The organism is Vibrio sp. Scap24, assembly GCF_013394185.1.
GTDB classification, from domain to species: domain Bacteria; phylum Pseudomonadota; class Gammaproteobacteria; order Enterobacterales; family Vibrionaceae; genus Vibrio; species Vibrio pomeroyi.
On sequence record NZ_CP041333.1, the window covers coordinates 1,672,047 to 1,729,717 of the forward strand.

General features: G+C 44.5%; 43 protein-coding genes (1 of these 43 only partly in view). 27 read left to right on the forward strand and 16 right to left on the reverse strand.

Features of this window, described 5'->3' with window-relative positions:
• Window positions 1–148: 148 nt before the first annotated feature.
• Window positions 149–1,261: a maltose/maltodextrin ABC transporter ATP-binding protein MalK gene (gene malK / locus FLM53_RS22785; RefSeq protein ID WP_017633183.1), complete on the forward strand. Its 1,113-nt coding sequence runs from the start codon at window positions 149–151 to the stop codon at window positions 1,259–1,261.
• Window positions 1,262–1,501: 240 nt separating this feature from the next.
• Here the strand turns inward: malK and FLM53_RS22790 are convergent, their stop codons facing one another.
• Together FLM53_RS22790 and FLM53_RS22795 are read right to left on the reverse strand one after the other, a co-directional pair.
• On the reverse strand, window positions 1,502–1,702 hold the full coding sequence (locus FLM53_RS22790; protein WP_017057910.1) for a hypothetical protein: 201 nt from the start codon (window positions 1,700–1,702) through the stop codon (window positions 1,502–1,504).
• Between the two features lie 240 nt (window positions 1,703–1,942).
• A complete protein-coding gene (locus tag FLM53_RS22795) occupies window positions 1,943–3,859 on the reverse strand; it encodes a methyl-accepting chemotaxis protein (protein WP_176679281.1) in 1,917 nt (638 codons plus the stop codon).
• A 458-nt stretch (window positions 3,860–4,317) separates the two neighbouring features.
• Between FLM53_RS22795 and FLM53_RS22800 the strand changes: the two genes are divergently transcribed.
• The 6 genes from FLM53_RS22800 to FLM53_RS22825 are packed head-to-tail and all read left to right on the forward strand — an operon-like array spanning window position 4,318 to window position 11,335.
• Window positions 4,318–5,274 carry a MoxR family ATPase gene (locus FLM53_RS22800; RefSeq protein ID WP_176679280.1) on the forward strand — a complete coding sequence of 319 codons (957 nt, stop codon included), beginning with the start codon at window positions 4,318–4,320 and terminating at the stop codon, window positions 5,272–5,274.
• 10 nt (window positions 5,275–5,284) lie between these two features.
• Window positions 5,285–6,211: a DUF58 domain-containing protein gene (locus tag FLM53_RS22805; protein WP_176679279.1), complete on the forward strand. Its 927-nt coding sequence runs from the start codon at window positions 5,285–5,287 to the stop codon at window positions 6,209–6,211.
• Window positions 6,208–6,693 (forward strand): DUF4381 domain-containing protein, encoded by a 486-nt coding sequence (locus FLM53_RS22810; protein WP_176679278.1) that lies wholly within the window; start codon window positions 6,208–6,210, stop codon window positions 6,691–6,693. The genes FLM53_RS22805 and FLM53_RS22810 overlap by 4 nt, the downstream gene beginning before the upstream one ends.
• Complete coding sequence (locus FLM53_RS22815; RefSeq protein WP_176679277.1) at window positions 6,686–7,678, forward strand: VWA domain-containing protein; 993 nt, start codon at window positions 6,686–6,688, stop codon at window positions 7,676–7,678. Before FLM53_RS22810 ends, FLM53_RS22815 begins: the two co-directional genes overlap by 8 nt.
• Entirely contained in the window at window positions 7,671–9,653 is a 1,983-nt protein-coding gene (locus FLM53_RS22820; RefSeq protein ID WP_178992132.1) for a VWA domain-containing protein, read from the forward strand. The genes FLM53_RS22815 and FLM53_RS22820 overlap by 8 nt, the downstream gene beginning before the upstream one ends.
• A 2-nt stretch (window positions 9,654–9,655) precedes the next feature.
• Entirely contained in the window at window positions 9,656–11,335 is a 1,680-nt protein-coding gene (locus FLM53_RS22825; protein ID WP_176679276.1) for a BatD family protein, read from the forward strand.
• Between the two features lie 104 nt (window positions 11,336–11,439).
• On the opposite strand, the gene FLM53_RS22830 is transcribed toward FLM53_RS22825, so the two are convergent.
• The 5 genes from FLM53_RS22830 to FLM53_RS22850 all read right to left on the reverse strand — a co-directional run bounded on the left by FLM53_RS22830 (window position 11,440) and on the right by FLM53_RS22850 (window position 17,503).
• Window positions 11,440–13,584, reverse strand: coding sequence for a GGDEF domain-containing protein (locus FLM53_RS22830; RefSeq protein ID WP_176679275.1), 2,145 nt, complete (start codon window positions 13,582–13,584; stop codon window positions 11,440–11,442).
• Window positions 13,585–13,920: 336 nt separating this feature from the next.
• The gene (pstB, locus tag FLM53_RS22835) at window positions 13,921–14,670 is read right to left on the reverse strand and encodes a phosphate ABC transporter ATP-binding protein PstB (RefSeq protein WP_004732036.1); all 750 of its coding nucleotides are present in this window, start codon (window positions 14,668–14,670) and stop codon (window positions 13,921–13,923) included.
• Between the two features lie 90 nt (window positions 14,671–14,760).
• Entirely contained in the window at window positions 14,761–15,624 is an 864-nt protein-coding gene (gene pstA / locus FLM53_RS22840) for a phosphate ABC transporter permease PstA (protein WP_017632259.1), read from the reverse strand.
• A 15-nt stretch (window positions 15,625–15,639) separates the two neighbouring features.
• Window positions 15,640–16,569, reverse strand: coding sequence for a phosphate ABC transporter permease subunit PstC (gene pstC, locus FLM53_RS22845; protein ID WP_176679274.1), 930 nt, complete (start codon window positions 16,567–16,569; stop codon window positions 15,640–15,642).
• A gap of 112 nt (window positions 16,570–16,681) precedes the next feature.
• Window positions 16,682–17,503 carry a phosphate ABC transporter substrate-binding protein gene (locus FLM53_RS22850; protein WP_050652528.1) on the reverse strand — a complete coding sequence of 274 codons (822 nt, stop codon included), beginning with the start codon at window positions 17,501–17,503 and terminating at the stop codon, window positions 16,682–16,684.
• A 468-nt stretch (window positions 17,504–17,971) separates the two neighbouring features.
• Between FLM53_RS22850 and FLM53_RS22855 the strand changes: the two genes are divergently transcribed.
• Window positions 17,972–19,615: a methyl-accepting chemotaxis protein gene (locus FLM53_RS22855; protein WP_176679273.1), complete on the forward strand. Its 1,644-nt coding sequence runs from the start codon at window positions 17,972–17,974 to the stop codon at window positions 19,613–19,615.
• A 445-nt stretch (window positions 19,616–20,060) separates the two neighbouring features.
• On the opposite strand, the gene FLM53_RS22860 is transcribed toward FLM53_RS22855, so the two are convergent.
• The 3 genes from FLM53_RS22860 to FLM53_RS22870 form a co-directional block, all read right to left on the reverse strand.
• Window positions 20,061–20,966, reverse strand: a complete 906-nt coding sequence (locus FLM53_RS22860; RefSeq protein ID WP_176679272.1) for a hypothetical protein — start codon at window positions 20,964–20,966, stop codon at window positions 20,061–20,063.
• Between the two features lie 310 nt (window positions 20,967–21,276).
• Window positions 21,277–22,185, reverse strand: coding sequence for a lipase secretion chaperone (locus FLM53_RS22865; protein WP_176679271.1), 909 nt, complete (start codon window positions 22,183–22,185; stop codon window positions 21,277–21,279).
• Window positions 22,186–22,223: 38 nt separating this feature from the next.
• Window positions 22,224–23,165 carry a triacylglycerol lipase gene (locus tag FLM53_RS22870; protein WP_176679270.1) on the reverse strand — a complete coding sequence of 314 codons (942 nt, stop codon included), beginning with the start codon at window positions 23,163–23,165 and terminating at the stop codon, window positions 22,224–22,226.
• 486 nt (window positions 23,166–23,651) lie between these two features.
• Here FLM53_RS22870 and FLM53_RS22875 point away from each other — a divergent pair, with 486 nt between their 5' ends.
• Window positions 23,652–24,899 (forward strand): SGNH/GDSL hydrolase family protein, encoded by a 1,248-nt coding sequence (locus FLM53_RS22875; RefSeq protein WP_176680057.1) that lies wholly within the window; start codon window positions 23,652–23,654, stop codon window positions 24,897–24,899.
• Between the two features lie 115 nt (window positions 24,900–25,014).
• Here FLM53_RS22875 and FLM53_RS22880 read toward each other — a convergent pair whose 3' ends face one another.
• Window positions 25,015–26,346 (reverse strand): DEAD/DEAH box helicase, encoded by a 1,332-nt coding sequence (locus FLM53_RS22880; RefSeq protein WP_176679269.1) that lies wholly within the window; start codon window positions 26,344–26,346, stop codon window positions 25,015–25,017.
• A gap of 361 nt (window positions 26,347–26,707) precedes the next feature.
• On the opposite strand from FLM53_RS22880, the gene FLM53_RS22885 reads away from it, so the two are divergent.
• A complete protein-coding gene (locus FLM53_RS22885; RefSeq protein WP_017064250.1) occupies window positions 26,708–26,974 on the forward strand; it encodes an Lpp/OprI family alanine-zipper lipoprotein in 267 nt (88 codons plus the stop codon).
• Between the two features lie 165 nt (window positions 26,975–27,139).
• On the opposite strand, the gene FLM53_RS22890 is transcribed toward FLM53_RS22885, so the two are convergent.
• Window positions 27,140–28,114 carry a L,D-transpeptidase family protein gene (locus FLM53_RS22890; protein WP_176679268.1) on the reverse strand — a complete coding sequence of 325 codons (975 nt, stop codon included), beginning with the start codon at window positions 28,112–28,114 and terminating at the stop codon, window positions 27,140–27,142.
• Window positions 28,115–28,461: 347 nt separating this feature from the next.
• Between FLM53_RS22890 and deoD the strand changes: the two genes are divergently transcribed.
• The 4 genes from deoD to FLM53_RS22910 all read left to right on the forward strand — a co-directional run bounded on the left by deoD (window position 28,462) and on the right by FLM53_RS22910 (window position 33,960).
• On the forward strand, window positions 28,462–29,172 hold the full coding sequence (gene deoD, locus FLM53_RS22895) for a purine-nucleoside phosphorylase (RefSeq protein ID WP_048661021.1): 711 nt from the start codon (window positions 28,462–28,464) through the stop codon (window positions 29,170–29,172).
• An 82-nt stretch (window positions 29,173–29,254) separates the two neighbouring features.
• A complete protein-coding gene (locus tag FLM53_RS22900; protein ID WP_176679267.1) occupies window positions 29,255–30,724 on the forward strand; it encodes an IS1 family transposase in 1,470 nt (489 codons plus the stop codon).
• A gap of 186 nt (window positions 30,725–30,910) precedes the next feature.
• Window positions 30,911–32,380 (forward strand): hypothetical protein, encoded by a 1,470-nt coding sequence (locus tag FLM53_RS22905; protein WP_176679266.1) that lies wholly within the window; start codon window positions 30,911–30,913, stop codon window positions 32,378–32,380.
• A complete protein-coding gene (locus tag FLM53_RS22910) occupies window positions 32,380–33,960 on the forward strand; it encodes a GGDEF domain-containing protein (protein ID WP_176679265.1) in 1,581 nt (526 codons plus the stop codon). The genes FLM53_RS22905 and FLM53_RS22910 overlap by 1 nt, the downstream gene beginning before the upstream one ends.
• Window positions 33,961–34,053: 93 nt before the next feature.
• On the opposite strand, the gene FLM53_RS22915 is transcribed toward FLM53_RS22910, so the two are convergent.
• The gene (locus FLM53_RS22915; protein ID WP_176679264.1) at window positions 34,054–34,956 is read right to left on the reverse strand and encodes a DMT family transporter; all 903 of its coding nucleotides are present in this window, start codon (window positions 34,954–34,956) and stop codon (window positions 34,054–34,056) included.
• A gap of 250 nt (window positions 34,957–35,206) precedes the next feature.
• Here FLM53_RS22915 and FLM53_RS22920 point away from each other — a divergent pair, with 250 nt between their 5' ends.
• The 6 genes from FLM53_RS22920 (at window position 35,207) to FLM53_RS22945 (ending at window position 40,837) form a co-directional block, all read left to right on the forward strand.
• A complete protein-coding gene (locus FLM53_RS22920; RefSeq protein WP_055319660.1) occupies window positions 35,207–35,602 on the forward strand; it encodes a DUF3302 domain-containing protein in 396 nt (131 codons plus the stop codon).
• Window positions 35,602–36,732, forward strand: coding sequence for an HlyD family secretion protein (locus FLM53_RS22925; protein WP_176679263.1), 1,131 nt, complete (start codon window positions 35,602–35,604; stop codon window positions 36,730–36,732). The genes FLM53_RS22920 and FLM53_RS22925 overlap by 1 nt, the downstream gene beginning before the upstream one ends.
• Window positions 36,733–37,059: 327 nt before the next feature.
• Window positions 37,060–37,608 carry an ECF-type riboflavin transporter substrate-binding protein gene (locus FLM53_RS22930; RefSeq protein WP_048662433.1) on the forward strand — a complete coding sequence of 183 codons (549 nt, stop codon included), beginning with the start codon at window positions 37,060–37,062 and terminating at the stop codon, window positions 37,606–37,608.
• 6 nt (window positions 37,609–37,614) lie between these two features.
• A complete protein-coding gene (locus tag FLM53_RS22935; RefSeq protein ID WP_176679262.1) occupies window positions 37,615–39,309 on the forward strand; it encodes an ABC transporter ATP-binding protein in 1,695 nt (564 codons plus the stop codon).
• Complete coding sequence (locus FLM53_RS22940; RefSeq protein ID WP_176679261.1) at window positions 39,306–40,145, forward strand: energy-coupling factor transporter transmembrane protein EcfT; 840 nt, start codon at window positions 39,306–39,308, stop codon at window positions 40,143–40,145. The genes FLM53_RS22935 and FLM53_RS22940 overlap by 4 nt, the downstream gene beginning before the upstream one ends.
• A gap of 221 nt (window positions 40,146–40,366) precedes the next feature.
• A complete protein-coding gene (locus FLM53_RS22945; protein ID WP_176679260.1) occupies window positions 40,367–40,837 on the forward strand; it encodes a TetR/AcrR family transcriptional regulator in 471 nt (156 codons plus the stop codon).
• Window positions 40,838–40,916: 79 nt separating this feature from the next.
• On the opposite strand, the gene glgB is transcribed toward FLM53_RS22945, so the two are convergent.
• The 3 genes from glgB to FLM53_RS22960 all read right to left on the reverse strand — a co-directional run bounded on the left by glgB (window position 40,917) and on the right by FLM53_RS22960 (window position 48,086).
• The gene (glgB, locus tag FLM53_RS22950; RefSeq protein ID WP_176679259.1) at window positions 40,917–43,100 is read right to left on the reverse strand and encodes a 1,4-alpha-glucan branching protein GlgB; all 2,184 of its coding nucleotides are present in this window, start codon (window positions 43,098–43,100) and stop codon (window positions 40,917–40,919) included.
• A gap of 175 nt (window positions 43,101–43,275) precedes the next feature.
• Window positions 43,276–45,456, reverse strand: a complete 2,181-nt coding sequence (gene malQ, locus FLM53_RS22955; RefSeq protein WP_176679258.1) for a 4-alpha-glucanotransferase — start codon at window positions 45,454–45,456, stop codon at window positions 43,276–43,278.
• A gap of 176 nt (window positions 45,457–45,632) precedes the next feature.
• Window positions 45,633–48,086 (reverse strand): glycogen/starch/alpha-glucan phosphorylase, encoded by a 2,454-nt coding sequence (locus FLM53_RS22960; RefSeq protein ID WP_146491011.1) that lies wholly within the window; start codon window positions 48,084–48,086, stop codon window positions 45,633–45,635.
• A gap of 567 nt (window positions 48,087–48,653) precedes the next feature.
• Here FLM53_RS22960 and malT point away from each other — a divergent pair.
• The 7 genes from malT to sstT form a co-directional block, all read left to right on the forward strand.
• Complete coding sequence (malT, locus tag FLM53_RS22965; protein ID WP_048661010.1) at window positions 48,654–51,362, forward strand: HTH-type transcriptional regulator MalT; 2,709 nt, start codon at window positions 48,654–48,656, stop codon at window positions 51,360–51,362.
• A 555-nt stretch (window positions 51,363–51,917) separates the two neighbouring features.
• Window positions 51,918–52,838, forward strand: coding sequence for a DUF368 domain-containing protein (locus FLM53_RS22970; protein WP_176679257.1), 921 nt, complete (start codon window positions 51,918–51,920; stop codon window positions 52,836–52,838).
• A gap of 197 nt (window positions 52,839–53,035) precedes the next feature.
• Complete coding sequence (locus FLM53_RS22975; RefSeq protein ID WP_176679256.1) at window positions 53,036–53,476, forward strand: hypothetical protein; 441 nt, start codon at window positions 53,036–53,038, stop codon at window positions 53,474–53,476.
• Window positions 53,473–54,069: an SCO family protein gene (locus FLM53_RS22980; protein WP_176679255.1), complete on the forward strand. Its 597-nt coding sequence runs from the start codon at window positions 53,473–53,475 to the stop codon at window positions 54,067–54,069. Before FLM53_RS22975 ends, FLM53_RS22980 begins: the two co-directional genes overlap by 4 nt.
• Window positions 54,070–54,152: 83 nt before the next feature.
• Window positions 54,153–54,611, forward strand: a complete 459-nt coding sequence (locus FLM53_RS22985) for a copper chaperone PCu(A)C (RefSeq protein WP_176679254.1) — start codon at window positions 54,153–54,155, stop codon at window positions 54,609–54,611.
• Between the two features lie 531 nt (window positions 54,612–55,142).
• Window positions 55,143–56,207, forward strand: a complete 1,065-nt coding sequence (gene rsgA, locus FLM53_RS22990; protein ID WP_176679253.1) for a ribosome small subunit-dependent GTPase A — start codon at window positions 55,143–55,145, stop codon at window positions 56,205–56,207.
• 389 nt (window positions 56,208–56,596) lie between these two features.
• Window positions 56,597–57,671, forward strand: partial view of a serine/threonine transporter SstT gene (gene sstT / locus FLM53_RS22995; protein ID WP_086714851.1) — the 5' portion only. 143 nt of this gene lie beyond the right edge of the window; only the first 1,075 of its 1,218 coding nucleotides appear in the window; the start codon lies at window positions 56,597–56,599; its stop codon lies off the right edge, out of view.

The following is a 57,671-nucleotide window of genomic DNA, read 5'->3' on the forward strand; positions in this document are numbered from 1 at the left end:
GGTGGGCTTGGTTACAGAATCCAAGTCTCACCCACTTTTTTTCTTACTCACTCAATACTTACCAATTCCTACAGTTACTGCTGACCCAAAAATTTCTTATAATGATAAGCAGTAAAACTTAAAATTTGATCGATCGAGGACAAGCTAGATGGCGAGTGTCACGTTAAAAAACGTTTATAAATCATATGGTGATGTACAGATTTCTAAGGACGTAACCTTAGACATCAACGAAGGTGAATTCGTAGTATTCGTTGGACCATCAGGTTGTGGTAAATCGACGCTATTACGTTGTATCGCAGGTCTAGAAGACATTACGTCTGGTGATTTGTACATTGGCGACCAACGCATGAACGACGTTGAGCCATCAAAGCGTGGCGTCGGTATGGTGTTCCAATCTTACGCGCTTTACCCTCACCTGAACCTTTACGACAACATGTCTTTTGGTCTTAAGCTAGCAAACGCAGATAAAGCTGAGATTGATAAGCGTGTTGAGCATGCCGCTGAAATCCTTCAGCTTGGTCACTTACTAGAGCGTCAACCAAAAGCACTTTCTGGCGGTCAACGTCAACGTGTTGCCATTGGTCGTACTCTGGTTTCTCAACCTAACGTATTCCTACTGGATGAACCGCTATCTAACCTAGATGCTGCGCTACGTGTTCAAATGCGTTCACAAATCACTAAGCTACAACGTCAACTTGGTTGCACCATGATCTACGTTACCCACGACCAAGTGGAAGCGATGACAATGGCCGATAAGATTGTTGTTCTTGATGGCGGTTACGTATCTCAAGTTGGTAAGCCACTTGACCTATACCACTACCCTCAAAACCGTTTCGTTGCTGGCTTTATTGGCTCGCCGAAGATGAACTTTATGTCTGTGCACATTGAACAGGCTGAAGCAGAGCGCGTATTGGTTCAGCTTTCAAACGGCATGACTTTCTGGATCCCTGTTGATGGTACAACCGTTAACGTTGGCGACCGTATGTCTCTAGGTGTTCGCCCTGAGCACTTGATGTCTGCTGAAGCAGGTGATGCAACGATTGAAGGCGAAGTAATGATCGTCGAGAAGCTAGGTAACGAAACTCAAGTTTACCTAAACCTTGAAAGCGCAGATGCTGACGTTATCTACCGTCAACCAGACACGCTAACGGTTGAACCTGGCGACAAACTAGCGATTGGCATTCCAGCGCACCGTTGTCACTTGTTCCACAGCGATGGCCGAGCATGTCGTCGTCTATACAAAGAGTACGGCACTGATTAATCGATTCACTGTTAATCGATAACTGTCCAAATCCAATCCCTCTTACCTTGTAAGGGGGATTTTTCTTTCTGTAAGCTCTAAATCAGCACACGCATTGCTTTCACTGGCACATTATCGACAGACAATAAAAAGGCCTAGCGTGCGCTAGACCTTTATCTGTTCAGTTAGAGCCTCGGCTCAACCAATCACTTCAAACAGTCACTCAAAACCATTACTTAAAAGAGAGGACGTGTCTCAAGCTTAGTGGATTGGCGTATCACTTTTTTTGTTGAACTGGCCAAAATGCTTTTCTAACACTTCTGGAGTCAGTTTGCCTTCCGCCTCTAGTCGCTTAAATTCAGCAACGATCGCTTTTTGCTCTTCAAGTGATGGCAGTTTTACCTCTGGCTCATCGCCCATCTCTTGAGTCATCTGCTCTAGTTCTTTTTCAAAATCGCTCATGATACTTACCTAAATATTAAACCTAATCGGATTTTACTCATTTACGCCCTGTGATGCTAGGGTGATTGAGTTTAAAGCCCGAAACCAGATCAAGCTAAGGTCAGTTAGAAAGAAACAAAACCACAAAACAGAAAGAGCTGGATTCACGATTAAATGAATCCAGCTCTTCGTCCATGTAACTACCTAAGCCATGCTATGACCTAAGGTATTTAAGCTTAAAGATATTAAAGCTTAAAGACATTAAAGCTTGAATGAACCAACCATCTTATCTAGACGGGAAGATAGGTCACGAAGCTCTTGGCTCGCTTCTGCAAGTTGCTCAGCCGTACCCGTCGTCACTTCGTTGATCGCGTTGATCTCTTCAATGTTCTGGTTGATGGTGTGAACCACGGTCGACTGCTCTTCCGTTGCCGTAGCAACTTGCGTGTTACGGTCGGTAATATCAACGATACGGTCTGAGATACCACCCAGTACGTCTACCGCTTCATCCGATGCAGATACACCCTCAAGGGTAATAACCTTACCCGCACTCATTGCCGTTACCGCATCTTTCGCATCGCTTTGCAGTTGGTTGATCATCTTCTGAATCTCTTCCGTTGAATCTGCAGTGCGGCTTGCTAGGTTACGTACTTCATCTGCTACCACAGCAAAACCACGACCTTGCTCACCGGCACGTGCGGCTTCAATTGCGGCGTTCAGTGCAAGCAAGTTAGTTTGCTCTGAAATATCACGGATAACACCCAGAATAGAGCCAATATCTTGCGTTGTTGAAGCAAGCTGTTCAACCACTTGACCCGTGCTTTCTATATCTTGCGCTAAACGACTTATCGCGTCTTTTGCTTTGTTTACCACAGAACGACCCACTTCCGTATTGCCCGAAGCTTGCGTTGCCGTTTCTGCTGCTGTTGCTGCGTTTGATGCAATCTCACTGATGGTCATACCCATTTGGTTAATTGCCGCCACTACTTGAAGCGTTTGGTCACGCTGTTCTTGGCTATTGTCATGAGTGATGTGTGCTTTGTTAGAAACGCTCTCTGCTGCCACTTGAAGCGCTTGGCTTGTTGAACATACCTCTTTCATCGACTCGTGGATCTTTTCAATGAATCCGTTGAAGCCTTTTGAAAGCTGTGCAATTTCATCGTTACCTTTCACTTCGATACGCTGTGCAAGGTCACCATCACCTTCACCTAGGTCACCAAAGCGTTTAGCCAGTAGTTTAATCGGCTGAGTAATACTGTTTGCCAGCACTACGCCCATTAGGATAAATACTAAGGCCACAACCGCAGTCATGATTAGCATCTTTTGTGCTGTCTCATCTAGCTCAGCAAAAACTTCGCCCGTTGGTACTACACCAATAACAAACCAGTCCATCGACGACACGTATAAACTCGCCACGAACAGCTCTTGACCTTGGCTTTCTGTGGTAATCAGGTTGAAGCCTGACTTGTTCAAAAGCTGGCTTGATTGAGGGCCATAAAGTTGTTGAAGAGAAGAATCACTGCGAGAACGCTCACGGTGAATCTGCACATCACCTTGGCTATCCGTTAAAAATACGAAACCGGTGTTTTCAATCTTGAACCCGTTCAGTAGGCTCACCATGTCGTCCATTGATTTTGATAGACCAGACATCGCTAAGCCAGAAGGCTGTTGGTAGTTAGCGAACATTTTCACTTCACCATTGGCTTCTTGGAACATACTCACCATGGTTGGCTGTCCAGACTGTGTAAAACCAAAGAACCAACCATCTTGTTGTTGGTTTAACTGACGTAAGAAACCATTTTGGTTCCAGTAGTAAGCCGTTTGACGGTTCGCCACTGAAGCATCGTTTAACTGATATTGGTTACGAACATTGTTCAGTTGTTTAACTAACTTGTTCTCTAGTGCAGGGTCGCGATCTGTCGATTCAATCGCATCAGAGATGAATTCATTTGACGCAATTTGCTCCGCCGCTAACAACAGTTGAGAGACTTCACGGTCAATTTCGCCATTGATTCGCTCAAGCATCCCAGGAAGTTCAATATCAACCAATCGGTGACTCAAGACATCTCTTGCTTGTTGCTGCGCCATCGCGCCAACAATGACCGTAGAAGCAAGAACCGCAAAAGTAATACCAAGTACAACCTTTTGCTTAATACTCAGAGAGTTAGTTTTCAACATATTTGGACCTTCAAAAAGAATCGCTCGTTATTTGTGTACCCTGAACAGGACTTTTTTAGTGCACCCCAATCAGAAGTGCACAATCTAAGTTATGTATCGACCACAACCAATAAAACTAGAGATTTTTCTCTCAAAAAATTGCAAATATGATGTAACAACTGAATTAACTTAGCCCAATGTGATATTAACCGGGCGAATACAGGAAGGCTTGGTATTTGCTTTTGTTATCTGAGCATTGAGATTTCACCTAATTCTCACGAGCACCCTCCTTTTGAGCTTTAGTATGTAAAAACCAGTTGATATGGTAAAAATCATAATCGAGTGGTGCTTTTATCTAACTACTTGTAAATCATTCCAAATTTGAAAAAATAAATTACGCAGATGTACTGGAACTTTTTGCTACGGACAAGTGACCAATACTCAAAATAAAAATCAAATGGATACCCAGAGAGTCCAAAATGCACAAAACAAATTTCGAAATCCTTCAAAACTATTTAGAGTCTCAAATCATTGGTCAACAAGAGCTTGTTAAACAGCTGATGATCGCGCTGCTGGCGGATGGTCATATCCTTGTTGAAGGGCCTCCAGGTTTAGCGAAAACTCGCGCCGTAAAATCATTGGCTGATTGTGTTGAGGGGGATTTCCACCGTATTCAGTTTACGCCTGACCTACTGCCTGCGGACTTGACTGGTACCGATATTTTCCGACCAGAGACAGGAGAGTTCACCTTCCAATCTGGCCCGATTTTTAACTCGCTTATTCTTGCGGACGAGATCAACCGTGCTCCGGCGAAAGTACAAGCAGCAATGCTTGAAGCGATGGCAGAAAAACAAGTCACTGCAGGTCGAAAAACCTATGCTCTGCCTGAACTGTTTTTGGTAATGGCAACACAGAACCCGATTGAGCAAGAAGGCACATACCCACTGCCAGAAGCCCAACTAGACCGATTCCTACTGCACCTAGAAGTTGAATACCCAGATATGGAAAGTGAGCTTGAGATCCTGCGACTCAACCGTGGTGAAGCTCAAGGCAACGAATCGGTTCAGCCACAAGAGATATCTCAGCAAACGATCTTTGAAGCGCGCCAAGAAGTGCTCAATATTCATATGGCAGATACCATTGAGCAGTACATCATCAGACTGGTAATGGCGACTCGCCAACCTAAGCAGTACAGCGACCAACTTGATCAATGGTTAGATATGGGTGTGAGTCCGCGTGCAACGATTGCTCTAGACCGCTGCGCTCGTGCACACGCTTGGCTTGCTGGTCGCGACTATGTCACACCACAAGACGTTCAAGCGATGGCATTCCCTGTACTGCGTCACCGCCTACTTCGTAGCTACCACGCACAAGCTGAAGGAGTCACTGCAAACCAAGTGATCGCACATCTTATTTCACTGGTTGGTAGCGCATAGGAATACGCGCATGAATAATCAACTACCTAACCACAGTGACGGCGTGATGCTGAATCTGGACGAGCTGCTGCAATACAAAGCGCAGTCTGTTCGATGGTTGCCTCCGGCGAAAAGCCTTTGGTCACAACTCAATGGCCAACATGAGAGCAACCGCAAAGGGCGCGGAATGAATTTCTCGGAAGTTCGTCAGTACCAAGCGGGCGATGACATTCGCAGCATTGACTGGCGAGTAACAGCAAGAACGGGCAAGGCACATACCAAGCTGTTCTCTGAAGAAAGAGAGCAACCTGTCATTTTGTTCTTGGACCTCTCAAGCAGCATGATTTTCGGCTCAACCTTGTTGCTGAAATCGGTTCAACTTGCGCACTTTGCTAGCCAACTGTGCTGGTTAACTGTGGCGCAAAAAGACCGAATTGGTGCTGTGATCGATACGGGCAAAGAGATCATTGAGATTAAGCCCAGTGCGAGCAACCATGCGCCGCTGCGTATTTTGCAAAAAGCCATAGAAATCAATAATGCAGCACTGACTAATCACGACAATCATAGTGACACGACTTTAGAGCATGGGCTGAAATCTCTGCACCAGCTTTGCCCGAAAGGGAGCGATATCATTATACTCAGTGACTTTGTGCGCTACCAAGAAAGTGATTACTCACTTATTAGTCAAATTCGCAGACACAACCGAGTACGTCTGGTGCATTTTTACGACCCACTAGAGCAAGGTCAAACAGCCTATAAAGGCTCGAAACAAGTTACCGATGGCAGTAAAACACAGTGGTTCAACTTCTCCTCTAATAAAGAAAAGGAAAAGCTCAACCATGCCTTCTCGACCAAGCAGCAACAGCTACAACAGATGGGGTTATCTCTCGCGATACCCTATAGCTCACTGTCGAGTGCACAGCCATTGATGAGCCAGATATCAGGAGCTCAGTCATGAATCAGCCCTTAGATTTAAGCCCTGTTATTGCACCAGACGCACCAACATGGTGGCCTTTGGCATGGGGTTGGTGGGCCTTAATTATCACAGCCATTATCCTGATTGCTTTGGTGTTTTTCATTGTAAAACGCAGAAAAAACAATCAACAGGCGAAGCAAGAAGCGCTGTCTTACTTCAACAATAATCAGCCTTCAAAGCGCTTATCACCTAGCGAAGCACAACGCATCCTTCGTCAAGCAGCATTGAGCTACTTCCCACGTGAGAAAGTAGCAGGCCTAGCGGGTGAAGATTGGTTGAAATTCTTAGACGCGCAACTGAAAAAGCCGTTGTTTGTAGAGAAACAAGCTCAGTGGCAACAGTCGCTTTATCAAGATCCAACTTCAATGAATGACGATCAGCGTAAGGTTCAGCAGCAATTAGTTAATGACTGTGAAACTTGGATTCGTAAAGCCCTTCCTCCAAAGCGAGGTAACCATGACTGATCTTTTACACACGAGCTTACTAAATATTGAATTCGTTTGGTGGTGGATGTTTTTCCTCGCGCCACTGCCGTTTCTCGTTTACTTGTTCTCACCTAAGGCGGAATCAAGTAGCGCCCTTAAGCTTCCATTTCTGCCAGAGGACAGTAATACCACAACGCCAAGCACTCGCTTGCCAAAGGCGTTGTCCGTCATTATTTGGCTTTTACTGGTGACAGCACTCGCACGCCCCGTTTGGTATGGCGAGCCGGTGGAGTTTCAACCCAAGCACCGTGACTTGATGTTAGTTGTCGACCTCTCTTACTCGATGAGCCAAGAGGACATGCAGTTCAATGGTGAATACATCGACCGATTATCGGCAGTCAAACATGTGTTGAGCGACTTTATTGATCGCCGCAAAGGCGATCGAGTCGGGTTGGTGCTCTTTGCCGATCATGCCTACCTACAAACACCTTTGACTTTGGACAGAGACACGCTGTCACAGCAACTCAATCAAGCGGTCCTAAGACTGATCGGTAATCAAACCGCGATTGGTGACGGCATTGGCCTGGCGACCAAGACCTTTGTAGATAGTGATGCGCCTCAACGTGTGATGGTACTACTCAGCGACGGCAGTAATACCGCTGGGGTATTAGACCCATTAGAGGCTGCAGATATTGCCAAGAAGTACAACGCAACCATCTACACCGTCGGTGTTGGCGCAGGTGAAATGATGGTTAAAGAGTTTTTCATGACTCGTAAGGTAAACACCGCTCAAGATCTAGATGAACGCACGCTAATGGAAATTGCCAAACGCACTGGCGGGCAATACTTCCGAGCGCGTGACAGTAAAGAGCTGGCGACGATTTACGACACCATCAACCAATTGGAACCCGTGACAAATGCCACCAAGGTTTGGCGACCACAACAAGAGTGGTTTGTATGGCCTTTGTCGGCTGCCATGTTCTTCGCATTTATGCTGTTAGCCATTAGGAGAAACAATGTCTAACTTTACTTTTATCTACCCATATTGGTTCTTGGCGCTTGCCGCATTGCCCGCGATTTGGTGGTTTAGCAAGAAGCAATCTAAGCAAGGGTTATTGGCGTCTCATATCGCTCAATACTTGGCGCCAGAATCAACCAAGCCATCAAAAAATCGCAGCACTTACTTTGGTATCTGGTGGTTAGTCGGTGTTATTGCACTAGCCGGACCAAGCTTTCAAAACAATGAACAGCCGAGCTTTGAAAAAACACAGGCGCGAGTTGTGATGATGGACATGTCGATGTCTCTATACGCAACCGACATAAAACCAAATCGCCTGACTCAAGCGCGATACAAAGCTCTTGACCTGCTTTCGTTGTGGAAAGAAGGTCTAACCGGAATGGTCGCGTACGCTGGCGATGCTTACACCATTAGCCCGCTTACGTCAGACATCAACACCATCAAGAGCCAGGTGCCGAACTTGTCTCCGGATATCATGCCTTACCAAGGCAGTAACGCACCTGCTGCGGTAAAGCTTGCCATTGAGATGATGACTCGCGCGAAGATCTATCAAGGTGACTTGGTATTGATTGCGGATGATATCGATGACCAAGAGAAGAAAGAGATCGACTCGCTGCTATCTGGTAGCAATTGGACGCTATCCATTCTAGCGGTGGGTACTGAAAGTGGCGCACCCATCTCTTTACCAACAGGCTCGATGCTGCAAACCGACTCAGGGCAAACCGTGGTCGCGAGAACCCACTTAGAGAACATGCGCGAACTGACTCGCAGTTATGCTGGCACGTTCACTGAGGTTCAATTTGATAACTCAGATGTTGAGCATATCGCGAGTTATCTCGACCGAGTTGCAACAACCTCTGAAGTGACCAAGACCAATAACTCACTCAACACCAGAGTCAACAATGGCTTTTGGTTACTGCCGTTCCTATTACTCCCTGCACTTGGGCTGTTCAGGAAAGGTGTTATTTGGTGCGGGTTAGCTGTGGTTTTGTCGTTCAGCCAACCGAATACTGCGTTTGCGAATCCTTGGAAAACCGACGATCAGGTGGGTTATCAGCTTTATCAAGATGAAGACTTCCAACAAGCTGCAGAGCAGTTCCAGCAACAAGAGTGGAAAGGCATCTCACAATACAAAGCGGGTGACTTCGAAGCTGCTGAGCAGACACTACAAGGTTTGTATGGCGAAGATGCTCGCTACAACCTTGCAAATGCACAAGCTCAGCAAGGCAAGTACGATCAAGCGATAGAAGAGTATCAACGCATTCTAGACAACAACCCTGAGCATGCTTATGCGAAGAAGAATCTAGAGATCGTCAAACAAGCCCAACAGCAACAGCAACAGCAACAGCAACAGCAACAGCAACAGCAACAGCAACAGCAACAGCAACAGCAACAGCAACAGCAACAGCAACAGCAAGGTGATTCTGAATCCAAAGACCAAAAAGACCAAGACCAGCAAGGTCAGCAAGGTCAGCAAGGTCAGCAAGGTCAGCAAGGTCAGCAAGGTCAGCAAGGTCAGCAAGGTCAGCAAGGTCAGCAAGGTCAGCAAGGTCAGCAAAATGATTCTTCGCAAGACTCGTCAGATCAACAGCAAAGTTCTGCGAACAATGAAAACTCGCAGAACCCAACAGACGACCAAGCTGAAAGTGCAAACCAAGGGCAAGCCAAAGACCAACCGGATGTAAATGCAGGCGAGCAAGCCGCTCAGTCTAAGCAACCAAATAAAGCTGAGCAGTCAGAAGAGCAAGATGAATCAACACCTCAAAGTGCGAGCGCACAACAAGCTTCAAGCGAAAAAGGTGAAGACGATGCTCAACAAGCTATAGCACAAACCTCAGGGCAACCGCTATCAAGTGACCCAGATATGCGAAAGCTTGAGCAGGTAGAAAGCGCCCGTGACCCGAGCCAGCTGCTTAAAGCACAAATGATTTTACAAGCACGACAAAAAAGTGCTCCTAACAACCAGAACAAAAAGTGGTAACCATGCGATTTCTTAACAAGCCATTTTTATCCATACTCCTAACGCTGCTGTTAGGCGCTTTCTCGTCCTTTTCGGCATTGGCGGCGACTGCCGTCGCGAGCGTCTCACAAAACAGTGTCACCAAAGATCAAGTATTCCTACTTAGAGTCGCGACCGATGAAAAGGTCTCTTCTGATGCTCTTGATCTAACGGCGCTCCGACAGGACTTCTATGTCAGTACACCAAGCTTTGGCACGTCGATGCGAATCGTCAATGGTAGCCGTTCGGTGTCAAGTGAATGGAACATCAGCCTTGCGCCACTTCGTTTGGGTAAGGTTCAGATTCCTAGCTTCGATATTGAAGGGGCAAAAACCAAGCCAATCACCATCAATGTTGCCGTTAATAAAGCTGCACCTACTCAACATGACATGGCTGAGTTCCAGATTAATCTGAGTAAAGACTCGCTATATCCACAAGAAGTCGCTGAGCTTGATGTAAAACTCATCATTAAAGCTGACCCAAGAAGACTGCAAGATCCTAAAATAGCGCCACCGAGCTCGCAGGGCTTAGACGTGGAACCTATTGGTGAATCAAAGCAATTTCAAGATGTCCTCAATGGACAAGAAGTGACGGTCGTTCAACAGTCTTTCCGTATCTCTTCACAAAAAGCGGGGCAGTTTAAGCTGAATGGACCGAAACTGACTGGCGCCGTTGTTTACTCGACCAACAACTCAAGCACAACGCGATTGTTCCAACTCGATACTCCCGTCGAAACCCTAGATGTAACCGTCAAAGAGGTGCCAAAAGGCTACCAAGGTGAGTGGTTACCAACATCGAACTTCAAGTTGATTCAAAAATGGTCAGATAGCCAAGGCAATGAACTGGAGAGTAGCAATGGTTTAGAAAGCGACAAGCAAACCATTGAAATGGAAGCGGGTGATTCGTTAACTCGTACCATTACTATGACGGCTAGCAACTTAACCCAGCACCAACTGCCGAAGCTGAATATCACCTACCCTAAATCGGTTCGTGTTTATGAAGAGAAGCCGCAATTTGGTACCACACAGTCCGGCGATGCTGTGGTGGTTTATAAGCAAGTATTGATCCCGAAAGAAGCTGGAAAGATCTCGCTTCCAGATGTTTCTCAAGCTTGGTTCAACACCGATTCACAATCTGAGCAAACCAGTAAAGCACTTGGGCTAGAGTTGGCGATAAAGGCAAGTGACCGTCCGACATCTAGCACTCCACCAGTCACAGCACCGCCAACCCAGCAAGTCAGCCCAACGGTTGTGACTGTTGATAACCCTGGATTCTGGCCTTATCTCGCCGCCCTGTTCGCAGTCTTGTGGTTGGTTAGTTCAGCAATGGCTTTCTACTTCTGGTCACGCCGCAGTGTAACGACAAAACCAACACACACTATTGAACGTCAATCAGATACAGCAGAAGCGCTTATTGAAGCTCTAAAAACGAAAGATGGTGTGATGACCAGAACCTTGTTTGAGCAATGGAGAGCTGAAAACCCAGACTTGAGTGATGAGACGTTAGAAGCCGTTGAAGCCGAGCTAACCAAGCTAAACCAAAGCCTTTATGGTGAAGCTAGCTCGACAACCCCATCATGGGATCCTTCTGAGGCAATCAAAGCAGTTAAGAAGCCAAAGCGAGTCTCTAGCAGAACGCGTAAAAGCTCACTAGAAACGCTTTAATTAATTAGAAAAGTCTAATTTGGTAGAAGAAAAGAAGCCGTGATGACCACCTTGTGAGCATCACGGCTTTGTTCGTTTTTACGATAAGAAGAAATAATACCGAACTAAGAAATTGAAACCGAGACCTTTTTTCGCTTCAAGGCTGAGACGATTCTATTTCGCCCCGAATCTTTAGCTTGATACAAGGCCTTATCCGCTTTGCCGTAAAGAAGATCAAAATCGAACTGGTGTTGGTCTGAAGTTATAGAGGCATACCCAACTGATGCTGTTAAATATGGGCTAGTGCTGCTTTCGCAGTGAAGGATCTTCGCCTCTTCTATGCACTTTCTAATAGACTCGGCACGTTGCTTCGTTTCTGTGTTATTAGTGCCGATCATCAACAACATAAACTCTTCCCCGCCAATACGACAGAAGGTTTCCTTGTCACTATGAACATGAGCGTTAAGTATCTTGCCGATGGTTCGCAGAGCCGCGTCACCTTCAGTATGCCCATAGACGCTGTTGTACAAACCAAAATGATCTAAATCGACTAGGATCAGCCCAAATGTAATTTCATGTTGTGTGGCAAAGGCACCTTGATCGTCGCAGTTCAAATCTTCTAAAACCTGCGACAGCATGCGGCGGTTTCCAAGACGTGTTAGAGGGTCTAATTTAGAAATGATATCCAATTGCTCATTCGCCAACTCTAGCTCTTGGGTACGCTTACTGACTTCCTGCTCCAGAGTTTCATTGAGCTTCTTCAGTTCCTCTTGAGCCATGGTTCTTTGCAGTACCTCAGCAAGGCTTGAAGCAAAGATACGGATTACTTCACGCAGCTGTGAGGTTAATGGGCTACGAGTTAACAAGTTATCAGCAGCGATAAACGCAATCGGCTCACCCGTGTTTGTAGTGAGCATGGTCATTGCCGTCCAACCGACGCCAACAATATTAAAATCGTGATAAATAGGGACTGATTCTTCAAACGCAACTTGGTTAGGACAAGCACGCGCTGCGGCTACGATGTCACGTTCCACCAGCTCAGAGCGATAATAAGACTCATCGACAATATCGCCTTTAATGTCAGTGCCCCATGTGCCTTGCATGTAGCTACAGTTTTTATCAGTAAGGAACACCGCTAATCGATCAATGCCTAAGTGCTGAATCGCAAAACTGACCGCGGACTTACATACTTCACTGACACTGTCACAACGAGATAGCTCAACCATACTCGAGTGCAGCATACGTATGTTCTGCTCTTGACGCTTACGGATGTAGATCTGAGAAAGCAGAGAGCCAAAAGACTCAAGCATCTGCTTTTGATAATTAGTAATGGGTGAGCGATGAATGTAGTTATCCATGGCGATCCAGCCGACAGGTTTGTCCCCTTCACGCAAGATAAGCATACCGTTCCAGCCTTGCCCAACGACCTTCCCTTCTGTGTATAGAGGGGCATTCTCGATAATGACGAGATTGGTATGGTTATCGGACAGTGCCTCGATGTACTCGGCTTCAAGTTGATGCAAGTCGTATTGAGTATGATGCTCGCTGTTTGTCTTGCCCGCTTCGTCAGTGCCATAGGTGCCGCTGAAGCAACGCTTTTTCATATCGAGCAACATGAAGATCGCACGATCAAAACCTAAACGGTCACGGACAGCTTCAACCGAAGCTTTATACAAAGCATCTAACGACTCAGGGTTAGAAAGCTCTAACGCCACTTGATGAACCAGTTTCATGTTATCAACAAACAGCTCTCGTAGCTTTATCTCATCAAGGTACAGTGCTTCGCGTGTGTCTCGGTGCTTTATCTCAAGCGCCGCATTCTTTTCGGCACGAATACATTGCCAACGAGCCGCCGCTAGCTGTAAGACATCAAGATCTTGGTCGAAGGTTTGATTAACCTTTTCAGCATTGCAATTTTGAACAATTAAATAAGTTCTACAGGCAGGCGCGTTGTCGAGCATCATGATGAACGACTCTCCACCAAGCACTTTCATGTGTTCCCAATTACAGGTATTGATTGCCATCGGCAACACACCGTCTGCGGTATCAAACTGTGAAACCCAAGGCCAAAATGTAGAGGGGTAATTCTCAAGAGAGGTTAATTCGCCATGACAAAACAAGGGTAACGAATCACTTTCCGGGATTGGCTCAGCAAATATCCCAACCCCTTTTGGAGCAAGCATCTTAGCCAAGTAGTCGAAAAGAGACTCTGCCAACAAACGGTGATCGCGCGTAGCAGATATTTGTTTTGCAAAGGCTTTTACAGGCACAGCTTCCGTCCATTGGCTATTGAGAATACAGCAAAAATACAGAAGCCTTGATATGCAATCAATCTAACTAAAAATGAGATGTTAAGCGGGTCGCAATTTCACTTTTTACATTATCACAAGCATGAGAAGGACTACAAAAATGGGATTTCCTGCCCAAAATTTCATCGACATTGGGACTTTTTTAAAGGCATAAAAAAGCCCCACCTAAAGTGGGGCAAAACTTCCATCGCTTATAGTTATAGTGATAATTCTGTCGATCTATTCGATTATCTAACCTGCGTATCAGTTAGCGTGCTGGTTTTGCTAAAAGGCCAAACACAGCACTTGAATAATCAATTAACCAAAGTCACCGTTTACGTAACCTTTAGTACGATCATCTTTTGGCTCACTGAAGATAACACTTGTTTCGTTGTGCTCTACAAGCTCTCCCATTAGGAAGAAAGCTGTACGGTCTGAAATACGACGCGCTTGCTGCATTGAGTGCGTTACGATAACGATAGTGAAGTCTTTCTTCAGGTCTTCCATCAATTCTTCAATCTTGTGTGTCGCGATTGGATCTAGAGCCGATGTTGGTTCATCCATTAGGATTACATCCGGTTCCATTGCAATGGTACGAGCGATACATAGACGCTGTTGTTGACCACCAGACAAGCCAAATGCGTGTGCTTTAAGACGGTCTTTTACTTCGTCCCAAAGTGCCGCACTGCGCAGTGAACTTTCTACTACTTCATCAATGTGCTTCTTGTCTTTGATACCTTGAGCACGTAAGCCGTAAGCCACGTTCTCGTAGATGCTCATTGGGAATGGGTTTGGTTTTTGGAATACCATGCCTACACGAATACGTAGGTCAGCCACATCAATATTGCCGTAGATGTTTGTGCCATCCATATCCAGCTTACCTTTGATAGTAACGCCTTCAATTAGGTCATTCATGCGGTTCAAACAACGTAGTAGCGTTGACTTACCACAACCAGACGGGCCAATCAGTGCAGTAACCTGACGAGTTGGAATTGGCAGGTTGATAGATTTAAGCGCTTGGTTGTCGCCGTAAAACAGATCTAGGTTCTCAATATCAAATTTGTTCATTTTCGTAATCTCTAAATTCTTAAATTCGTGTCTAGCTTGATGCTTTCTTTATCACGGAGGCTCTCTTTGTTGTTGAGCCAGCTAATCAGCTTAGTAAGTTGCCGTGTTGAAGCGTCTTGCAATCAGTTTTGTAACCATGTTGATCAAGAGAACCAATACGATTAGGACTGTCGCCGTGCCGTAGGCTTGGTTCCACTCATCGATAGTAAATAGCTCTGTTGTCAGCTTATATAGGTGAACCGTTAGTGTACGGCCAGAATCGAATACCGACTCAGGAACACGTGCCACCATACCTGCTGTTAAAAATACAGGTGCTGATTCGCCAATTACACGACCAATACTAAGAATGACCGAAGTTAAGATACCTGGCATTGCGCTTGGTAAGATCAAACGCCAGATAGTGTAGATTTTTGAAGCGCCAAGGCCGTATGAGCCTTCACGGTAAGTTTGTGGTACTGCCATCAATGCTTCTTCTGTAGTACGAATGATTACAGGAAGAATCAAGATACTTAGCGTTAATGCACCCGACAGAATCGAGAAGCCAAGGCCAAGAATCGAAACAAAGAAGGTCATACCGAACAGACCAAAGATAATCGATGGGATACCAGCTAGCGACTCAGTACAGAATCGAATCACTTTCACCAATCGGCTACCTACTTTCGCATATTCTGTTAGGTAAATTGCCGTCATGATGCCCAGTGGTGCTGCAACGGCAATCGATGCAATAACCATGTAGATCGTGGCGATGATCATTGGGAAAATACCACGCTCTTCACCAGTACGAGTGTAATCGTCAGTGATGAAGTTCCAATCTACGTATTGCAGACCGTTCGATAGGATGTACCAAATAATCCAGAATAAGAAACCAACGGTTACAGCTGCTGCTGCCCAGATAAAACCTTTCAGGATGTTATCTTTGGTTTGACGTGCTTGTTTTAGTTTTACGAGATCCATATTACTCATCCTCGCCTACTTCGATTTTTCACGGTTAAGATAAAGTAGAGCACCATTTAACATCATGATGAACACTAGAAGTACAACACCTGTTGCGTACAGTGCGTTAGCGTGAACGCCACTTGCGTAAGACATTTCAATAGCAATGTTTGCTGTTAGCGTACGAGCCGAGTCCAAAATACCTTCTGGCATTGCTGGCGCGTTACCCATAACCATGATGATTGCCATCGTTTCGCCAAGTGCGCGACCGATACCCAAAATCACACCAGTCATAATGCCTGAACGTGCAGCAGGAACGAGTAGCTTAAAAATCGTGTAGATTTTCGAAGCACCCAGTGCAAGTGAACCTTCTTTGTACGTACGAGGTACAGCACGAATCGAAGTTTCAGAAACCGTGATAACGGTAGGAAGAATCATGATACCCAGAACAATGATACCCGCCAGGATAGTGTTACCCGCTGGTACTTGGAAAATGTTCTGAATCATTGGAACGATAATTACCAAACCAAAGAAGCCGTAAACTACCGACGGGATACCCGCTAGAAGCTCAACTGCTGGTCGAATAATATCTGCAAGGCGCTTTGGAGCAATCTCAGCAATAAAAATAGCGGTTAATACACCAACTGGTACACCAACAACTACAGCTCCTAGTGTCGAAACAATCGATGCAACAATCATAGTTGCAACACCGAATAGAGCTGGAGGTAACCAGTCAACACCCAGAACGATGCCAGAAACACCAGCCTCTTGGAATGCAGGGATACTCTCTGCAACGATAAAGTAAGCGATAACGGCTAGTGATACGATGCCGATTACAGCACTCGATAAGAACAAGCCGTGGAAGATTCTTTCTCTCCAGTCAACGCGCTTTTTGGTGCGCAGACTCGGCTTATTGATTTGAGTCGCTTCAGTATTCATAAGCTTTTCACTATTTGCGATGGTCATATATAAAATCTCAAACTTTGTGGCTCAAAAAGAGCTCGAAATAACCAAAGTTGAAAGAAAAGGCTCAGCCTAAAGACAGGCTGAGCAATAATTAAAAGTGAGTCAGTTAAGATTAGTTAACTGTGATGTAGCCTTTTTTAGCTGAGATAGCTTGAGCTTCGTCTGCAACCATCCAGTCTAGGAATTGTTGAGTTTCAGCTGATGGAGCGCCATCTTTGTAAAGAACTAGGAAAGGACGAGCAACTTTGTAAGAACCGTTCTTAACGTTGTCTACAGTCGCAGCAGCGCCGTCGATAGTTAGAGCGTGAACAGATTCGTCAACAGTACCTAGAGAGATAAAGCCGATTGCGTATGGGTTGCTTGCTACAGAAACTTTAAGTGCGCCGTTACCGTTTGCAACTTGTGCACGTTGAGAGATAGCCGATACTTTCTTATCACCAATTGTCTTCTTAAGCTTCATGATGTCTTCGAATGCACCACGTGTACCAGATGCAGTATCACGAGTGATTGCTACGATTGGCTTGTCAGCACCGCCAACATCTTTCCAGTTAGTGATGTCGCCTTTGTAGATTGAAGTGATTTGCTCAGCAGTTAGAGCAGATACTTCGTTGTTCGGGTTAACAACAACTGCGATACCGTCACGAGCGATTACTAGCTCTTTCAGGTCAGCTGTTTTCTCTTCTTCTTTTAGGTCACGAGAAGAGATACCAAGGTCAGCACTTCCATTTTTTGCTGCTTTGATGCCTGCAGAAGAACCTGGTGCTTGAATTTCGATGAACACTGGTTCGCCTTTATTCATGTAGGTTTCTGCAAAAACTTCAACCAGTGGAGAAGCACTGTTAGAGCCAACTACAGAGATAGTTTCTTTAGCTGAAGCTGTATTCACTGTTAGAGCGCCTAGTAGTGCGATTGCACCGATAACTGTCTTTTTCATCACAAATTTCCTTTAGTGGCGTTATTGCCGTAATGTTGTGTTTTGCTTGAACGGTGCCCACTTTAGAATCTGAATGTGACAGTTGTGTTTCACTAAATTGAAGCCTATATGACAACTGCAATTTATTTTCTTGGTTTTCCCTTACTAAATAGCATTGAGCTAATAGAACGAGTGAATTCATAGGCGAAAAATATTAATTGCAACGTCTTCAAACCAAAACGCTTAATATCTCACCACCCCTTGTCATTACTGACTACCAGCCTCTTATCTGTATTAAATACCCCACTTTATTTAAGGGCAAAGCCTTGTTTGTACAATAAATATTCAATATTTATCAAATACCTATCGCATATATCAAAATCGAATCTATTACTGATTGAATTGTCATTCTCAGAAGTTAGAATCACCTGCTAATTACAATAATAACAATTGCTTCTGCTCATTTACTTATTCAAAGAGGGACAATACATGCGCCAACTTCTCAGTGGCTTATCGATAAAAATACAAATTCTTATTCCAGTACTCTTTTCTGTCGTACTACTTTTGACGGGGGTCATCATCGGTGGTGACAAACTGGAAAACGCTTTTAAAGATGTATCAACAGCAACCGACCAACTCATCCTACATAAAGAAGAACTCAGCGAAATCGTCGACAACAGCTATGGCATGCGCATCAAAGCGATCTACAGCCTATTCAATGCTGATGATGTGAAGACACTGGTTGCAACGCTCAATGAAAAGCGTGACCAGAATACTCGCTTACTGAATTCATTAGACACGGTACCAGGCATGCAAGATGAAGTAGCCGCGATGAGCAAAGCGATGAATCACTATGTCGACTTTTCTCGAACCACTATGCTTCCTCTATTAAAAGCAAAGCACGGCGATACTGCGCTGTCTTCTGACTTTGAAGCTCGCTATCAAGTAGCCATCGATCAATATCGCCACGCGGGTAATGACATGGTGCAAGCAATCAACACGCTTTCTAAAAAGCTCAACCTGCTTGCGACTCAAGAAGTCGGCATTAATGGTCAGCAACACACCAGCACACTGAATACAGCGACTATTGCCCTACTCGTGATTCTTTCTATCGCATTAGTTATCAGTTGGACGCTTGCTGGCATCATTGTTAAGCCGCTGAGCAATATTCAAGAAACCATGCGTGAAGTAGCCAAAGGCAACCTATTGGTTAAAGCGGAAGAGTATGGCGATAACGAGATTTCACGCCTTGCACAAGACGTAAACAAATCCGTTGAGCAACTGCGTGACACGGTCAGTTCGTTGTCTCGAATCAGTATCGAAGTCGCTTCTGCATCGACAGAGTTGGCTGCAGTAATGACACAATCAAGCGCTAACTCAGACCAAGAGAAGCAAGAAGTGGAACAAGTCGCTTCTGCTGTAAACCAGTTAGAAAGCACAGCTGCAAACGTGAACGAGAACGCAGTACAAGCTGATTCAGCATCTAAGCAAGCTGACGAAATGGCGACACACAGCATGAGCTTGTTTAATGAAAGTAACCAAGCTAATGAGCAAATGGCGGTTCAACTTAGCGAAGCAGCTAACGTCGTCGGCACCCTGAAAGAGCATTCAGAACAGATTGGTAAAGTGATAGAGGTGATTCAAAGTATCTCAGAACAGACCAACCTGCTTGCGCTTAACGCAGCGATTGAAGCGGCGCGTGCGGGTGAAAGTGGCCGTGGCTTCGCAGTTGTTGCTGATGAAGTTCGAATGCTGGCAGCACGCACTCAAGATTCAACCAAAGAGATCCAAACCATTATTGAAGGTTTGCAGGTTCAATCTGGCAACGCTAACGAGAGCATGAGCAGTTCACTAGCAATGCTAGAGCACAACCAAACTCTGGCAGCTGAAGTAAGCACGGCCCTTTCTGGCATTGCTAACTCGGTAACGGACATGACGGAGATTAACACTCAGGTAGCTTCAGCCGCAGAAGAGCAAAGCCAAGTGACGTCAGACATCAACCGTAATATCTCAAACATCTACAGTTTGGTAAGCCAAAACGTAACCGGTATTACTCAAGCCGCAGCAGCAAGCCACGAGCTATCTAACCTAGCTGAGCAACAAAAGCAGCAGTTAGACTATTTTAAGGTGTAGCATCTAAAGTAAGCTCTGACAGTTACCACTTTGCTCAGTATCTGTCAGAGTATATCAAGGCTCTATTATTATTGATGTAGTTTAACCATTCGAAAAATTAAAACCAAATTAAACTCTGGAGTTATTACAACCCTTTAGCGAATTATAAATTCGATTTCGATTTAACCTCTAGAAATCTTACGTAGCAAACTGTATTACAAAACCAACTAATACATATATAGATAATATAATTTTCGAAAAACAAGAAAGAAACTAAGTCTACAATGAAAATTTATTAGACTTCCACATTTATAACTTGGAATCCAAGAGGATAGTCTAGAAGTTTATTCTAGAAAGCCCGAACCCTTTATAAAATATAAATAATAAAAAAACCATTAACTGACACCTTTATCATTAGAAAATATAAAGTAAAGTAAATCGTTATTCTAGTAGTCTAAATAAAACATTAAAATCTACCAGAATCACTATCACATGTACTAGCATGACACTGAGAACACAACGCTGTTACGGACTTACCCAAAGCAGCTGTAGCAATACCGGTAATAATGAGTCCCGCACCAGTCGGATAAGTGACTGCCATAGCTAAACTCGCAGCACCTGTTACACCACCAATAAATGCCGATCTTAGAATATCTCCTCTACACGCTCCTTCGCTATCCCACCCTTCTAAAGCACCACCGATAATTGAACCAACAACCGCATAGCCTCCAGTTTTTGATGCTTCACCATAAACGTCATTAATACTCCCGATATAAAGTGGTGATTCAAAGGTAATAGTATCGACTAAGAACCTTGATACTTTTTCACCTGAAGTATATGGCAAATTTGTAACTATGGATCGATATTTATTTTTCGTAGATTTTGCGTTCTGTATATCAGATACAACCAATTTTGTTTGTACTCTGTAATATGCCATATCTGATTCTGAAACAATATGAACTCCTCGAGCTGGATACCGTAGACTCAGTTTACTACCGCCTTCGACTTTAATTATTCCATAAAAATTGTACTTGTCCGCCACATAAATAGGAGTTTGCGTCAAATTTACAACTTCAGTGTAAGATGTCCCAAGAAGACAGTACTCATACCCTGCAACTCCGAAATTTTTCTTATCTTTCCACCCTCCAGCAACAACATTACATAAACTTGTGGAACTAACAGATAATATAGTTCCTTTAGCAAAACTATCGCTTGTTACAATGGTAGTAAGCATAATGATGATTATTTTATTTATAGCAGAATTATACGTCCAAGATCGCTTATTAATAAAACTACAATTTATAATAATACTTCTTAAACTGCACAACCCATAAAAAAATGAAGAAAAAGCTAACAACACAAACGATTTCATAAATACAACAAATCCATACGATAATTTAATAAATTTCGCGTATACTGCACCCAAACGATAGTGAGATCAATTATCATTTACATAAATATGTGACTTAAATCACGAGGAATGCATCAATTAATGATGGATTGCTATTGCAACCATAGGTGAAATTTATGTTCAAATAAGAGTGATAACTTAGTCAATAATGTTTGTTGCCGGCAAATTTATGGACAATTATAGAATAAGCAATCGTTCACTTAATTCTAGGCAACGACTTAATTCAACAAGCTTAATCTATAAATTCAACTAACACGTTGGCTCAGCAAACCTACTCACCAAGATCTTTGTCCCAGATCCTTTCTATCGCTTCTACTCTTCGAATCTGCTTAGAAGGAAAGTGTGCGACCCTAAGATCAGCAATCGTCTCTTGTTGTTCTAAATGCGAAAGCGCAGCATCATTGAGAATGTCGTTTCGTTCTACTTGGTAAACTTCCAAGGCATCTTCAAATTCAGCTCTTTGTTGGTCGAGCGCTTCAAGCCTTTGCGCAGCTTCTTCGCCGACAAGTTCATTTCGCTTTAAGTATTTATCTTGCTGATCAAGCCCCTCAGAGCTTGATAGTTGTTGCAGCAAGACCTGATTCTGATGGCTCGTTTGAACGTAATCAGGCTGTTCTGACATCAAAGCATCCATCCTTTGTTGATAGTCTTGCTCACCTAGGCCCTCTTGTTTCAGCAATAACTTTTCTAAAGCAATTTCTCTCATGCGATTGTCATGAGTAAACAGAATGCTTATTTCGCTCTGGTTAAAGAATTGAGTCTGGAGATCGAGTAGCGCTTGATTAAGTGCGCGTAAATCTTCGGCTGAGATTGATGTAGTGTCGAACTGAACATCCAACGAGGTCAGTGCCGATTTATATTCAAGGTATTTGGCAAACAGTGCTTCATCGACAACGGCACCTTGTGATTGATCGTGATGTTTTGCCACGTTGTCACGAATATCTTCGAGGGTTAGCTCGGTATTGCCTGAGACGAAATATTCCATCATGTCTTTGGCTGATGCATTATCAATTTCGGTATCTTGTTGAGAGGTTGCCTTCAAAGAGGAGGCGCTTTGTTCTATTTTTTTGTTTGAATTTAGCTCGTCTGTGTTTACTGGTAAAAAGGTGGGATATAAAAAGACCGCCGCTGTACTCATCAGGGCTATCGTGGTTATCGACAAAATGGCGGTCTTTTTCATTATGTGTTCCTTAAGGTCTTAATAAATGGGTAGGCAACCTAAAGGCCAGCCAGTTTCAATCGATTAGCGTGTTGACGATAGAGCGTCACAGGATCGGTCTCAAAGAGATGATGAATCCCTAGCAACCCATTAATTTCGTCTAGGTGATTCATTTTATAGTCGTCACCAATCACTTTGCCCAAGTGTGCGCTGCATGCCCCTACTAGTCCGTCATTCGGTTCATTGAAGGCTAAACCAAGGATTGTCATCGCTCCGTCGGTAGGATCAAGAAGGTTGGTAAAAGTGGATGACCCTGTCCATGAATAGTAATAAACACCGTTATTGGCTTGCCATTCACCATCACCGCACTCAGATGTTGGAACGCCTTCAGGGTAAAACTGATTGAACGCAAGCGAACCTTCTGTCGTAAGAGCTTCAAGAGATGCGAGACCGTCTTGGTCAAGATCCGTTCCACCAGATAACAGGTTGATGAGCGTAGTTAATCCACTAGCAAGTTTAACCGCAATACCTTCTGTGGCTGAGCCTTCAGGTACGGTGCCACGAACTAAATCGGCCACCTTAGAGCCTTTATGAACGCCACCAATACTTGTCACTGATGCAACCAGGTCTGGACGAACTGATGCCACATAGCGTGCAGTCGGTCCGCCATGGCTGTGTCCAACCAGGTTCACCTTGCTTGCTCCGGTTGCCGCCAAAAGTGTTTCAACTTGAGCCAGTAACTGCTCGCCACGCACTTCAGAGCTGTTGGTCGCAGAAACCTGAGCGACGTATACGCTCGCGCCATCTTTTGTCAGCGATTCAGGTACACCATAGAAATAGTCGACGCCTGCCAATGTATCGAAACCAAACAAGCCATGTACCAACACAATAGGATATTTCGTTTCCGTGTATCCGCTGACTTCTAGTGCCGAGGCGCTCGTTCCTGCATAGGCACCAAAACTGGATAGACAAGCTATCGTCCAAATTAATATCTTTTTCAATGCTCTTTCCTTAAGCAGATTAGACCTCTGATGAGTAAAAGAACCGTAGTTGATGATTTTATAAAACAGAAAGTAACTACTCGATATTTGTGAGATTGAACTTAAATTAAACAGTAGTGATTAACATCAACACAAACAGATCAAGACCTAAAGACAAGATGTTAACTAATTGATTAAATTAACATTTAAAGCAATAAAATGAACTCGCACTTTCAATGAACTAACTAAAATATCAACCTAACATTCGCAAACTTCAAAAGCTCAATGACAAACGTTCAAGCGTTTAAATTGTTATTTATCAACCATAAACCCGTTGGAAGTTTGATATTTATGCCAGTAATGACACTCCAATAGTTTGAATATATTGACGTGAATTATTGATTTTGTGTATAGGTCGTACCAGTCATTTAGTTATTCACTTATCAACAAGCAACAAGCAACAACGTTTCCATTGGCTCACCTCAAAATAAAAAAGAGAACACAATGATGAAAAATACGGCTTTAATACTCGCGTTAACCATGCCTTTTGGTGCTTATGCCGCTGAAGATCTAATACCAACACCTGAATCTATAACATCTGCTCAAGTACTAAGCACGCAAGGCTCAGAAACTTACTCTTATGTTCGATGTTGGTATCGAACCGATGCGTCGCATGACTCCGCAGTTACCGATTGGAAATGGGCGAAAAAAGAAAACGGGGACTATTACACGATCAGGGGATATTGGTGGTCTTCCGTTTCATTCAAAAACATGTTCTACAGCGATGCCCCGCAATCGGAAATTAAACAACGCTGTGAAGAGACTCTCGACATCCAGCATGACGCCACAGACATCACCTATTTTGCCGCAAACAATCGCTTCTCTTACAACCATTCAATCTGGACTAACGATAACGTAGTTCAAACCAATACCATTAATCGCATTGTTACTTTTGGTGATAGCCTTTCTGATACTGGGAATCTATTTAACGGATCTCAATGGGTTTTCCCCAATGCGAATTCATGGTTTCTGGGGCACTTCTCTAACGGTTTGGTTTGGACGGAATATTTAGCCAAAGCCAAAGATGTACCTCTTTATAACTGGGCCGTCGGCGGTGCAGCAGGCACTAACCAATATGTCGCGCTGACTGGTGTCTATGATCAAGTGACTTCCTACTTAACCTACATGAAAGTCGCTAAAAACTATCACCCTGAAAACTCCCTATTTACGCTCGAGTTTGGGCTCAATGACTTTATGAATTACGATCGAGAAGTTGCAGACGTTAAAGCCGATTTCAGCAGCGCTCTTATCCGATTAACCGAGTCTGGTGCGAACAATATCTTACTGTTCACATTGCCCGATGCGACCAAAGCACCACAATTCAAATATTCAACTGAGCAAGAGATCATCAAAGTCCGAGGAAAGATCTTAGAGTTCAACCAGTTCATTAAAGCGCAGGCTGAATATTACCAAAGCATGGGGAAAAACGTGGTGTTGTTCGATGCGAGTGCGTTGTTCGCCAGCATTACCGAGAATCCTGAACAGCATGGCTTTAGAAATGCGAGTGACGCTTGCCTTGATCTCAACAGAAGCTCAGCCGCTGACTATTTGCGAAGCCACAGCTTAACCAATGACTGTGCCACCTATGGTTCAGACAGCTATGTATTTTGGGGCGTGACACACCCAACTACAGCTACTCACAAATACGTTGCTGACCACATCCTGGCGTATTCGTTCTCGACGTTCAATTTCTAGCTAAATATCGAAAGCTAATGGCTTAGACAAAATTGAGATACAAAAAAACCGCCTAATATTGGCGGTTTTTATTTATGTCAGTTTTACAAACAAACGCTTCTAAACTGGCTGGTGATTACTCGTCATCCACTTTTGGTACGACTTTCTTCTTAGGGATAAACACTGTGTCACCCACTGCCACATTTTGGTGGAAGCTCTTATCGCGCTTAACCGGTTTCTTCGGCGTTTTCTTCGCTTGAGTGTTGGTCTTCTTCTTAGCAGGGCCGCCTTTAGCAAACGCAGGTTTACGTGGCTTAATGCCTTTGAATTTACCTTTAAGGCCTTCAAGTACAGAGAAGTTGAGATCTTGTTGAAGGTAAAGTTCAACACGCTTGAAGCTGTCCCAGTCTTTCGGACCCACCAAAGAAATCGCATCACCTTTATTACCCGCACGGCCAGTACGACCAACACGGTGCACGTACTCTTCCGTATGTTTAGGCATATCAAAGTTGATAACGTGGCTCACGTTTGGAATATCAATACCACGTGAAGCAACATCGGTAGTTACCAAGATCTTGTAAACCGCACGCTCGAACTGGCTCATAATAGCATTACGTTGCGTTTGGTTTAGGTTACCACTCAGTGCTACCGCTTTAAGTTTCTTCTCGTTCAACTTATCTGTTAAACGGTCAGTATCAGCGCGTGTTGCTGTGAAGATCATTACCTGACGGTATTCAGCTTCTTCCAGTACACGGTCTAAAATCGCTTCTTTGTGATCTAGGTGATCACATAAATAGAATTTCTGTGTGATATCTAAGTGTTGCTCGTTAGAAACACCCACAGAGATACGCTTAGGTGCGTCTAGCATTTCATTGGCAATGCCATTTACTTCAGCGTGATCTAACGTTGCAGAGAACATTAGAGTCTGACGACGACGGTGTTTAGCAGCATTGGCAATACGACGAAGTTCTGGAGCGAATCCCAGATCAAGCATACGGTCCGCTTCATCAAGGATTAGCGTTTCAACACCATCTAGGAACAATGAACGATGTTCTAGGTGGTCAGCAAGACGGCCTGGAGTCGCAACGATAAAACGAGGGTACTTACGCAGTGATTTAACTTGATCGTTAAAGTTCTCGCCACCTAAGATAAGCGCCGCTTCGTAAGACAAACCACCTAGCATGCTACGTAATTCACCGTAAACTTGCTTAGCCAGCTCACGAGTAGGAGCCAAAATTACACCACGAGGATCACGAGCAGAAAACGCTTTGGTTTTTAATGCTTTGTGAATCATTGGCAACACAAACGCCAATGTTTTACCTGAACCCGTTTTTGATGAAGCCAATAGATCCTTACCGGCAATAGCAACAGGGATCGCTTTCGATTGGATCTCTGTCGCTTTCTTAAAGTCGTAATGTTTTAAGTTCTTCAGTAAGCGATTATCTAAGCCTAAATCTTTAAAGTGCAAAGGACTCTCCAGTCATGATGGTATTGAATAAAATTAATTTAACGTGACATGATACCGCGAAAGTACTTTATAAGGATAGAGATCACATTAAATTTATCTCTTTATCTGTCGTTAGCTAGAACATTGTATGCATTGCTAACAAAGGGATGGCTGCGATAAATCTCTTAAAATCGAATGCCAAATCTCTCATCTCATAAATGAGACAGATCGTGATACTGAGCTAATTACCTCAAAAATTTAGCAATTTCTTTAGTTATTGTTTTTGCAGTTAAAAAATTAGTCGCTACAATCATTAATGAAGCGACTATATGATAAAGAATGTATAGCGCATCTTTTGATGATAAATAAGCAAGGAGTTCTTATGAATAAGACGTTAATCGCAGCTGCAGCCTCAGTTTTCATTTTAGCAGGTTGTTCTTCAGAGCCAGAAGAAGCTGCAGTGTCAGAAATGGATCAACTAACTAACCAAGTCGCTCAACTAACAAGCGAAGTTGAAGCACTTAAGAGTGATAAAGCAGCCGCTGAAATGAAGGCTCAAGAAGCAGAAGCAGCCGCAATGGCAGCGAAAGAAGAAGCGGACCGTGCTAACGACCGTATCGACAACATTGCAGAGTCTTACACGAAGTAGTTGAGATATAAGCGCTACTAGCTTTAGATCAAATAAGTCGTAAAAGTAAAAAGCAGTAATTAGATAGGCACCACCTCTTCACGGAAGTGGTGCTTTTATTTGGAACAAAGAAAATGAAGATAAAGGAGAAAGGAAAGCGATAACGCTTTCCCAAGAACCATCGAATTAGAACTCAATAACAGGTGGGGCTATCTCAACAGGCACACCATTTTGTGCAAAAATAACCGCTTTCGCTTTTGAATTAGGTAGATCTGCGTCTTCAAGCCACCATTTCAATTCAACCGGAATTTTTAGCGACTTCTTAGAACCGTCGCTTCTCGTCAATGGTTCGTGCGCTTCAACAAACACACTTCTATCCGGTTCTAGCGACACTTTAATCGGCTCATTAATGATCGTGACTTGCTCACCACGATTCACTTGTTCAAACAACCATTCAATATCTTTAGGCTCCATTCGGATACAACCAGAGCTCACTCGCAGTCCGATTCCGAAATCTTTATTGGTACCGTGGATCAAGTAATCCCCTGCGCCATAAGCAAGTCGCATTGCGTATTCGCCCAGTGGGTTTTCAGGCCCGGCTGGCACCACTCTTGGTAATTCGATGCCTTTCTCTAAATACTCATCACGGATCGACTTAGGTGGCGTCCAAGTTGGGTTAGGTCTCTTTTGACTTATCTTAGTGATCATCTCTGGCGTATCACGCCCAACTCGACCAATCCCTACCGGGAACACATGCACCTGATTCTTCTCAGGCTCAAAGTAATACAGCCTTAATTCAGCAAGGTTAATGACAATGCCTTTTCTTGGAGTATCCGGCAGAATTAAGCGGCTAGGAATACTTAACACATAGCCTTCAGCAGGAAGAAAAGGATCAACGCCCTTATTTGCCGCCATTAAAGAGAGGAAACCAATATCGTACTGCTTTGCAATAATCGCTAACGTTTCACCCGCTGCCACTTCATGTTGCTGTATTCTGCCTACAATGCGACTCTCGGCTGGTGGTAACTCAAATGTCGCGGCATACACCCACGATGAAGCCATCCCTCCAGCAATTAAAGCGGTTCGCACAGCACGCGAAGCGATCTTACGTAATCGAGTTTTCATAGCATGTAAAGGCGTCGAGCTAGCGCAATACGACATACAATTCCTTGGTTTGTCTTTTATCAAAGTTTAGATTATCGCTGATTAAACGTCGCGACAACGGTTAGTTACCGCTAAATTCATATCCTTTTCTCTCTCAATAGACCTGCCCTTCTACAGATACAAAGCGATTTACCCACACAAAATCGATTGCCTTTAAGGTTTCAACATATTTGGTTATCAATAATAATAAAACACTACGGGTAGACCCATTTTGTGACAAGCATCTCATGGAGCCACGTTTTAACTCGCTAATATTGCCTCAACAAAACGAATTCAATTCAACAGAATCGGTAATTGATTAAATCCTGTTCCTATAATTACCGTTTAAACTTTGGAGAACGACCATGGCTACACCTCATATTAATGCTCAAGCTGGTGATTTCGCAGAAACAGTACTTATGCCAGGCGACCCGCTTCGCGCAAAATACATTGCTGAAACATTCCTTGATGACGTGAAGCAAGTTTGTGACGTTCGCAACATGTTTGGCTACACAGGCACTTACAAAGGTAAGAAAGTTTCTGTAATGGGCCACGGTATGGGTATCCCATCATGCTGCATCTACGTACACGAGCTAATCGCTGAGTACGGTGTGAAAAACGTTATTCGTGTAGGTAGCTGTGGCGCAGTACGTGACGACGTTAAACTAATGGACGTGGTTATTGGTATGGGTGCTTCTACTGACTCAAAAGTAAACCGCATTCGTTTCAACAATCACGACTTCGCTGCTATCGCTGATTTCGGTCTTCTAGAAGAAGCAGTAAACCAAGCTCGTGCACAAGAAGTTCCAGTTAAAGTTGGTAACGTATTCTCTGCAGACCTTTTCTACACTCCAGAAGCTGACCTTTTCGAAAAAATGGAAAAACTAGGCATCCTAGGTGTTGATATGGAAGCTGCTGGTATCTACGGTGTTGCTGCAGACCTTGGTGCTAAAGCACTGACTATCCTAACAGTATCTGACCACATCATCCGTGGCGAGAAACTAAGCTCTGAAGAGCGTCAAAAGTCTTTCAACGACATGATGAAAGTTGCTCTAGAGACAGCAATCAACATCTAACGATTTGATAAAAGATACATTGAAAAGCGTTACCCCGCAGCCAAGCTCACTTGGCTGCTCAAATAATCCCGAGGGGGAGATCGTGTCTAACGACAAGCTGCCAAAAGATGCGGATGGTTTGCAACTCAACTTTTGTAAAACATTGGCGTGTGACAACTTTGGCTTGAGCGATGCAAAACGGTATGTTTTGCAACACGCTAACCCTAAGCGTCCAGCGATGGTTTGTCGTGAATGTGGAGCTTTCCCCCCCTTACTTAACAACCGTGAAGTGTTAAGCGAACTTCATCGCCTAAGACAACTTCACAGCGATGGGCTCCCTGCTTGTCGTAATGATGATTGCAGTAACTTCGGCTTATCGGTTCATACCCATAAACATCTTTATCATGCCTTCGGCTACAGTGGCGACAGGCAGCGTTATCGATGCAAAGACTGCCAATCAACCTTCGTTGATAAGTGGTCAGGATCCAATAAAAAACTCCAGTTTCAAGAGAACCTCATGGGCTTATTGTTCATGGGCTATTCCGTACGTGAAATCTGCAGAAAATTAGAGATCAACCCAAAGACTTTCTATGACCATGTTGACCATATCGCCAGCCGATGTCGTCGCAAATTAGCGATGATCGATGCACGATGGGTTAATCATGCCAAAGACTACCAGTTCGCTTCCCATTATCAGCGCTTACAACCACAAAGTAACAACGGTGTGGTTTGGATAGCGACGGGTGAGGCGCATTCTGGCTATATCCTTTGCCAACATGTGAATTACTCACAAAATGAAGAGCCATCAGGGAATGTTGATCACAACCCTTATGATGATGTGGCGCGCTTTGTATCCAAAGAGCACTCTTCAGAGGCGAACCTTGAGCTTCCTCAACCGTCAGACAAACTCAAAGAGCGTATTGAACAGCAATACCAAGTGATTCTGGCAAGAGGCAATGTTGAAGACCCTATGGGTAACCTCACAACGTTTAGCTACCCTTCAAAAGGGGCGCTCATTCGACCGCCTTATACGTCTTATGCTCACTTCCTGCATGTGCTTGATATGTGTGATGAGAACAAGCACGTTGCGATCTATATGCCACAAGATCCATTACTAAGATCTGCCGCCCTGAGCGTATGTTTGCCGCGTATACAGAGTCAAAATATTGACCTTATGTATGTGGAAGAAGATCCAGGCTGGCAAGATGAACAAAGTTTTGAAAAGATCGACATCGTTCACATGAGTTGGTGGCGCGATCGTTGGGCTATTGCTAACCAAGGTGATAACCAGAAAGGTATTTGCTATCTAACAGGTAACAATCCAGAACCAAAACAGTGGTTTAATACCGCCTCAATTCAACAAACTAAGTTCTATCAACAGCGCTTTCAGTTGTTATTTGATAGCTTTATCAATGAACCTAGACGTAAGCTTCGTCCTGGGGGCATTCTTCCATTACTCGACATATTTAGAGCTTGGCACAATCTGTGCTACCAAGATAAGCAAGGGCTCACGGCAGCGCAACGCTTAGGTGTAGCAGAACAGCCATTGACCCTAAAGCAACTGCTTTCATAGAAACAGAGCATCTAGTTTATTATTTGGGAACTCATTGATTTTAAAGTAACAACATGAGGTAACACCCATAAATGGAAAAGATAGATGTTCCTTTGACGCTCTACGAAAGATAATTGGTGCTTATCCTAAATCACACTCTTATAATGATTGTGTTATCAATATGTTCGATAATTATGGATCTAAGCCTTGGACAAAAATCAGTACCTTCTTGAAACAGAACTAGAACAACTCAAAACTCGCGTCGACTCTGAACCATTGGTGATCCTTGAGATCGCGCAACAATGCCTCGTCAGATCTGAGCAAGTTCTGTTTGAAGAGGGTGCGATCCAGTCGCTGATGTTAATGGCAAGATGTTGTTGGAACCTGATGGATTACCAGAAAGGTTTAAAATACATCAAAGAAGCCTATAAGCGACAAAGCCGATTAGACACCGATCTTTTTCTCCCTGAAATCCTCCACTTACACGCGCTCCAATTCTGGGGACAAGCCAAGTATTACTCTGCACAACAGTTCTGGATCAATGCTTTAGAGCAGTCAGCACTGGTTGATGAAGTTGAAATACAGATCGAATGCCTGATTGGCCTCGGCAACATTTGGCGAATGACCCATGAATATAAGCTAGCCCGCTCGACCCACCAACTTGCCGTAAAAGTCGCGAACAACAGTCGCATCGGTTGGTTAGAAGGCAAAGCAAGAATACTGCTGGCGTGGGATTACTACCTGCTCAACAACTATGTTGAAATGCTGTCAGTACTCGACGGCGCAGAAGAAGCATTAAAAGAACATAAAGATAATACCTGGCACGCAGAAGTCTGGGATTTCAGAGGCTTAGCCCTACTTGGCCTTGAACGTTTAGATGATGCAGAGCGTGCCACTGCCAAGGCACACAAGTTGGCTGTCGAGCACAACCTTATATGGATGAAAGCCCACTCTTACATCAGCCGAGCTCGTTTAGAACTGCTAAGAAAAAGACCAGAACAAGCAGCCGAACTGCTTAGGCTCGCGGAAGAGTCGGCAAACGAATTCGACAATGGTGAACTGCTCAGTCAGATTTGTTACCAACAATCTTTAGTCGCAGAAGAAAACCAAGACTTCAAAGCAGCATTAATCGCTTTTAAAAAATACCGTCAATATTCTATCGGTATGCTTCGCGAGCAAACCACTCGTGTCGGTTTAGATAAAGCGCGCAGTTCAAAACGCCAACTTGAACAGAGAGCCAGAAAACTCATCAATCGCATTCGTGGCCAACACGAATACGACCCAGAGAAGCACCTATCTTATGTGGTTTCCGAAACTTTTTGGTGGGAACAACTGGTGCTCTTCAAAACTGAACTTAAACGTTCAAACCACAGCATCATCATGTTCCAACATGTCGATACTGATTACTTAGATGTCTGTACTGAGATTGCTCATGCCTTGTGTAACCAGAACGATTTCATCTCCAGATTAAGTTCAGAACGTGTCGCGCTTATGCTATCCGAAAAAGGAGAAGCCGCGGAGCAAACCTTCCAAACGCTGAGCACCATGCTTGATATCTATCCATGGCATAGAAAGGGATTAAAAGGTTCCAAACCGACTGTCAGCCTCAATGACATTTTGACCTTCCCTTTCACTCTTGAACAACTAGAAGAAGACGATGCCGAGGTAACTGATTAATGGAAACGCTATTAAGTAAGATCACAGACGCTGGTTTGGACCCTTCATCAGTATCGGGTGAAGAGGCGATCATATTCTGGGATCACATTCGTCAGCACGTATCGACGACCAAAACAGAGCAAGCGCACTGCTACATCATCAGCTCGGAATACCGCACTGAGTTACAACAGAATCAAACCAGCATCGAAGAGCTAAGGTTGGCACTCGACCTACTCCACTTACCTGCTGATATAGAAGACATTCTGACAGTCAAAACCAGCCTAAGTGATCGCTTAGTCGAAATTGGTGATTACACCTCAGCGCTCAATGAGTTCGTCAGTTCTTCATCAATCGCTGTAGAGCACGGCTACATCGATGAATACGTGATGGCGATTTTGGGTATGGGCAACCTATGTGATGCCTACGGTGATCACGGTAGAGCTCTACGTTATTATCAGAAAATCAACAGCATCGACCATGCGATAAGTAGTCGCTCACTTCGCCTCAAGTTCAAGCTGTATATGGTGGCAAGTCTGTTATTGCTCAACCGAATTACCGCAGCCAGTGATTTACTGAATGAGTGCGAAGAACTGAGTATTTTGGTCAGTGACAAGTTGCTTACCGCTCAAATCTTGCTTTATCAAGCAAAGGTGCTGCGTGCTAAGAAGAAATACAACGAAGCGCTACGTTGCCTATCTAAGGTTCAGTATTCAGCCAACAATACACAAGCAAGTTGGTTAGCAACCATGACTCGACTCGAATTAGCCCACTGCCTGAGCGCAACTGGCAAGCAAGAGTACGCAAGCATGATCTTGTCGAGTACTGACAAACGTGTAAAAGCTTATTCATCTCCCGTACTTGCTAAGCGTTTCTATGACTCGTTAAGCGACGTGTGTATGAATCAAGGACGCTTTCAAGAAGCACTGAGCTATGAGAAGAGAGGCTACCGAATTGAAACGGACCTGATGAAACAGATCCCTATCAGTGAACTTGGTGCAAGTCAGCTTCGCCGCCTGTCTCGATTCGAACTGCAACTCAAGCTCATTCTCTCTGAACAAGAGAACCGAGAGCTGAAAGAGACCACAGAGCAACACAAAAATGCCGTGGCTCAGCTACAACAAGATGTGTTCACCGACCCGCTGACTGGTTTACATAACCGTCGCTGGTTAGATGTGAAACTAAAAGACATGCTATTACACGAGACCTCGTTTGCATTAATGGTTGTCGACATTGACCACTTTAAATCGATTAACGATGAACTGAGCCATTTAGTCGGCGATAAAGCGATTGTCAGCGTGTCTCAAGAGCTGCGTTCTTACTTTAAGTTCAGAGGTGCTTCGTGTGTCCGATTTGGTGGCGAAGAGTTCTTGGTCATCTTAGAAAACACCAATCTTGCTAAGGCAGAGATGCACTCAGAAAACTATCGAGAGCGCATCTTCCAATTTGGCTGGCATGAGATATTAGGAGAACGTGGTCTAACCGTCAGTATTGGTATCACTCTGCATCGTGAGGGAGAGAATACTCAGCGTACTTTCTACCGAGCAGATAAAGCACTATATCGAGCCAAAGCCAACGGCCGTAACCAGGTGTGTACTGAGTAGGTAAGTAAGATTAGAGTAAGTGCAGCGCATGCTCTGTACTTACTCACCATTAAAAGTCGCAGATCCAACCTGAACTATCGATAACAGGCATAGCTATTGATAGAAAAACAGAGATATTCCACCTAACGCAGCAAGTGTGCCGATAATACTTTGCTTAGACACCTTCTCCCCTTTCAGCGCGTAAATCACCAAAATAAACACCGGACTGGTTGCTATCAATGTTTGAGCTATCGCAGGATTGGCGTTTTTCAACGCTACTTGCTGCAACCATAACGCGAGAAACGTTCCTACGAAAATTGCCCCTAAAAGCCAGAGCTTGTCGAGCTTGGTCATCGCCCATAAATCTCTTTTTATTGACGAATATGGCTTCTTCTCAATAAATGGAATAATCAGCATCACGGCAAAAACACCAATCGTCAGACGAATCAAGGCGCCTAACAATGGCGGGATATCACCCGCGACTAACGCATAGTGGGAAATCACCACGCCCGAAGCCTGACATACACTCGCCACAAGCCCATAACCAATACCTCCCCACTGCGCCTTGTCACTCGATTCGCCATTGGTCGGTTTAGAGGGTTGAAACACAACAAAAGTGACGGCGAGCGTCGTGATGACAACACCTAACCAGCTTTGCAGGGTCAAGGCTGCGCCAAGGAACATCAAGGCGAGCACACCAGAGAGTGGAGGAGCCAAAGACTCAAGCAACAAGGTTTTGTTCGCACCAATTCTTTTCAAGGCTGCAAAATAAGCGCTGTCTCCAATGGCAATGCCAATAACCCCTGAAATGGCCAATATCCAAAAGTGACTGACGCTGAGTTTAAACTCAGGCATTGGGATAACAGGCATCACTAGCAACATCATGCCTGAAGCCACTACGCCCTTAATAATATTGAGCTGCATTGCAGAGAAACGGTGGCCAAACTGGCCATAAATCCAAGTTGCACACGCCCACACGATAGCCGCTCCAATCGCCGCTATTTCACCTATATACATTTGTCTACATCCTTGGGGTTATGTGCATCCACTAACATTACTCCAGTCATCGCTTTATTAGAATGCCAAACAAGAGCACAGAAGAAACCTCTCCAAACAAGATGACAATTTTATAAGATGCAGCAATAATATCGTTCACATTAGAAGCGAAAACACATTATTTGTAACTCGGTAAATCATTTCGATAACAATTACTTGGATGATAGCGTAGTATATTTATAACTAATATCTAACATTACAAGGATCTGTTATGTTTTTAGACTACTTTGCGCTCGGTCTACTTATTTTCGTAGCATTAGTAATCTTTTACGGCATCATCGTTATTCACGATATTCCCTATGAAATTGCGAAAGAACGCAATCACCCTCATCAAGATGCTATTCATGTCTCAGGCTGGGTTAGCCTCTTCACCTTACACACTATCTGGCCATTCCTTTGGATTTGGGCAACGCTATGGCGCAAAGATCGCGGCTGGGGCTTCGCTAAACTCGAAGAAGAGCAGCACGATATTCACCACCGTGTTGACACCTTAATCGACCAAGTTAGCACCCTTCAGCAAGAAATCGCACAACTTAAACAAGCCGATTCCGTTAAAGCGGAGCAAAATAAAGATCAGAATAACGCTCAAGATCAGGAGGTTAAGTAATGGATTTACTGCTGATAATGACCTATGCGGCACTTTGTATCACCATTTTCAAGGTGTTCAATATCCCGCTAAATAAATGGACGGTTCCAACTGCGGTTCTTGGCGGCGTCATCATCATAGGTACATTGATCCTTTTGATGAACTATAACCACCCTTTCACACAGATCGGTAACCAAGTCTACTCTACGACACCTATTGTTTCTGGTGTGCGCGGTAAAGTAATTGAAGTACCGGTTGAAGCGAATAAGCCTCTTCAGAAAGGCGATATCCTTTTCAAAATCGACCCTATCCCTTTTGAAGCGGCCGTTGCAAAACTGGAAGCGCAAGTCAAAGAAGCGAGCCAAGGCGCTCTAGGATTAGAGTCTCAAGTTGGAGAAGCGGAAGCCGCCAAAATAAAAGCGATTGCAGAAAGAGACAAAGCACAGCGTGAATTCTCTCGATACAAACGTGGCTTTGAAAGTGGCGCCTTCACCGAGCAACAACTCGATACTCGTCGACAAGCGTACAAAGGTGCAGAAGCTGCAGTGAAAGTAGCTGAAGCCAATCAGCAACAAGCCCAAATCGCACTCAACTCAGAAATTGGTGGCGAGAACACAGCCGTTGCAGGTTTACTTGCCGATCTGCGTAAAGCTCAATTTGACTTGGACCAAACTATCGTTCGTGCGCCAACAGATGGTTATGTGACACAACTGGCCCTTCGTCCGGGAGTCATGGCAGTGCCACTTCCACTGGCTCCAGTGATGACGTTTGTTCACACCGAAGCTCAGTTCTACACAGCTGCCTTTAGACAGAACTCATTGCAGCGTCTGCAACCAGGGTTTGAAGCTGAGTTCTTATTCAGAGCCCTACCAGGCAAGGTGTTTAAAGGCCGTATTGATGAAGTATTACCTGCTATTGGTGAGAGCCAATTCCAAGCTCGAGGTGCTTTATTAGGTACTGATGCGCTACGTACCAGTGGTCGCGTGTTTGTTAAGTTAACCATCACAGATGACCTATCTGAATACCATCTACCTATGGGTACTGCGGTTGAGGTTTCCGTTTATTCAGACAGCTTCACCCATGTGTCTATCATGCGCAAAGTACTTATTCGTATGAAGAGCTGGCAGAACTATCTATACCTAGATCACTAAGTCACTGTCATTGAGACCAAAAAAATTAACGATACCTAGCTCTTTAATGGAACTAACACATTGTTAATATGAATGAAAAAGCCAGACCCGCTCTGGCTTTTTTGTTGTTTGATTAACCGTAAATTTGCGTATTTTTCATCATATTTACGTGTTCAGATGGAATTTTAGACATCTAGACACTTACCTTCCCTTATGGAAGGGTTCTACTGTATAATGCGCGCCTTATTTTTTATATTTGCCCAAAAAACGTTCTCATTGAGACGCATATTAATAATGGCGAATATTCGTTCTTTATCATGTTTTATCTTTCAGTATTCGAGGTTATCTATGAACTTTTCAGCTAAAACAGTCGTCGTTATCGCCATTGGCGCGGCACTGTACGGCATTGGTGGTTTACCTATGTTTGGTGTCCCAGTGTTTGCGAACACGACATTGAAACCAGCAATGGCAGTTCTAGCACTGTTTTCTGTTTTGTTCGGCCCAATTGTAGGCTTCTTGGTAGGCTTCATTGGCCACTGGGTAACAGACTTATTCGCAGGTTGGGGCGTATGGTTAACTTGGGTATTAGGCTCAGGTATCGTGGGCATGGTTATTGGTCTATTCCCTATGATGACTAAAAACCGTCTTCAACAAGGCGAACTACCAATGAAAGATTTTGCGCTATTTGTCGTACTGGCTCTCGCAGGTAATGTTGTCGGCTACGGCTGTTCCGCATTCCTAGATACCATCTTATACGCAGAACCGTTTACTAAAGTCTTCACTCAACTGTCTATCATCGCAGCGGGTAATACCGTTCTGATCGCTGTTGTTGGCTTCCTGATCCTAAAATCAGTCGCTAAGCGTAACAAACAAAGCCGCAACCTGACTGAGGCATAAGCGATAATGACTATAGCATTTTCGAACTTCTCTTTTAGATATGAGTCGCTGGATAAACCGACGCTAAAAAATATCAATCTAAGGATAGAGAAAGGAGAGAAAATCGTCATTATTGGACCAAGTGGTAGTGGTAAATCTACCCTAGGTCAGTGTCTTAACGGTCTAATCCCTCACGCGATTAAAGGTGAGGTTTCCGGTTCTTTAGAGATCAACGGCAAGAACATCTCTGAGTTTTCAATGCACGACTATACCGAGCAAGTCGGCACGGTATTGCAAGATACTGACAGCCAATTTGTCGGCTTAAGTATCGGCGAAGACATCGCCTTCGCATTGGAAAACCAGTTGATGTCGAACATCGATATGTATCCTCTCGTTAAGTCGACTGCAAAAATGGTCGACTTGGCGGATATGCTCGATCGTTCTCCACACGACCTTTCTGGTGGTCAAAAACAACGAGTATCGTTAGCGGGTATCTTAGTTGATGACGTTGATATCTTGCTATTTGATGAGCCTTTAGCAAGCCTTGACCCTAAGACCGGCAAGGCAACGATTGAGATCATCGATCAACTTCATAAAGAAACCAACAAGACTATCGTGATTATCGAACACCGCCTTGAGGATGTTCTGCATCGCGATATTGATCGTGTGATCTTAATGGAACGCGGCGAAATCGTCGCAGACATGACACCCGATGAAATCTTAGCTTCTGAACTGCTTGAGACACACGGTATTCGCGAACCACTTTACCTATCAGCTCTTAAAGCAGCCAAAGCACCTTTAACAAGCGAAGACAAACTGTCCAACCTCAAAGCTTTGGACTACAAAAGGTTCCGCCCAACCGTTCAAGCTTGGTTTGCTGAACGCCCTACTCCCGTTGCTGAAAAGCAGTATGAGCCTTTGCTCGAAGTGCATGGCCTGACTTACTCTTACGACGGTGAAAAAAACGCACTCGAAGATGTCAGCTTTAAGATTGGCAAGGGTGAGTTTGTTTCAATATTGGGTAAGAACGGTTCAGGTAAATCGACCATCACCAAGATCATCATGGGTGTGATTGACGCGGATTCTGGCTCTTCGTACCTGAACGGCGAAGACTTGTCTGAGCTTTCTATCTTCGAAAGAAGTCAGAAAGTCGGTGTGGTAATGCAGAACCCGAACCATATGATCTCGCATCATATGATTTTTGATGAGGTTGCATTTGGCCTTCGTAACCGTGGCGTTACAGAAGACGAAATCAAAGACAAAGTAGAATACGTTCTTGAGCTTTGTGGCTTGAGCAAATTTCGCCACTGGCCAATCGAAGCACTGAGTTACGGCCAGAAAAAGCGCGTAACAATAGCGTCTATTTTAGTTTTAGAACCAGAACTTCTGATCTTAGATGAGCCAACTGCAGGTCAAGATTACCGTAACTACACATCGATGCTGGCGTTCATCCAAAAACTCAACCGCGACCTAGGTATCACCGTTGTGATCATCTCACACGACATGCACCTCGTTCTCGAGTACACCACACGTTCAATCGTGATTGCAGACAGCAAGCTGATTGCCAATGCCGCGATGACGGAAGTATTCAGTCAACCATCGCTATTAGAACGTGCAAATCTTTGTACCACCAGCATTTATGAACTCGCTACCATGATGAAAATCGACGACACCAATGCATTTATGCAGTACTTCATCGACTACGAGAGAAGCGCTCAATGAATGCATCAAAAGTAAAATTCGGCATCAATTACATCGATACCAAATCGCCGCTGCACGCTCTCAATGGCATCACCAAGTTTGCGCTGTTTTTAGCTTGGGTAACCGTTGTCCTTACAACGTTCGATCTCAGACTCATCGTTGTTTTAATCCTGACAGGCTTATATCTATTAAAGCTGACTCAAGTTCCTGTGCGAGTTTACAAGCCGCTATTGGTTGGTACTGCAAGTGTTCTGAGCCTAAATGCCTTATTTATGTATTTACTGGCTCCACAACAAGGTCCTGAACTCATCGGCAGTGAAACGCTGTTATTGACGCTTCCTGGCAATTACTCATTGAGCCAAGAGACACTGTTTTACTTGGTGACCGTTACGCTCAAATACATGAGCATGTTCCCGATAGCGCTGATCTTTGTTTTCACAACGCACCCAACTGAGTTCGCAGCAAGCCTCAACCGTATCGGAGTTCCTTACAAAATAGCTTATGCGGTGAGCTTAACGCTACGTTATTTGCCAGAAGTTAAGAAAGATTTCGTCAATATCATGCACGCCCAACAGGCTCGCGGTGTAGAACTTTCCAAGAAGGCACCACTCATTACCCGCATCAAAAATGTTGCAAAAGTGTTAGGGCCATTGATTTTTTCAAGCTTGGATCGAGCAGATGAGATCTCAAATGCGATGACATTGCGCGGTTTCGGACGACATAAATCTCGCACTTGGTACAGCTATGCACCTCTCAAACGTATCGACTTTATGTGCTTAACGGTCATCGCTTTGATAGTGATATTGGCCATTGTAAAACGTATTGTTGAGCCTGAATTATTTTGGTATCCATTCTAGTTTTTATTTACCATATATAAACAACAGCTTAAAATAACACACCGCTCAATAGAGCGGTGTTTTTGTATAGGCTCAGAGCTGCTTGAAATTCAAACGAACGATCTATATTTATCGGCTTTTGACGATAAACTGACGTTTTTTTTACCTATAGGGTTTGAGATTTCTATCAGAAACTCTTAATATACGTGTTTACAGAATGTTACACTCAATAGAGATTTGTAATGGCTCGAATTACTCAAGTACAGAAACTAGAAAACCAAAAACACTACGATGAAATCGTACTAAACCTTTTTCTGGCTGAAGGACATGAAGCACTAACTTATGCAAGGATTGCTCAAGAAATTGGCATTAGTTTAACGACGCTTCAGGGCTATTATTCATCGACACGCGCTATCCGCTCAGTGCTTCACAAGCACATGTTATCGATTGTTATCCAAAGCTTAGACTTCTCGTCAGAAGCGGCGTTTATTCAATCTTGGCAAGATGCTTTAGATAATGAACAGTTCCGTTACGTTATTAAACTCATGTTTTTTCATGCGTCTCAGGTTAAAAGCCCTGAAGAGTTCGACCTCAGCTCAAATGGCGAATTTCGAGAGAAGATGTTTGAGAGCTTTGGTACCGACTCGGTTCGTATTCTTGAAACTGTCGTCGGACGCTCAATGTTCCATCTTACGAACTTCAAGCAGCATTAAGCCAAACGAACATTTATATTCAATACAAAAAGGGAGCCAGAAGGCTCCCTTTTTTATACTTTCTACTACGTGAATTATATTACGAATTCAGTTTATAGAAGACCGTCGATAGCGGCGGTAAACGCAACTCAATCGATGTATCCAGACCTTCGCTTTCTACTGATTCGATCTTCGCAGTCTGCTTCACTTCAAAACCACTACCGGCGTAGTCAGTCGAGTCTGTATTCAACAATAGTGAGTAATTACCTTGTACTGGCACACCTAAACGGAAGTGCTCGTGAGGTACTGGTGTAAAGTTAGATACTACCAATATACGCTCACCAGATTCACTGATACGTTCGTGCGCTAGGATACTCGCTTCTGCTGAATCTTGCAGACGCCATTCAAAGCCTTTCGGATCAAAATCAAGATCGTGCATGGCAGCTTCAGAACGGTAAAGATTATTCAGGTCTTTTGTTAAACGTTGAACACCTTGATGACGCTCATAATCTAATAAGAACCATTGAAGCTGGTCGTCATGGTTCCATTCAGCCGTTTGACCAAATTCAGCCCCCATGAAGTTCAACTTCTTACCCGGTTGTGCATACATGTAACCCATGTAAGCGCGTAGGTTAGCCGTTTGCTGCCACTCATCACCTGGCATCTTGTTATGGATAGAACCTTTACCGTAAACCACCTCATCGTGAGACAGAGACAATACGTAGTTCTCACTGTGTGCATAAACCAGCGGGAAAGTAATTGTATCGTGGTGATATTTACGGTTGATTGGATCTTCTTGGATGTAAGACAAGCTATCGTGCATCCAACCCATGTTCCACTTAAAGCCGAAGCCTAAACCGCCCATAAAGGTTGGTGCTGAAACACCAGGGAACGCCGTCGATTCTTCCGCAATGGTCATCGCATTCGGGAAGTGCTTGTATACTTCTTCGTTCATCCACTTAAGGGTAGCAATAGCATCATAGTTCTCGTTGCCACCATCCACGTTCGGAATCCACTGATCATGGCTACGTGAATAATCGAGGTAGAGCATCGAAGCTACCGCATCAACACGGATACCATCAATATGGAATTGCTCGAACCAGTACAGCGCGTTTGCCACCAAGAAACGACGTACATGTTCACGACCTAAGTCATAGATGTACGAGTTCCAGTCTTGGTGCCAACCACGACGTGGGTCTGGATCGTGGAATAACGGCGTACCATCAAAATTAGCTAAACCGTGATCGTCACTTGGGAAGTGAGCTGGAACCCAGTCAAGTACAACGCCAAGACCCGCTTGGTGACATTGGTCTACAAAATATTTGAAGTCATCCGGTGAACCGAAACGGCTGGTTGGTGCGAAAAGACCGACAGGCTGGTAACCCCAAGAGCCATAGAATGGGTGCTCTGAAACAGGCATCAATTCAACGTGCGTATAGCCAAGATCCGTTAGGTATGGAATCAGTTCTGCCGCTAGCTCACGGTAATTTAGGAATTCGCCTTCAGCATTACGCTTCCAAGAACCGGCATGTAATTCATAGAACGAAAGCGCTTCTTTACGCTTTTGCGTTACTGGACGATTCTGCCACTTAGCATCTTGCCACTCGTAACGAGCGTGATCGTAAGTCACAGAAGAAAATGATGGGTATTGTTCTGAGTAGAAACCCCATGGGTCAGCTTTATGCGGTAAGCCTTCGCCATCAGGTCCTTTTAATTCAAACTTGTATTGAGCGCCCTCTTCCAGTTCTGGAATGAATAGGCCCCACATGCCGTAATCTAGACGCTGCATTGGGTGGCGACGACCATCCCAAGAGTTAAAGTTACCTACCAAGCTTGCCGCTGTTGCGTGCGGTGCATACACCAAGAAACGAGTACCTGAAATCGTCTGTCCATCACGCTCTAGCGAAATAAACTGAGCCCCCATGTGATGGTACATATCTTTCGGTGTATGAAGATCTTCATAGCTCGCGTACAAATCATGGTACTGGTATGGATCATCAATGATCTGCTCTACTCCAGCCCAATCAACTGCAAGCTTATAGTGAGTAAAACGTAAGTCTCTTTCTTGCTTAAGAATGAAACCACTTTCACCCTCTCGCGTTAACTCAATACGAGGTTCCTTTCCAACAATCAACTCGACTTTATCTGCTCCAGGAATCCATACACGTAATGCACCTTGATCAGAAGGTAGGTATGGACCTAAAAACGCAAATGGGTCTGTGAAGCAAGCCTGTGATAGTTGGGTATATATTTGTTTTTGCTTTGAAATCGAACTTAGTTCCAAAACGTTTCTCCCTAACCAAACATCCAAAAAATATAATACAAAAATGCCCGCTATTAGTGCGGGCAATATAACGACGGTTTATTCTACCAGATGAGCATTCATTATTGAGTGACCGAGGTTGTAGTTTCGTACGCCGTAAGCAAAAAACCACCTATATTCAAGTCACTCAATGTCATTACTTACCTGCTTTTTCTCGAACGTCTGTCAGCTTAGAAGCGATACGATTAACGCCTTCATGAGCAAAGATTTCGTCCAAGTTCATTGATAGTTTACGACGCCAGTTCGGATACTCATCGACGGTGCCAGGAATGTTTACTGGCTTATCCATCTCTAGCCAGTCTTCCAATTGAACACTTAGCAATGTTGAACCACCAGCAGCAACGTGCAGTTGAAGTGCTTCCGCAAGGTAAGAGTCCATCGGTACTTGGCTTGCATCGCGGCCAACACCTTCAGGTAGGAAACCGTGCCATGCTACTGAATCTAAGATACCTTGCTTACACTCAAGACGGTCATCGAACAGAGTTTCTAGTTGTGCTGCATCTGGGTATAAACCAATCTCTTGACCCATCTTCAAATCATCACAATGCCAGAAGCCGCGTAATGTTGGCATATCGTGTGTACACAGTGCCGCCATTGATTGTGATGCGTAGTGCTTCGGAGAGATGAAACCACCATCTTCTTCTGATGTTTCAAAGAAGAACACTTTGTAAGAGTGCACGCCAGCATCCGCTAGGATGTCTACAATCTCATCTGGCACCGTACCTAAGTCTTCACCGATAACGCTACATTGGTAACGGTGAGATTCAAGCGCAAGAATCGAGAGCATGTCTTGTACTGGGTAGTAGATGTACGCGCCTTTCGTTGCGTTCTCACCTTTTGGAATCCACCATAAACGCAGTAGACCTAACACGTGGTCAATACGCAGTGCACCACAGTGTTTCATGTTCGCACGAAGCAGCTTGATGTAAGCGTCGTAGCTTGTTTCTAGCAGCACTTCTGGGTTCAGTGGTGGTAAGCCCCAGTTTTGGCCTAGAGGACCAAGAATGTCCGGCGGAGCACCGATGCTCGCATCCATTACTAGGTTGCCTTCATCAGCCCAAGTCTCGCTGCCTGAATCTGCAACACCTACCGCTAGGTCTCGGTACAGACCGACTGCCATGCCTTTCTCTTCAGCAAGCGATTGAGCATCATTGATTTGGCAATCTGCTAACCATTGCAGGTACATGTAAAGATGCACTTGCTCTAGGTTCTCTTTGATGTATTTCTGTGTTGCTGGGCTGTCGAATGTGCGGTACTTCTCAGGGAATACCGGCCATCCCCACATGCCAGAATCTTCAGCATGCAGTTCACCGTGCAGTGCATCAAACGCCGCTTGGTGCATCAGGCTATCGCCGCCCTCTTCCACAAACGCTAGGAAGGCTTGTGCACGATCGCTATTCTTGTCTAGGTGACGAGTCTTAAACTCTGCGAATAGCAAAGGCAAGATGCTCATCTTCAACTCAGACACTTCGGTGTAGTTCACCCAGTGTGCATCACGAGCTTTCTGTAGGCGCTGTTGGAACTCTGCGCTGCCTACGGTTTGTTGTGCTTCTGCACTTAATGCGAATTCAGGTACTGAGCTCACATCAATGTATAATATGTTCAACCAACGACGTGAAGACGGGCTGTACGGGCTCGCACCTTCAGGGTTCGCAGGAAACAATGAGTGAATCGGGTTTAGACCGACAAAGTCACCGCCGCGAGACGCGATATCAGCAACCAACTGTTTTAGGTCACCGAAATCACCAATACCCCAGTTGTGCTGAGTTCTTAGTGTGTAAAGCTGAACACTTGGCCCCCAAAGCTTTTTGCCTTGCTCAATTGGAGACTGCTTGAAACACGCTTTTGGCGTAATGATCAGTGTCATCTCGTAAGGCTTCTTACGGCGCTTACGGCTCACAATTAGCTTGTGATAACCCCATGCCAAATCACTTGGCAATGCAAACACTAAAGGGCCACCCTCGGCACGCTCATCACGAACGACTTGAGATTGAAGATAGCCTTCGAGTACCTCTCCTTGCTCGGTTTCTAAGCGCCAGCTGAACTCGCTTTCACGAGCACTAACACCTAAATTCAGCGCCACTTCTACTGGCTCACCATCACGCAAGACAAGAACTGGGTCTAGTACATCTTTTTTGTGTTTTCTTTCTGCTGACTTTAATAGTGCATCATCGCTGCTTGTATCGTAGCCCAATGAAGCCAATAGAGACGTAATAGTTTCGTCTGATACCTGTGCTTCATCGCCCCACGCACTAACGTAACTGTCGGCAATGTTTGCCATTTCTGCGACTTGTTTTAATACGGTCTGTTCTTTCATCGCTCTCTCCGAAAACGTTCTGACGCTTTCAATTTTTGTAGGGTTGTTTATTTAATTTTTGACTAATCAATTAGCTTGTGACAATCAGTTTGTAAGCATTGCTATCGGATAAGCCATCTGTTTGCTCACAAGCTAATTGAGCCAAGGCAGAGGCTGCCTTGGCTACTTGGGAACTATTAACGGTTAACCGCTTCTAGTTTCCAGATATTGTTCACGTAGTCGCGGATAGAGCGGTCTGATGTGAACTTACCAACCAATGCTGTGTTAAGAATTGCTTTCTTAGCCCAACCTGCTTGGTCTTTGTATTGCGTGCCCATATCTTCGTGCGCTTTCACGTAAGATGCGAAGTCAGCAAGACATAGGTATGGGTCACCACCGTCTAACAGGCTATCAAACGTCGCACGTAGAAGACCTGGTTGACCTGGAGTGAACTCATCGCCAGTCAGTAGGTCTAGAGATGCTTTCAGTAGTGGGTCTGCATTGTAGTAGTCGTATGGGTTGTAGCCCTGAGCTTTCAGTGCTTGAACGCCATCAACGTCTAGGCCGAAGATGTAGATGTTCTCATCGCCAACTTCTTCACGAATCTCAACGTTCGCGCCATCCATCGTACCGATAGTTAGAGCGCCGTTTAGAGCCATCTTCATGTTGCCCGTACCAGATGCTTCTTTACCAGCCAGTGAGATTTGCTGAGAAACGTCTGCTGCAGGGATGATGATTTCAGCCATGCTTACACGGTAGTCAGGGATGAATACCACTTTGAGCTTGTTGCCGATGCGAGGATCGTTGTTGATCTTCTCTGCAATCTTGTTAACTGCGAAGATGATCTCTTTCGCTAGGTGGTAACCCGGTGCTGCTTTCGCTGCGAAGAAACATACGCGCGGCTCACACTCGAAACCAGGTTCGTTAAGAATACGGTGGTACAGAGATAGAATGTGTAACAAGTCTAGGTGCTGACGCTTGTATTCGTGTAGACGCTTGATTTGAACGTCGAAGATAGCGTTAGTATCTAGCTCGATACCCATGTTCTCTTGAACCCAATCAGCAAGGCGCTGTTTGTTTTCTTTCTTAACAGCCATGAATTCTTTTTGGAATTTCGCGTCTGTTGCAAACTTAGCGATGCCTTCTAGCTGCTCAAGTTTTGCTGGCCACTCAGTACCGATCTTGCCAGTAATTAGCGTAGATAGACCTGGGTTACAGAACTTCAACCAACGACGTGGCGTGATGCCGTTCGTTACGTTAGTCAGTTTACCTGGGAAGATTTCGTTGAACTCAGGGAACAAGTCTTTCTTAACCAGTTGAGAGTGAAGCGCAGCTACACCGTTCACTTTGTAAGAGCCAATCACACATAGGTTTGCCATGCGAACCATGCGGTGGAAACCTTCTTGGATGATAGAAAGCTTCGCTTGCTTCTCACCGTCACCAGGCCACATCTTGCGAACTTCTTGCATGAAGCGGTGGTTGATTTCAAAGATGATTTCCATGTGACGTGGAAGAAGACGATTGATCAAAGATTCAGACCAAGTCTCTAGTGCTTCAGGAAGTAGTGTGTGGTTCGTGTAAGCGAACGTGTGAGCACTGATTTCCCATGCTTGATCCCAAGATAGACCTTTCTCGTCAATCAGGATGCGCATTAGCTCAGGAATCGCGATTGTTGGGTGCGTATCGTTAAGCTGAATCGTTTCTTGCTTAGGCAGATCTTCTAGAGCAAAACCTGCTGCTTCGTGGCGACGTAGAATATCGCGAACCGATGCTGCTGAGTGGAAGTACTGCTGCATTAAACGCAGTGTCTTACCTTTCTCGTGGTTGTCGTTCGGGTAAAGAACCTTAGTGATGTTACCTGCATCGATTAGCGAGTGTTGCGCTTCGAAGTAATCACCGTTATTAAAGCTTGCTAGTGAGAATGGTGCGATTGCCTGACATTCCCAAAGACGCAGCGGGTAAACCGTGCTTGACTCGTAACCTACGATTGGTAGATCCCAAGGCATTGCTTTTACTTCCATACCTGGAACCCAAGTACGTACTTCTTTACCGTCAATGAATTCAACTTCTACATGACCGTAAAAACCAATGTGTTGTGCTAGTTCTGGACGAGCGACTTCCCATGGGTAACCTTCAACACCGCGCCATGCGTCAGGTGCTTCTTGTTGACGACCGTCTTGGAAAGACTGTTTGAATAGACCGTATTCGTAGTGAAGACCGTAGCCTACTGTTGGGTATTCTTGAGCGGCACAAGAATCCATGAAACATGCAGCTAGACGACCAAGACCACCATTACCTAGTGATGGGTCGCGTTCTTCTTCTAGAAGGTCAGTTAGGTTTTGACCTAGCTCTTCCATTGCATGAGTGATTTGCTCATACAGGCCCATGCTGATTAGGTTGTTACCTGTCAGACGACCAATCAAGAATTCTAGCGAAAGGTAGTTAACACTCTTCGCGTTTTTGATTTTTTCATCGTTTTCTGTTTCTAACAGATCGAATGTCGTTAGCTCAGCAAGAGCACGACCCATCGCTAAATACCATGAACGGCTGTCAGCGGTTTCTACTGTTGTTGCGTAGGTTGCAGATAGATGTTTCTTAACACTCTCTTGGAATGACACTTTATCGAAAGTTTTTTGCTGAGTTGGTTTCATTTCAGAAATCTCGCTTTTAATAGTTCTAATTCATCTGTGACATATCGTGCATGGTCACCAATAACTAAACATCCTCCCGGCCGTACGACTAACTAGGAGTAGATGGGAGGGCGTAGGGGGCGTACCCAGATTGGGTTAGTGATCTGACTCTCATGTTCTAGCCCAGAATAAAAACTTGGAGTGATTAAGATCACAAGCTCCCGTTCGATAACTTAACTTCAATTGATGTGACTTTTATTTAACCCATTTAAAGTCATTGCCAAATCTGAGTTTCAGATCACGAAAATATTTTTGGACTCTCATCTATTACATAAAAACATGTGTAATAAAGGACAAAGTCACATTCACAAACCACCCCGTAAGGTGAGCAAAGTCACAAATAAAGGGCGTAGAAGCCCAAAAACATGCAGGAGTGCAAGGTTTCTGAGGAGGATCATAGTCGGTATCGTTTTGCTTCACGTAATATGAGTAAAGACTTAAGTAATTAGGCTAATGTCATTGGACTGCACTCAACGATAGATTGGGATATTCCAGAACATAGCCACGGAATAGGTGTAAAACTTCGACATGTGGATCCCTTCGAAACTGACTCGTCCCGGCCGCTTACACAATGCAATTCTGCGACCTAGGGTTCTCGATCTGCTTCAGAATGCAGATTGCTATAAGCTAGTACTGTTCCGCTCTCCAGCTGGATACGGCAAAACCACCATGGCTGCCCAATGGCTGGTAGAAAAACCTAATGTAGGTTGGTACAGCATCGATGATAGCGACAACGATGCCTTCCGTTTCATCAACTACCTACTTCAATCCCTTAATAAAGCGACTCAAAATGCCTGTCCGAATGCCCAAAAGCTGGCAGAGAAACGACAGTTTTCATCGCTGCATTCTTTATTAAGTGAAGTGTTTGCTGAGATGTCTGAATTCCACCACGAGTGTTTCCTTGTGTTGGACGACTATCACTTGGTGAACAATGACGACATCCATGAAGCGATGCGCTTTTTCCTCAAACACATGCCCGACAACCTAACACTTGTTGTGACCAGTCGCGGCACACCACCGCTTGGTACAGCTAACCTGCGCGTTCGTGATTTGATGATTGAGATTGGCAACGACTCTCTGGCTTTTGATACAGAAGAAACCACACGCTTCTTCAATCAACGCGTAGCCGACGGCATTGACGACACCACTGCAGGCAGTATTTGTAGTTATGTAGAGGGTTGGCCTTCTGCATTACAGCTTATTGCCCTTCAAGCACAGCACCAAAAACGCACACTGGCACAATCTGCCGAGTCGTTCTCCCACTTTAACCATGCCCACCTTTGGGATTACTTGGTTGAAGAAGTATTTGACCTGCTAGACAAAGAAACCCGACAGTTCTTGATGCAGTGCTCAGTGCTTGATCACTTCAATGACGAGCTTGTTTGCGCACTAACACAACGTGAAGACGCGCTCGGCATGATCGAATCACTCAACCGATTTGGTTTGTTCATCTACCCTCTCGAAGGCGAGAAGAACTGGTATCGCTTCCATAATCTATTTGGTGAGTTCCTCGCCCACGAGCGCCAAGCTCGCATTCCGCAACAAGAGGCGGAATTACATCGCAGTGCAGCTAAAGCTTGGATCAAACAGAAAACACCTCACCAAGCTTTGCGACACGCACAGCGCGCGGACGATCCACAACTGATTGTTCAGATCCTCAGTGAACACGGTTGGCAGATGTTCAACCAAGGTGAGTTGTCATCACTAGAGATGGCAATCAAGCAGCTCACAACCGATCAGCTGTACAGTGAGCCGAAACTGTCAATGCTGCGTGCATGGCTAGCGCAAAGTCAGCACCGCTATGATCAAGTGGGTACTCTGTTAGAAGAAGCCGAAACTCAGTATCAAGCTCGAAACATCGAACTGGATACTCAGCAGCAAGGCCAGTACAACGCCTTGCGTGCACAAGTCGCGATCAACAGCAATGAGCCAGAGAAAGCACTCGAGCTTGCAGAGCTTTCATTGAGCCAGCTGAATACAACGGTTTACCGTAGTCGCATTGTCGCAACCTCGGTTGTTGGCGAAGTGAATCACGTAATGGGTAACCTGAGCCGTGCTCTGCCAATGATGCAGCAAACTGAGAAGTTGGCTCGCCAATATCAGGTTTACCATCAAGCGCTATGGGCGATTCTGCAACAAAGCGAAATTCTGATTGCTCAAGGCTATGTTCAAGCTGCATTTGAACTGCAAGACAGCGCCTTCAAACTGATTGAAGAACACCAACTTCAATACGTGCCTCTGCATGAATTCTTATTGCGTGTTCGAGCTCAAATCTTCTGGTGTTGGAACCGATTAGATGAAGCGGAAGAGTGTTGCTACAAGGGTTTAGATATTCTTGGTCACCATTCACCAAGTAAGCACCTACACAGCTACTCAATGCTGGCTCGTATTTCACTGAGCCGTGGCGAAATTGATAAAGCGTCGAAGTTTATCGACCAAATTCAGCACTTGTTGCGCCAATCAACTTACCATGTGGATTGGACGGCGAATGCTTCCCTGTCTCTGATCTTGTTCTGGCAAGTGAAAGGCGATAAAGACGCAATCCGTGACTGGTTGAGCGTTGCTGTTCGCCCTGAGTCAGCAAGCAACCACTTCTGCCAGCTTCAATGGCGTAACATCGTGCGTGCTCACATCATTCTTGAGCAGTATGAAGAAGCTGAAGAAGCGCTAGCATTCCTGAAAAGTGAAGCTCAGCGTTCGCACCTGATTACCGACACCAACAGGAATTTGATCGTTGAAGCGGTATTACGCACCCAGATCAACGATGAAGACAGTGCGCGCGTATTGCTAGAAGAAGCCCTACACATGACCAACCAAACCGGTATGGTCGGTAACTTCTTGGTCGATGGCGGTACTATCGGGCATATCTTGGATAAGTTGAGCAACAAGCCAGGCTTAGGTGATCTAGAACGTCACCGCGCACAACAAATCATGAAAGATATCTCGACGACTCAACGCAGTCGCTCGGTTCACTTCGATGAAGACTTTGTTGAAAACTTGGTTAATCACCCGAACATTCCTGAGCTTGTACGCACGAGCCCACTCACCCAGCGTGAATGGCAAGTACTTGGTCTGATCTACTCCGGGTTCAGTAACGAGCAAATCGCTCAAGAACTTGATGTAGCAGGTACCACAATCAAGACTCACATTCGTAACCTGTACCAAAAGCTCAACATTGCTAACCGTAAAGAAGCGATAAGCACAGCAGAGAACTTGCTGCAGTTGATGGGGTATTAAAACGGGTTCGAGATTGATTCGAGAAAAATATAAGCTAGTCACCGATGGTGGCTGGCTTTTTTTTCACTTGGAGATTGGGGAATAAGCGATAGAAATTAGAGATGGCCAAACGACAGGCAAAAAAATAGCCAACCGCAATAATCGCGATTGGCTCTATATATTTGTGAACAAATCATAAGTTCACTAACAACGTCAGTTGGCTAGGTGACCCTCGGCTTAAGAAGGGTCAGTTAATATAATGCAGTTAGCGTGCCAACTTTAATTTAGCGTTTTATAAGCCCTGCATCGCATAAAAACCGCCTTTTTCACATGCGAATTGCAAAGTGCATTTGCATAATGCAACCAAGATGCAATATCGATAAGAGACCAGTTTCATCGATACTCTTAATGATAAATCACTAAGTGGTTGTATTTTAAATATTAGGCCAAAGTTCACTTCAACTTATTGCCTTACAATTAAAGCGGTAATAAAAGCAGCGCCCCAGTGGCATATTCATACTTTTTTTACACTAAAGTTTGTATACTGCACAAAATCATCCTCAACTCTATGAAGCAATGAACTACTTAAGTACTTTTTTCAAAGGCATGGCAATGGGCGCAGCCGACGTTGTCCCTGGCGTGTCAGGCGGAACCATCGCATTCATCACTGGTATCTACGATACGCTGCTAGAAAGCATTCGCAGAATTAACCCTAGCGTACTTGGCTTATGGAAACGTGAAGGCTTCAAAGCTGCGTTTAACCACATCAACGGTTTCTTCCTGATTTCACTGTTCGCGGGCGTATTCACCAGCATTGCAACATTCGCAAAACTGATTTCTTGGTTATTGGTCACGCACCCTGTTCCACTGTGGTCTTTCTTCTTTGGTCTAATCTTGGTGTCGGTTTTCCATATTCTTAAACAAGTAGAAAAGCGCGATATGATTCGATTCGTCTTTTTACTGCTTGGTGTTGCCTTCGCTTATAGCATTACCGTGCTTAAGCCACTGCAAATGGAGCCAACCAGCATCAACGTCTTGATTGCGGGTGCGATTGCGATCTGCGCGATGATTCTACCGGGAATTTCAGGCAGCTTTATTCTGCTTCTGATTGGTATGTATGGCCCAGTGCTTGGCGCTGTTAAATCGTTTCAAATCGATGTACTTGCCCTATTCCTAGCTGGTTGTGTGATTGGTCTACTGACTTTCTCGCACGTACTCTCTTGGTTACTACGCTCATTCCGCGATTTCACATTGGTGTTTTTAACGGGTTTAATGATCGGTACGCTACCTAAGATCTGGCCTTGGAAAGAGACCATCAGCTGGCGCATCAACTCGAAAGGTGAGCAAGTACCACTGATTCAAGAGAACCTATCTCCGTTCAATTTCGAAGCGGTAACGTCTCAACCTTCTCAGCTCACTTTATCGGTGATCATGATGTTGGTGGCTATCGCGCTAGTGCTGGGTTTAGAAAAGTTTGCTGAGCGCAATGCTGACTAATCTCTAACAATCGTGCTGAAATTAGCATGTAGGGTGCCGAGCTTAGATAGCGACGCACCTTGTGAATTGAATCAAAGCGAAGCTTATGGCTTCGCTTTTTTATATCTACCATACGCACAAAATTGCTTTTTGATACAAGCACGTATTGAGGGGTGTGATAACATCGCCGCTCTTATAAAATTAGATGAGAACACGACATGCACCCAGCATTAAAGGTTGCAGCTCTTGGAATCGCTCTCGTGGCAGGCTTTTATGGGCCGCAAGCAATTCAGCATTTTAAATCAGCGATGGTGCACGCTCCCGCTGACGTTAATTTAGATGATTACTGCATGCTTTCAACAGAATCGTGTGAGCAAAATACCGTTGCGATGACGCTTGAGCATGAGACGGCACAGCCTCTGGTTCCGACTAAAATCAAAGTCGTTTGGGAAGGCGCAGCATCTGAAACATTAATGCTGTCACTCACTGGCTTAGAGATGGAAATGGGATCAGCACGTTTTCAATTAAAGAATACTGGCAACAATACCTATGAAGGTGATGTAATTTTACCTGTGTGTACCATGGATAAAATGACTTGGCTTGGCGAACTCACCGATGGTGTCGAAACCGTAAACCCTGCAATAAGGATGGCAAGATGAGTAAGAATTGGTCGTTAGCATTAGTGGTAGCGTTTGTACTTGGCTTTGGTGTCAAAAGTTACCTTGATGGACAAAACGAAGCTCAAGAGCAACATGCTGCAAAGCAAGAATTCTCTGCAACAACCCTTTTTGGTAAGGATAACCAGCCAACGGAAATCTTTGACCAAACCGACGACAGAATTCGTATCGTTTACTTCGGTTTCACACGTTGCCCTGATGTCTGCCCTACCTCACTAGCAATGTTAGCTGGTGCACTTAACCAAGTGTCAGATGAAGCAAAAGCGAAAATTCGCCCGATGTTTGTCTCTCTTGACCCTGAGCGTGACGCCGCAGAAGCTTCTTACGAATACGCACAATACTTCCACCCATTGATGGAAGGGTTAAGTGGCCCGTTAGATGTGACTACAACGCTTGCACATAACTACGGTGTTATTTTCAGAAAAACCAAGCTTGAAGGTTCAGAGTTGGAATATACCCTTGACCACAGCTCATATTTTTATTTTTTAAAGCCCGACGGTACCTTGATTACTAAAGTACCGCACACGTTAACGCCGGCGCCAATTGTTGAGGCTATCAACAAACTGACGCAGTAAAACGTAATAACAAAGAACTTAACGAATAAAGTTCAAACATAAAGTCAGGTCCCAGACCAAAACATAAAAATAAGGACAACAACATGAAGTTAAAAGCACTTGCTCTAGCAGGCTTATTGCTCACTCCCTTTGCTCACGCGAATAGCGACATTATGGTTCACGACGCGTACGCTCGCGCAACACCACCCTCAGCAGTGAACAGCGCGGTATTCACGACTCTGATGAACCACAGCGATAAAGATCGCGCTATTGTTTCTGCAACCACACCAGCAGCAGGCAAGGTAGAGCTTCATGATGTTATCGTTGATGGCGACGTAATGAAGATGCGCCAAGTTCAACAAATCACAATCCCTGCGAATGGTGAAGCGGTACTTAAACCAGGCAGCCTGCACATTATGTTGTTCGACCTAAAAGATGGTCTAAAAGAAGGTGAGCAGATCGAGATGACTCTGACTTTCGCTAACGGTGAAACGCAAACCTTTGAAGCGCCAGTTAAGAAAGTAATGAGCGGCATGAAAAAGATGAATCACGATCATCACTAATCGGATTCACAATCAATGAAATAAATTAAGCCACGATGACTTCTCGCCATCGTGGCTTTTTGTTAAACTGAGCTCGCTTTTTATTCAAAACCTGACCACATTAATAACCAAGGAGAATAGAAGATGATTGTAATGAAAACACTAAAACTGGCAGTAAAAGTAACGCGTTAATTTGTTTGGTTAAGCAAACTTTAATTTAGAACGACCAACATCAAGCCATCTACTGGCTACTGGCTACCGCACACTTTTACCCGGTTTACTATTGATCTGTAAGTGATCAATACCTGCATGCTCAACAACGCATGACTTAATCCGGGGTCCTATCTATATGAATTCGACCCAAGCTCAAAACATTTTTGACGTCTCGATGCTTTTATCTCATCAACGCTTTTTGGTCTCATCAACACTTTTTGATCTCGTCAATAACCTGAGATCTCACAAGATGTTAATGCTCTCATAAGACTTTAATGCACTGATAAGACTTTAATGCTCTCACAAGAAAAGAAAGCTCGCACGTCTGGGTAAATAAACATGAATTCACAAAACGCATTTTCTCATCCAATGTCACTTCAACAACTTGGATGGCAACCTGTATTCCAACAACAACTGACACTCGAAGACTATGACCACTCCGTCATTGCTCGTATTACCGCGCACCATCGAAGCGGCTATACACTGGCGTCAGAACAAGGCGAAATCGTTCTGCCTATCCATCAGAACCAACCCGCAATGACGGTTGGCGACTGGGTAATCTTGAACTCTGAGCTGCAATTCGACCGCTTGCTAGAGCGTCAATCACTCTTCAGCCGTAAAGCAGCGGGCAGTCGCGTCGCAGAACAATATATTTCGGCTAACATCGACACGGTTTTTATCGTGGTTTCATTAAACAATGACTTTAATCTAAGCCGTATCGAACGCTACCTAGCGCTCGCCAATGAAGCACAGGTTGAATCGGTTATCGTACTCACCAAAAAAGACTTATGTGACGACTACGAAGACAAAGTACAACAAGTGCAAAGCTTAGATTCTATGTTGATGATCGAAGCGGTAAACAGCCTTGACCAAGAATCAACTCAAGTCTTGTCACCTTGGTGTAAAACCGGCAAAACCGTCGCTTTGATGGGCTCATCTGGTGTGGGGAAATCTACGCTAGTAAACTCATTGCTTGGTGAAACTCAGCAAGCTACGGGTGGCATTCGTGAAGACGACAGTAAAGGCCGTCATACCACCACATCACGCTCTCTCCACTTGCTAACATCGGGTGGTTTACTGCTCGATACTCCAGGAATGCGAGAGTTACAACTTGCTGACTGTGCTGAAGGCGTGAGTGAAACCTTTTCTGATGTCGAAGAGTTAGCCATGCATTGCCGATTCTCTGATTGTCATCATGAATCAGAACCGGGTTGCAAGATACGCAAAGCCATTGAGGAGGGTGATTTGTCTGAAAGACGATTTACTAACTATCAAAAGTTATTAAAAGAGCAAGCCAGAAATGGCGCCTCATTGGCAGAGCAACGCGCGAACAGCAAACAGCTTTCCAAGATGTACAAAACCGTACAGTCAGAAAGCCGAAACATAAAAAAAGCGACCGACTAAACCAATCAGGTTAATCACAATACGCTTTATTTAAACGACTAAGCCCCACCGTGTTAAACACGTGGGGCTTTTTGTTTCAATTTGGTAGCAAAGCGACTATTTATGCACACAATGTTCTTACCTATGAGCATTTACATTTCCAAATTTACAGTATATTAGGTCTAATAAATGCAGTTCCGCAGATTTATAGCTCAATCAAAATACAATTATTTAACATTTAGCTCTAAAAACACCACGTGGCGCAAACAATCACCCTAAAAGTAAACTATTCCTAGACACCCTCTAAGATCCCGCTAATATGACCGCCCATTCCACTAGTGTATAGTTGGATTTGGTACAACTTTATAAAAGATACATCACTATAATAATTTAACAATTGCAGGTATTTTATGCAAAATCACAACATGCTCGCCCGCATCGCTCGTGGGAATCTTGTCCTACAGATCCTTGCTGGTATTGTTTTCGGTGTCGTTCTCGCCATGGTTTCTCCTTCAGCAGCTCAAGACGCAGGCCTACTAGGTAGTCTGTTTGTTGGTGCTCTGAAAGCTGTTGCCCCAATTTTAGTATTCATTCTTGTTGCAGCTTCTATCGCAAACCAAAAGAAAGGTCAGCATACACATATGCGTCCAATCATTGTGCTTTACCTGATTGGTACGTTCTCTGCTGCACTGACTGCTGTAGTACTGAGCTTCATGTTCCCAACCACTTTGACACTGGTTGCAGGTGCTGAAGGTGCTAACCCTCCTCAAGGTATTGCTGAGGTTCTTCATACTCTTCTATTCAAGCTTGTAGATAACCCAGTTAGCGCGCTAATGAACGCGAACTACATCGGTATTCTTGCTTGGGCAATCGGTCTTGGCCTTGCACTGCACCACGCATCTGCAACAACCAAAGCGGTTTTCGAAGACCTAAGCCACAGTGTTTCACACATTGTTCGCTTCATCATTCGTCTTGCGCCATTCGGTATCTTTGGTCTTGTTTCAACGACATTCGCAACAACGGGCTTCGATGCTCTAGCAAGCTACGGTCAACTGCTAGCAGTTCTACTTAGCTCTATGCTGATCATCGCACTTGTGGTTAACCCACTGCTTGTCTTTGTGAAAACAAAACAGAACCCATACCCACTCGTACTGCAATGTATTCGTGAATCTGGCGTAACAGCATTCTTCACTCGTTCAAGTGCTGCAAACATCCCAGTAAACATGAACCTTTGTAAGAAGCTAAACCTAGACGAAGATACTTACTCTGTATCTATCCCTCTAGGTGCAACGATCAACATGGCAGGTGCTGCAATCACCATCACTGTGTTAACGCTTGCAGCTGTACACACAATGGGTATTGAGATTGATATCTTTACAGCGATTCTACTAAGCCTTGTGGCTGCGGTATCGGCATGTGGCGCTTCTGGTGTTGCTGGCGGTTCACTATTGCTTATCCCACTAGCTTGTGGCCTATTCGGTATTT

Coding starts and splice junctions, on each gene's coding strand:
- FLM53_RS22800 (WP_176679280.1), top strand. CDS start 4,318: ATGCACAAAACAAATTTCGAAATCCTTCAAAACTATTTAGAGTCTCAA.
- FLM53_RS22820 (WP_178992132.1), top strand. CDS start 7,671: ATGTCTAACTTTACTTTTATCTACCCATATTGGTTCTTGGCGCTTGCC.
- FLM53_RS22920 (WP_055319660.1), top strand. CDS start 35,207: ATGTTTTTAGACTACTTTGCGCTCGGTCTACTTATTTTCGTAGCATTA.
- FLM53_RS22860 (WP_176679272.1), bottom strand. CDS start 20,966: ATGAAATCGTTTGTGTTGTTAGCTTTTTCTTCATTTTTTTATGGGTTG.
- FLM53_RS22885 (WP_017064250.1), top strand. CDS start 26,708: ATGAATAAGACGTTAATCGCAGCTGCAGCCTCAGTTTTCATTTTAGCA.
- FLM53_RS22915 (WP_176679264.1), bottom strand. CDS start 34,956: ATGTATATAGGTGAAATAGCGGCGATTGGAGCGGCTATCGTGTGGGCG.
- FLM53_RS22925 (WP_176679263.1), top strand. CDS start 35,602: ATGGATTTACTGCTGATAATGACCTATGCGGCACTTTGTATCACCATT.
- FLM53_RS22940 (WP_176679261.1), top strand. CDS start 39,306: ATGAATGCATCAAAAGTAAAATTCGGCATCAATTACATCGATACCAAA.
- FLM53_RS22975 (WP_176679256.1), top strand. CDS start 53,036: ATGCACCCAGCATTAAAGGTTGCAGCTCTTGGAATCGCTCTCGTGGCA.
- FLM53_RS22825 (WP_176679276.1), top strand. CDS start 9,656: ATGCGATTTCTTAACAAGCCATTTTTATCCATACTCCTAACGCTGCTG.
- FLM53_RS22945 (WP_176679260.1), top strand. CDS start 40,367: ATGGCTCGAATTACTCAAGTACAGAAACTAGAAAACCAAAAACACTAC.
- FLM53_RS22850 (WP_050652528.1), bottom strand. CDS start 17,503: ATGAAAAAGACAGTTATCGGTGCAATCGCACTACTAGGCGCTCTAACA.
- pstC (WP_176679274.1), bottom strand. CDS start 16,569: ATGACCATCGCAAATAGTGAAAAGCTTATGAATACTGAAGCGACTCAA.
- FLM53_RS22980 (WP_176679255.1), top strand. CDS start 53,473: ATGAGTAAGAATTGGTCGTTAGCATTAGTGGTAGCGTTTGTACTTGGC.
- FLM53_RS22890 (WP_176679268.1), bottom strand. CDS start 28,114: ATGTCGTATTGCGCTAGCTCGACGCCTTTACATGCTATGAAAACTCGA.
- FLM53_RS22935 (WP_176679262.1), top strand. CDS start 37,615: ATGACTATAGCATTTTCGAACTTCTCTTTTAGATATGAGTCGCTGGAT.
- FLM53_RS22815 (WP_176679277.1), top strand. CDS start 6,686: ATGACTGATCTTTTACACACGAGCTTACTAAATATTGAATTCGTTTGG.
- deoD (WP_048661021.1), top strand. CDS start 28,462: ATGGCTACACCTCATATTAATGCTCAAGCTGGTGATTTCGCAGAAACA.
- malT (WP_048661010.1), top strand. CDS start 48,654: ATGTGGATCCCTTCGAAACTGACTCGTCCCGGCCGCTTACACAATGCA.
- FLM53_RS22930 (WP_048662433.1), top strand. CDS start 37,060: ATGAACTTTTCAGCTAAAACAGTCGTCGTTATCGCCATTGGCGCGGCA.
- pstA (WP_017632259.1), bottom strand. CDS start 15,624: ATGGATCTCGTAAAACTAAAACAAGCACGTCAAACCAAAGATAACATC.
- pstB (WP_004732036.1), bottom strand. CDS start 14,670: ATGAACAAATTTGATATTGAGAACCTAGATCTGTTTTACGGCGACAAC.
- malK (WP_017633183.1), top strand. CDS start 149: ATGGCGAGTGTCACGTTAAAAAACGTTTATAAATCATATGGTGATGTA.
- rsgA (WP_176679253.1), top strand. CDS start 55,143: ATGAATTCACAAAACGCATTTTCTCATCCAATGTCACTTCAACAACTT.
- FLM53_RS22865 (WP_176679271.1), bottom strand. CDS start 22,185: ATGAAAAAGACCGCCATTTTGTCGATAACCACGATAGCCCTGATGAGT.
- malQ (WP_176679258.1), bottom strand. CDS start 45,456: ATGAAAGAACAGACCGTATTAAAACAAGTCGCAGAAATGGCAAACATT.
- FLM53_RS22795 (WP_176679281.1), bottom strand. CDS start 3,859: ATGTTGAAAACTAACTCTCTGAGTATTAAGCAAAAGGTTGTACTTGGT.
- FLM53_RS22810 (WP_176679278.1), top strand. CDS start 6,208: ATGAATCAGCCCTTAGATTTAAGCCCTGTTATTGCACCAGACGCACCA.
- FLM53_RS22985 (WP_176679254.1), top strand. CDS start 54,153: ATGAAGTTAAAAGCACTTGCTCTAGCAGGCTTATTGCTCACTCCCTTT.
- FLM53_RS22805 (WP_176679279.1), top strand. CDS start 5,285: ATGAATAATCAACTACCTAACCACAGTGACGGCGTGATGCTGAATCTG.
- FLM53_RS22910 (WP_176679265.1), top strand. CDS start 32,380: ATGGAAACGCTATTAAGTAAGATCACAGACGCTGGTTTGGACCCTTCA.
- FLM53_RS22960 (WP_146491011.1), bottom strand. CDS start 48,086: ATGAAACCAACTCAGCAAAAAACTTTCGATAAAGTGTCATTCCAAGAG.
- FLM53_RS22875 (WP_176680057.1), top strand. CDS start 23,652: ATGAAAAATACGGCTTTAATACTCGCGTTAACCATGCCTTTTGGTGCT.
- FLM53_RS22790 (WP_017057910.1), bottom strand. CDS start 1,702: ATGAGCGATTTTGAAAAAGAACTAGAGCAGATGACTCAAGAGATGGGC.
- FLM53_RS22970 (WP_176679257.1), top strand. CDS start 51,918: ATGAACTACTTAAGTACTTTTTTCAAAGGCATGGCAATGGGCGCAGCC.
- FLM53_RS22855 (WP_176679273.1), top strand. CDS start 17,972: ATGCGCCAACTTCTCAGTGGCTTATCGATAAAAATACAAATTCTTATT.